Annotated in this window: 41 protein-coding genes and 1 riboswitch (1 of these 42 only partly in view); of the genes, 19 read left to right on the top strand and 22 right to left on the bottom strand. The window is 67.1% G+C overall.

All coding sequences use genetic code 11. From position 1 onward, the window contains the following. A partial coding sequence (locus tag AC5P7X_RS18405) for an IS3 family transposase (RefSeq protein WP_495215207.1) occupies positions 1–100 on the top strand: 100 nt, incomplete at its 5' end. Positions 101–234: 134 nt separating this feature from the next. On the opposite strand, the gene AC5P7X_RS18400 is transcribed toward AC5P7X_RS18405, so the two are convergent. From AC5P7X_RS18400 to AC5P7X_RS18390, 3 genes are all read right to left on the bottom strand, one after another. Further along, positions 235–702: a hotdog fold domain-containing protein gene (locus AC5P7X_RS18400; protein WP_005418417.1), complete on the bottom strand. Its 468-nt coding sequence runs from the start codon at positions 700–702 to the stop codon at positions 235–237. Between the two features lie 76 nt (positions 703–778). After that, complete coding sequence (locus AC5P7X_RS18395; RefSeq protein ID WP_005418415.1) at positions 779–3,256, bottom strand: acyl-CoA dehydrogenase; 2,478 nt, start codon at positions 3,254–3,256, stop codon at positions 779–781. Beyond that, positions 3,253–4,170, bottom strand: coding sequence for an alpha/beta fold hydrolase (locus tag AC5P7X_RS18390; protein ID WP_329843210.1), 918 nt, complete (start codon positions 4,168–4,170; stop codon positions 3,253–3,255). The genes AC5P7X_RS18395 and AC5P7X_RS18390 overlap by 4 nt, the downstream gene beginning before the upstream one ends. Before the next feature lie 153 nt (positions 4,171–4,323). On the opposite strand from AC5P7X_RS18390, the gene AC5P7X_RS18385 reads away from it, so the two are divergent. Then, positions 4,324–4,926 (top strand): TetR/AcrR family transcriptional regulator, encoded by a 603-nt coding sequence (locus AC5P7X_RS18385; RefSeq protein WP_005418411.1) that lies wholly within the window; start codon positions 4,324–4,326, stop codon positions 4,924–4,926. Positions 4,927–5,067: 141 nt separating this feature from the next. Here AC5P7X_RS18385 and AC5P7X_RS18380 read toward each other — a convergent pair whose 3' ends face one another. The 3 genes from AC5P7X_RS18380 to hslO form a co-directional block, all read right to left on the bottom strand. Further along, entirely contained in the window at positions 5,068–7,956 is a 2,889-nt protein-coding gene (locus tag AC5P7X_RS18380) for a TonB-dependent receptor plug domain-containing protein (RefSeq protein WP_053496147.1), read from the bottom strand. 371 nt (positions 7,957–8,327) lie between these two features. After that, the gene (locus AC5P7X_RS18375) at positions 8,328–9,176 is read right to left on the bottom strand and encodes an XOO1806 family protein (RefSeq protein WP_005418409.1); all 849 of its coding nucleotides are present in this window, start codon (positions 9,174–9,176) and stop codon (positions 8,328–8,330) included. A 116-nt stretch (positions 9,177–9,292) separates the two neighbouring features. Next, positions 9,293–10,186: an Hsp33 family molecular chaperone HslO gene (gene hslO, locus AC5P7X_RS18370; RefSeq protein WP_053499600.1), complete on the bottom strand. Its 894-nt coding sequence runs from the start codon at positions 10,184–10,186 to the stop codon at positions 9,293–9,295. Between the two features lie 77 nt (positions 10,187–10,263). On the opposite strand from hslO, the gene mtgA reads away from it, so the two are divergent. The 3 genes from mtgA (at position 10,264) to AC5P7X_RS18355 (ending at position 12,485) form a co-directional block, all read left to right on the top strand. Beyond that, a complete protein-coding gene (gene mtgA, locus AC5P7X_RS18365) occupies positions 10,264–11,013 on the top strand; it encodes a monofunctional biosynthetic peptidoglycan transglycosylase (protein ID WP_329843208.1) in 750 nt (249 codons plus the stop codon). 61 nt (positions 11,014–11,074) lie between these two features. Then, positions 11,075–12,094 (top strand): glycosyltransferase family 2 protein, encoded by a 1,020-nt coding sequence (locus AC5P7X_RS18360; protein WP_053499604.1) that lies wholly within the window; start codon positions 11,075–11,077, stop codon positions 12,092–12,094. Further along, positions 12,054–12,485 carry a CBS domain-containing protein gene (locus tag AC5P7X_RS18355; RefSeq protein WP_005418405.1) on the top strand — a complete coding sequence of 144 codons (432 nt, stop codon included), beginning with the start codon at positions 12,054–12,056 and terminating at the stop codon, positions 12,483–12,485. The genes AC5P7X_RS18360 and AC5P7X_RS18355 overlap by 41 nt, the downstream gene beginning before the upstream one ends. A gap of 509 nt (positions 12,486–12,994) precedes the next feature. On the opposite strand, the gene AC5P7X_RS18350 is transcribed toward AC5P7X_RS18355, so the two are convergent. From AC5P7X_RS18350 to AC5P7X_RS18335, 4 genes are all read right to left on the bottom strand, one after another. Next, on the bottom strand, positions 12,995–14,968 hold the full coding sequence (locus tag AC5P7X_RS18350) for an AsmA family protein (protein WP_329843207.1): 1,974 nt from the start codon (positions 14,966–14,968) through the stop codon (positions 12,995–12,997). Between the two features lie 82 nt (positions 14,969–15,050). Continuing rightward, positions 15,051–15,689: a PAQR family membrane homeostasis protein TrhA gene (gene trhA / locus AC5P7X_RS18345; protein ID WP_005418403.1), complete on the bottom strand. Its 639-nt coding sequence runs from the start codon at positions 15,687–15,689 to the stop codon at positions 15,051–15,053. Positions 15,690–15,893: 204 nt separating this feature from the next. Further along, positions 15,894–17,498: a peptide chain release factor 3 gene (locus tag AC5P7X_RS18340; protein WP_053499606.1), complete on the bottom strand. Its 1,605-nt coding sequence runs from the start codon at positions 17,496–17,498 to the stop codon at positions 15,894–15,896. A gap of 66 nt (positions 17,499–17,564) precedes the next feature. Beyond that, on the bottom strand, positions 17,565–18,449 hold the full coding sequence (locus AC5P7X_RS18335) for a M23 family metallopeptidase (RefSeq protein WP_053499608.1): 885 nt from the start codon (positions 18,447–18,449) through the stop codon (positions 17,565–17,567). A gap of 147 nt (positions 18,450–18,596) precedes the next feature. After that, a riboswitch (SAM riboswitch) is annotated at positions 18,597–18,715 on the top strand. Positions 18,716–18,791: 76 nt separating this feature from the next. On the opposite strand from AC5P7X_RS18335, the gene metX reads away from it, so the two are divergent. Genes metX through AC5P7X_RS18320 form a run of 3 tightly spaced genes read left to right on the top strand, consistent with a single transcriptional unit; the run spans position 18,792 to position 22,119 of the window. Beyond that, positions 18,792–19,823 carry a homoserine O-succinyltransferase MetX gene (gene metX, locus AC5P7X_RS18330; protein WP_005418400.1) on the top strand — a complete coding sequence of 344 codons (1,032 nt, stop codon included), beginning with the start codon at positions 18,792–18,794 and terminating at the stop codon, positions 19,821–19,823. Beyond that, complete coding sequence (locus AC5P7X_RS18325; RefSeq protein ID WP_171957562.1) at positions 19,820–21,055, top strand: O-succinylhomoserine (thiol)-lyase; 1,236 nt, start codon at positions 19,820–19,822, stop codon at positions 21,053–21,055. The genes metX and AC5P7X_RS18325 overlap by 4 nt, the downstream gene beginning before the upstream one ends. Then, positions 21,052–22,119 (top strand): homoserine dehydrogenase family protein, encoded by a 1,068-nt coding sequence (locus AC5P7X_RS18320; protein WP_206620453.1) that lies wholly within the window; start codon positions 21,052–21,054, stop codon positions 22,117–22,119. The genes AC5P7X_RS18325 and AC5P7X_RS18320 overlap by 4 nt, the downstream gene beginning before the upstream one ends. A 108-nt stretch (positions 22,120–22,227) precedes the next feature. Here the strand turns inward: AC5P7X_RS18320 and AC5P7X_RS18315 are convergent, their stop codons facing one another. After that, positions 22,228–23,223 (bottom strand): alpha/beta fold hydrolase, encoded by a 996-nt coding sequence (locus AC5P7X_RS18315; RefSeq protein ID WP_329843205.1) that lies wholly within the window; start codon positions 23,221–23,223, stop codon positions 22,228–22,230. A gap of 150 nt (positions 23,224–23,373) precedes the next feature. On the opposite strand from AC5P7X_RS18315, the gene AC5P7X_RS18310 reads away from it, so the two are divergent. From AC5P7X_RS18310 to AC5P7X_RS18300, 3 genes are all read left to right on the top strand, one after another. Next, a complete protein-coding gene (locus AC5P7X_RS18310; RefSeq protein ID WP_329843204.1) occupies positions 23,374–24,066 on the top strand; it encodes a response regulator transcription factor in 693 nt (230 codons plus the stop codon). 230 nt (positions 24,067–24,296) lie between these two features. Next, the gene (locus AC5P7X_RS18305; RefSeq protein WP_329843203.1) at positions 24,297–27,425 is read left to right on the top strand and encodes an ESPR-type extended signal peptide-containing protein; all 3,129 of its coding nucleotides are present in this window, start codon (positions 24,297–24,299) and stop codon (positions 27,423–27,425) included. 66 nt (positions 27,426–27,491) lie between these two features. Further along, entirely contained in the window at positions 27,492–29,315 is a 1,824-nt protein-coding gene (locus tag AC5P7X_RS18300) for a S8 family serine peptidase (protein WP_253137290.1), read from the top strand. Positions 29,316–29,381: 66 nt separating this feature from the next. On the opposite strand, the gene AC5P7X_RS18295 is transcribed toward AC5P7X_RS18300, so the two are convergent. After that, positions 29,382–30,764 carry an L-serine ammonia-lyase gene (locus AC5P7X_RS18295; protein WP_065178205.1) on the bottom strand — a complete coding sequence of 461 codons (1,383 nt, stop codon included), beginning with the start codon at positions 30,762–30,764 and terminating at the stop codon, positions 29,382–29,384. A 100-nt stretch (positions 30,765–30,864) separates the two neighbouring features. On the opposite strand from AC5P7X_RS18295, the gene AC5P7X_RS18290 reads away from it, so the two are divergent. Beyond that, positions 30,865–31,095 (top strand): glutaredoxin family protein, encoded by a 231-nt coding sequence (locus tag AC5P7X_RS18290; RefSeq protein WP_032954410.1) that lies wholly within the window; start codon positions 30,865–30,867, stop codon positions 31,093–31,095. Positions 31,096–31,166: 71 nt separating this feature from the next. On the opposite strand, the gene AC5P7X_RS18285 is transcribed toward AC5P7X_RS18290, so the two are convergent. The 3 genes from AC5P7X_RS18285 to AC5P7X_RS18275 are packed head-to-tail and all read right to left on the bottom strand — an operon-like array spanning position 31,167 to position 32,958. Then, positions 31,167–31,739 carry a YceI family protein gene (locus AC5P7X_RS18285; RefSeq protein WP_005418389.1) on the bottom strand — a complete coding sequence of 191 codons (573 nt, stop codon included), beginning with the start codon at positions 31,737–31,739 and terminating at the stop codon, positions 31,167–31,169. Positions 31,740–31,742: 3 nt separating this feature from the next. Further along, on the bottom strand, positions 31,743–32,315 hold the full coding sequence (locus AC5P7X_RS18280) for a cytochrome b (protein ID WP_005418388.1): 573 nt from the start codon (positions 32,313–32,315) through the stop codon (positions 31,743–31,745). A 10-nt stretch (positions 32,316–32,325) separates the two neighbouring features. Then, positions 32,326–32,958, bottom strand: a complete 633-nt coding sequence (locus tag AC5P7X_RS18275) for a YceI family protein (protein WP_053499626.1) — start codon at positions 32,956–32,958, stop codon at positions 32,326–32,328. Positions 32,959–33,122: 164 nt separating this feature from the next. On the opposite strand from AC5P7X_RS18275, the gene AC5P7X_RS18270 reads away from it, so the two are divergent. Further along, the gene (locus tag AC5P7X_RS18270; protein WP_329843200.1) at positions 33,123–36,665 is read left to right on the top strand and encodes a hybrid sensor histidine kinase/response regulator; all 3,543 of its coding nucleotides are present in this window, start codon (positions 33,123–33,125) and stop codon (positions 36,663–36,665) included. Positions 36,666–36,761: 96 nt separating this feature from the next. Then, on the top strand, positions 36,762–40,289 hold the full coding sequence (locus AC5P7X_RS18265) for a hybrid sensor histidine kinase/response regulator (protein ID WP_495215244.1): 3,528 nt from the start codon (positions 36,762–36,764) through the stop codon (positions 40,287–40,289). A 390-nt stretch (positions 40,290–40,679) separates the two neighbouring features. Here the strand turns inward: AC5P7X_RS18265 and mdtD are convergent, their stop codons facing one another. The 5 genes from mdtD to AC5P7X_RS18240 all read right to left on the bottom strand — a co-directional run bounded on the left by mdtD (position 40,680) and on the right by AC5P7X_RS18240 (position 45,283). Then, positions 40,680–42,089, bottom strand: a complete 1,410-nt coding sequence (gene mdtD / locus AC5P7X_RS18260; RefSeq protein WP_005418383.1) for a multidrug transporter subunit MdtD — start codon at positions 42,087–42,089, stop codon at positions 40,680–40,682. Positions 42,090–42,181: 92 nt separating this feature from the next. Further along, positions 42,182–43,264 (bottom strand): uroporphyrinogen decarboxylase, encoded by a 1,083-nt coding sequence (hemE, locus tag AC5P7X_RS18255; protein ID WP_032954409.1) that lies wholly within the window; start codon positions 43,262–43,264, stop codon positions 42,182–42,184. A gap of 25 nt (positions 43,265–43,289) precedes the next feature. After that, positions 43,290–43,529 (bottom strand): WGR domain-containing protein, encoded by a 240-nt coding sequence (locus AC5P7X_RS18250; protein WP_053498927.1) that lies wholly within the window; start codon positions 43,527–43,529, stop codon positions 43,290–43,292. Between the two features lie 102 nt (positions 43,530–43,631). After that, positions 43,632–44,744: a 3-dehydroquinate synthase gene (gene aroB / locus AC5P7X_RS18245; protein ID WP_005418377.1), complete on the bottom strand. Its 1,113-nt coding sequence runs from the start codon at positions 44,742–44,744 to the stop codon at positions 43,632–43,634. Then, positions 44,741–45,283: a shikimate kinase gene (locus AC5P7X_RS18240; protein WP_053498926.1), complete on the bottom strand. Its 543-nt coding sequence runs from the start codon at positions 45,281–45,283 to the stop codon at positions 44,741–44,743. The genes aroB and AC5P7X_RS18240 overlap by 4 nt, the downstream gene beginning before the upstream one ends. 98 nt (positions 45,284–45,381) lie before the next feature. On the opposite strand from AC5P7X_RS18240, the gene AC5P7X_RS18235 reads away from it, so the two are divergent. After that, positions 45,382–45,585, top strand: a complete 204-nt coding sequence (locus AC5P7X_RS18235) for a dodecin family protein (RefSeq protein ID WP_005410663.1) — start codon at positions 45,382–45,384, stop codon at positions 45,583–45,585. 6 nt (positions 45,586–45,591) lie between these two features. On the opposite strand, the gene AC5P7X_RS18230 is transcribed toward AC5P7X_RS18235, so the two are convergent. Continuing rightward, a complete protein-coding gene (locus tag AC5P7X_RS18230; RefSeq protein ID WP_206620461.1) occupies positions 45,592–46,419 on the bottom strand; it encodes a kinase in 828 nt (275 codons plus the stop codon). Between the two features lie 40 nt (positions 46,420–46,459). On the opposite strand from AC5P7X_RS18230, the gene pdxH reads away from it, so the two are divergent. Both pdxH and AC5P7X_RS18220 read left to right on the top strand, forming a co-directional pair. Then, positions 46,460–47,059: a pyridoxamine 5'-phosphate oxidase gene (gene pdxH / locus AC5P7X_RS18225; protein ID WP_329843193.1), complete on the top strand. Its 600-nt coding sequence runs from the start codon at positions 46,460–46,462 to the stop codon at positions 47,057–47,059. Positions 47,060–47,068: 9 nt separating this feature from the next. After that, positions 47,069–47,416 (top strand): YqfO family protein, encoded by a 348-nt coding sequence (locus tag AC5P7X_RS18220; RefSeq protein WP_329843191.1) that lies wholly within the window; start codon positions 47,069–47,071, stop codon positions 47,414–47,416. A gap of 74 nt (positions 47,417–47,490) precedes the next feature. On the opposite strand, the gene prpR is transcribed toward AC5P7X_RS18220, so the two are convergent. After that, positions 47,491–49,074, bottom strand: a complete 1,584-nt coding sequence (gene prpR, locus AC5P7X_RS18215) for a propionate catabolism operon regulatory protein PrpR (RefSeq protein ID WP_329843189.1) — start codon at positions 49,072–49,074, stop codon at positions 47,491–47,493. 154 nt (positions 49,075–49,228) lie between these two features. Here prpR and prpB point away from each other — a divergent pair, with 154 nt between their 5' ends. Together prpB and prpC are read left to right on the top strand one after the other, a co-directional pair. Beyond that, the gene (gene prpB / locus AC5P7X_RS18210; RefSeq protein WP_005418360.1) at positions 49,229–50,122 is read left to right on the top strand and encodes a methylisocitrate lyase; all 894 of its coding nucleotides are present in this window, start codon (positions 49,229–49,231) and stop codon (positions 50,120–50,122) included. 35 nt (positions 50,123–50,157) lie between these two features. Next, positions 50,158–50,309 carry the start of a bifunctional 2-methylcitrate synthase/citrate synthase gene (prpC, locus tag AC5P7X_RS18205; RefSeq protein ID WP_005418357.1) on the top strand. The gene runs 1,006 nt beyond the window's last position, so 152 of the gene's 1,158 nt are visible here — the first part of the coding sequence; it begins with the start codon at positions 50,158–50,160; its stop codon lies beyond the right edge, outside the window.

Below are 50,309 nucleotides of genomic sequence, written 5' to 3'. Positions count from 1 at the left end.
GGTGGAGTACATCAAGTACTACAACCAAGAGCGAATCAGATTGAAATTGAAGGGACTAAGCCCGGTAAAGTACCGGGAACAGGCCCAAGCAGCCGCCTGACCCCACCGTCCAAGTCTCGGGGGTCACTTCAGGGATGGGTTCACGGCGTCCCCCGCGAACTCACCGCCCCCAGCCAAACCAAGGCTTTCCGCGATAACCGTCCACCCACGAGGGGCTGCGCCGTTCGCGGGAATTTACTTCGCCGGCGACATCCACATGTCGATGACCGCGCTGAACACTTCCGTCCCCGCGCGGTCGCGCACGCTGACCGTCACCGGCAGCGCATAGCCCTCGGCCGCGACCACAATGGGCTGTGCCGGCAGTGCCACCGCCTGCAGCGTGCCGCGGGCCTTGGCCAGGTACTGCACCTGCATCCCCTTCGGGATCCAGCGCATGCCCTTCGGCAGCGACGCGTCGACCATCAGCCCGGCGGTCAGTTCGGCCAGGTTGCACATCGCGATCGCGTGCACCGTGCCGATGTGGTTGCGCACCCTGCGGCGATCGGCCAGCGTGCCTTCGCAGCGACCGTGTTCCAGGCGGGTGATGCGTGGCGCGATGCTGGCGAAGTAGGGCGCCTTGAAACACACCGCGCGCGAGAACAGCCAGGTGCCGGCGGGCCAGCGCTGCAGGCGTTGGTAAAGCGAGAGCAGGGGCGTGGACATGAGGGGTATTCCGGTCGGCGGATAACGCGACGGCGGGCCGAGGCCCGCCGTCGAAGGCAACGCGTGTCGCGGGCGATCAGGCCGCCTGCGAATGCGGATCCTTGTGCTGGCGGTCGTAGTAGCTGGCCGCGCGCAGTTCGTGGGTGTCGAAGTCGTCCACGGTGATGGTGTCCAGGGTGAGCGTGCGAAGCTCTTCCAGCAGGCTGCGCTCGTCCTGGGTGATCACGCCCTCGGCTACGGCTTCGTCCAGCTGCGCCTTGAAGTCCAGCGCCTCGATGCCCTTGCTCTTCAGCGCCTTGAGGAACTTGCGCTCCACCGGCTCGGCCATGATCGCCTTGCTCAGGTAACTGTTGATGCGGCCACCCGGGTTGTTCTCGCACGGGGTCAGGAACACGCCATTGGCGAGACGGTCGCGGGCTTCATTCGGCGCCATCAGCAGGGCGGCGACGCGGCGGCTCAGGCGATCACCCGGAGCCTCGGCACGACGGCCCAACGGGAAGATGAGCGCCCACATCAGCCAGCCGATCGGACGGATCGGGAAGTTGCGCAGCGCGGCCGACAGCGACTCTTCGATCTTGTGCACGCTGTCATGGAAGGCCCAGGCCAGCAGCGGCTGGTCGGCCTGCGGTGCACCTTCGTCGTGGTAGCGCTTGAGCATGGCGCTGGTCATGTAGACATGGCTCAGCACGTCGCCCAGGCGGCCGGACAGCGATTCCTTGAACTTCAGCTTGCCGCCCAGGGTCATCATCGAGATGTCGGCCATCAGCGCCAGGTTGGCCGAGTAACGGTCCAGCTTGCGGAAGTAGCGGCGGGTGTAGGCGTCGCCCGGGGCGGCGCCGAAGCGCGCGCCGGTCAGGCCGAACCAGAACGAACGCACGGCATTGGAGATGCCGAAGCGGATGTGGCCGAACAGGCTGCGGTCGAACTCCTGCAGGCCGGCACGGGTATCCGGATCCTGCGCGGCCTTCATTTCCTTCAGCACCCACGGGTGGCAGAGGATCGCACCCTGGCCGAAGATCAGCAGGCTGCGGGTCATGATGTTGGCGCCTTCCACGGTGATCGCGATCGGCGCGGCCTGCCAGCTGCGGCCGGCGAAGTTGCGCGGCCCCAGGATGATGCCCTTGCCGCCGATCACGTCCATCATGTCCGAGATCACTTCACGGCTCATGGTGGTGCAGTGGTACTTGGCGATCGCCGACGGCACCGACGGCACATCGCCACGGTCAACCGCAGCGGCGGTAGCCTGCGACAGCGCACTGATCTTGTACGCCTTGCCGCCGATGCGGGCCAGCGCTTCTTCCACGCCCTCGAAGCGACCGACCGACAGGCCGAACTGCTTGCGGATGCGCGCATAGGCGCCGGTCACGGCGGCACCGGCCTTGGCACCGCCGCTGGCGGTGGACGGCAGGGTGATCGAGCGGCCCACCGCCAGGCACTCGTTGAGCATGTTCCAGCCCTTGCCGGCCATGGCTGCGCCGCCGATCAGCTGGGTCAGCGGAATGAACACGTCCTTGCCGCGGATCGGACCGTTCTGGAACGTCGAGTTCAGCGGGAAGTGGCGACGGCCGATTTCGACGCCGGCGGTATCACGCGGCAGCAGGCCCAGGGTGATGCCGATGTCGCGGGTATCGCCGATCAGGCCATCCGGGTCGTACATGCGGAAGGCCAGGCCGATCAGCGAAGCGACCGGGGCCAGGGTGATGTAGCGCTTGTCGAAGGTCAGCTTGACGCCGAGCACCTGCTCGCCGTTCCACTCGCCCTTGCAGACGATGCCGTAGTCCGGGATCGAAGTGGCGTCGGAGCCGGCGAACGGACCGGTCAGGCCGAAGCAGGGCACTTCGCGGCCATCGGCCAGGCGCGGCAGGTACTGGTCCTTCTGTTCCTGGGTGCCGTAATGCACCAGCAGTTCACCCGGGCCCAGCGAGTTGGGCACGCCGACGGTGGAGCTGACCACCGAGGACACCGAGGCCAGCTTCTGGATCACCTTGTGGTGGGCCAGCGCGGAGAAGCCCAGGCCGCCGTACTCCTTCGGGATGATCATGCCGAAGAACTTGTTCTTCTTGATGAAGGCCCACAGCTCCGGCGGCAGGTCGGCGTGGACGTGGGTGATTTCCCAGTCGTTGACCATCGTGCACAGCTCTTCCACCGGGCCATCGAGGAAGGCCTGTTCTTCAGCGGTCAGCTGCGGCTTGGGGTAGTTGAGCAGGATGTTCCAGTCCGGATCACCGGTGAACAGTTCGCCCTCGAAACCGACCGAACCGGTTTCCAGCGCGATGCGCTCGGTCTGCGACAGCGGCGGCAGCACCTTGCGGAACACCTTCATCATCGGGCCGGTCAGCAGCGGCTTGCGGATGAACGGCAGCAGCAGCGGCACGGCGATCACCGCCAGCACCGCCGCAGCGACGATGGTGGCGGTCTGGTTGACGTAGGGAATGAACCAGCAGGCGGCCAGCAGGGCCACGCTGATCAGCGTCCAGGTAACCAGCCGCATGCGGTGGTAGGCGACGAAGGCGCCTGCCAGCAGCAAGGCGAGGAAGGGAAGAACGATGCTCATGAGCGTGCTCCGGTGACGTGCTCGTTTGTGGCGGACGAAGCCGCAGCGTCCGCTGCGGGCAACACGTCCAGATAGTCCAACACAGTAGCGGTAAAGGCGTCGTTGTCATCGCCGGCGACCATGTGGGTCGCTTGCGGCAGCTGTACATGGCGCGCATGCGGCGCCAGCGCCAGGAATTCGGCCACGGTCTGCGGCGTGACCAGGTCGCTGCGGCCGCCGCTGACCAGCAGCAGCGGGCACTTCACCTGGCGTGCGGCCTCGGCCAGTGCGTCCTGGTGCTGTTCGCTGTCGCGGGCCAGCTCGGCCACCAGGCGTGGGTCCCAATGCCAGCGCCAGCGCCCGTGGCCGTCCTCGCGCAGCAGCGCACGCAGCGACTGCTCGGATTTGCGCGGCCGGTGCGGCATGTAGGCCGAGATCACGTCGGCGGCCTGGGTCAGCGAGGCGAAGCCGTCGGGATGGGCGGTCATGAAGGCGAGGATGCGCTCGACACCCGCGGTATCCCAGCGCGGGGTGATGTCGACCAGCACCATGGCCGAGAACAGGCCCGGCCAGCGCGATTCGGCCAGCAGGCCGAACAGGCCACCCATCGAAGCGGCAACCAGTACCGGCGGGCGCGGCTGTTCGCCGGCCAGCACGATCAGGTCGTCGGCGAACTGTTCGCCGTGATAGGGCAGATCGGTGCCATTCCAGTCGGAATCGCCATGGCCGCGGGCGTCGTAGGCCAGCGTCTGCAGGCCGGCCGCGTTCAGTGCGCGGGCAGTGGCGTTCCAGGCATGGCGGGTCTGGCCGAAGCCATGGGCGAACAGGACCCGGCCGCGCCGGCCATGGTCGCTGGCGGTCGCCGCCAGGCGGGCGCCATGGGCGGCGTCCAGGCGCAGGTCATGGAACGCAGCGGGAGTTGGGGACATAACCATACTTGCTAGTATGGAGAGCTTCGAGGGGAAGTCAATACTGCACGGTATGGTGCGTTGCAGAATGCGCGTGGAGGGACCCTTCCGAGGGGCCTGCGACGGTTTCGACCGCAACCGCGTACTGCAACGAACCCCGGCGTATGGTTAAATCAGCCCATGAATCAACCTGACGCTTCCGCCGGCGAACCGCGCGCCGGCCGCAACAGCCGCCTGAGTGCCGAAGACTGGGCCCAGGCGGCCCTCGATCTGATTGCTGAACAAGGGGTCGGCGCCGTCGCGGTAGAGCCGCTGGCACGGCGGCTCGGCGTTACCAAGGGCAGTTTCTACTGGCATTTCCCTTCGCGCGATGCATTGCTGCAGGCGGCGCTGGAACGCTGGGAACTGTTCGAACAGGAACAGGTGTTCGGCAGCCTGGAAGACGTACCGGATCCGCGTGTGCGCCTGCGCCAGCTGTTCCAGATGGTGGCGCATGAAGTGCAGCCGCACATCATCTACAGCGAGCTGCTGAAGGCATTGGATCATCCGATGGTGCGGCCGGTGATCGACCGGGTCTCGCAGCGTCGCCTCGACTATCTGGTCGCCTCGTTCCGCCAGGCCGGCCTCAGCTCGACCGATGCGCGTCATCGCGCACGCCTTGCGTACGCCGCTTATGTCGGCTTCCTGCAGTTGTCGCTGCAGCTGCAGCAGCCCAAGCAGGCGCGCGAGGATTTCGAAGCGTACGTCGAGCATCTGATCGAGACGCTGATTCCGAACGGATGAGCGCCCGGAAATGATCTCGAAGGAAGGCCGCAGCGATGCTGCGGCCTTTTTTGTTGTGCGCTGGCCAGCGCCCGTCCATGGCGCACAAAGAACAACGGCCCCTTTCGGGGCCGTTGCTGCATCAGCTGATCAGGTTCCCGATCAGAACTTCTGCTTGTACTGCATGTACATGAAGCGACCGATGTCGTAGCCACCGTAGTAGGAGTACTGCGAGTTCGGCGCCGAGTACATCTGCGGGCCGTAATGGTCGAACACGTTACGCGCGCCCACGGCGATGGTTGCATTCCACGGTGCGTTCCAGGAGACCTGGACGTCGTGGAAGGTGGTGGCGCCACGGCGGTTCATCGGCTGGTCGCGTGCCGGATCCGGCGAGCCGAAGTCAGGCAGGCTGCACTCGGTCGAGAAGTAGCACTGTTCCTTCACGCTGGAGAAGTAGCGCGTACCCCAGGTGATGCCCCAATCGCCGTATTCCCAGCCAAGCACCAGGTTCGAACGCAGGCGGAAGTTGCTGCTGAAGCCGTTGAGGATCGACACCGGCACCTGTTGCGCGTTGGTGGTCTTCAGCACGTTCTTGCTGACGTAGGTGTTCTGCAGGTTGGCGTTGAAGCTGCCCCAGCTGCTGGTTTCGAAGCGATAGGCCACATCGAAGTCGAAGCCTTCGGTTTCCTGGTAACCGGCATTACGTGGTGCGTAGGTCAGGTTGGTCACGATGCCGCGGGTTGCGTCGCGGGTGAACGAGTTGCAGCGGTCGGCGATGCCGAGTACGTAGCAGTCGTTGAGCTGGGTGGTCGGATCGTCGGTGACGATGGTGTTGGTGATCTTGATGTTCCACCAGTCCAGGCTCATGTTCAGGCCCTGGGCGAAGGTCGGGCTCCACACCAGGCCGACGGTCTTGGACTTGGACTTTTCCGGAGTCAGGTTCGGGTTGGAGACGGCGTTGAACGGCACCGGGCTCTGCTCATCCTGACCTTCCGCCGGGACGTAACCCTGCTTCAGCTGGCGGAAATTCGGGGCCAGCGCGCCCAGGGCGGCGGCGCAACGCTGGGCGGTGGCCGGATCGCTGGCAGCCAGGCCGAAATCGGTATCGCACGGATCGGTGAAGTAGGCGAAGGTCTGCGAGCTGCCACCGTACAGATTGTCGATGGTTGGTGCGCGGAAGCCCTCGGCATAGGTGGCACGCACCAGCAGCTGGTCGATCGGCTTCCACTTCAGGCCGAACTTGTTGTTGGTGGTGTTGCCGAAGGTGTTGTACTTCGAGTAGCGCGATGCGGCGTTAAAGCTCAGTTCCTTGGCACCCGGCAGGTCGGCCAGGATCGGAACGTTCAGCTCCAGATACACTTCGTTGACGTTGTAGCCACCACCGGTCGGGCCGGCCGCCAGATCGGTCGAGTAGCCCGACTGTGACAGCGCATCCGGAACGTAGGTGCCCTTGTCTTCGCGGTACTCGTAACCCAGCGCGAAGCCCAGGTCGCCGGCGGGCAGGGTGAACAGGCTGCCGGCGATGTTCGCGTAGTAGGTCTTGGTGGTGACTTCACCGGTGTTCTTGGTGGTCGGGAACAGGAACTGCTGCAGGGCAGGGTTGCCGGTCAGGCCGCCGTCGCCGGTACGGCCGTACGGAATGGCCGGATTCCACGGAATGCAGCCGCCGGGGCCCGGGCCATAGATCGGGTTGGTGCCCGCGGCCAGGCCGGCGGCCGTGCCGCACTCGACGCGGCCGGTGGCCGGATTGAGGAACGACGCTCCGGTGGCCTGGGTGACCGCCAGCATGTTGTAGTTGCCGGTCTGGGTCTGCAGGTTCTCCGAGTTCTGGTAGATGTAGCCGGCTTCCCAGTCGAAGTACTTGTCATTGAACTGGAAGCTGCCCTGCAGGGCGCCAGTGAAGCGGAAGGTGGTCAGCTTGTTGGTCGACAGGCGCGGCACTTCCCAGCCACGGCGGATGAAGCCCATGTCGGTGCCGAACGGGTTGTAGTAGCTGTCCTGCGAGAGCACGGTACCCAGCTGACGCTCATAGTCGGCCGACTGCAGCGGATAACCGGCGACCTGTGCCTGCGACTCGCGACGGGTGTACAGCAGGTCGGAGACGAAGCGGATGTTGTCGGTCAGGTCGTACTGTACGTTGGCGAACACCGAACGACGCTTGGTCGGCGTCAGCAGGTGCATCTGCTCGTTGGAGTTGCTGACGTCACCGGTGATCGGGGTGAGGTCGGTCTCGTGATAGGCGTTCGGATCGAACGGATTTCCACCACGGTTCAGCGTCAGCAACGGTGCATTCGGATCATTGACGTCATAGACCGCGCCCCACTGGCTGACCGGGGTCCAGCCGCGGTCCGGGTGGCGATCCGTGCGCTGCGACTTGCTGAACCAGCGATTCTTGGCCCAGACGGCCTTTTCTTCGGCGTATTCCGCACCGATGGTGACCGAACCACGATCACCGGTGAAGCCGGCCACGAAGTCGAAGCTGCTCTTCTGGCCGTCGCCTTCGCCGTACTGGCCGACGTAGGCGTTGGCTTCCAGGCCCTGGAAGTTCTTGCGGGTGATGATGTTGATCACGCCGGCGATCGCGTCGGAGCCGTAGATCGACGAGGCGCCGTCCTTCAGCACGTCGATGCGCTCGACGATGGCCGACGGAATCTGCGACACGTCCTGCAGGCCGCTGACGCTGGCGCCGAGGCGCTTGCCGTCGACCAGCACCAGGGTGCGCTCGGCACCGAGGTTGCGCAGGTCGATGTAGAAGCCACCGACGGCTTCGCCGGAGGACAGCGGCTCGGAACGGCTGATGGCCGGGCTGCCGGCGGCAGAGATGTTCTGCAGGACGTCGGCAACCGTCTTGAAGCCGCTCTTCTCGATCGAAGCACGGCTGATGCTCAGAACGGGCTGGGCGGTTTCGGTATCGACCTGACGGATGCGCGAACCGGTGACCTCGATGCGGTCGAGGTTGGTGGCTTCCTGGGCGTGGGCCGTCGCGGTGGTGGCACCGGCGACAAGCGCGATCACAACTGCGTCACGCAGCTGGCTGGACTTGAGTTTCATTGGCTCTCTCTCTCCAAGAAATCTTGGCTGGGGTTAATGCCCGGCGGGGGAGCGAAAAAGCGCTCCCAAATCGCGAGGCTGATCCGATAGTAACGGGCGTTCGCCAAGAATTAAAGCTGTGTTAATGAAGTCTGTGATTTTGGTAAAAACGCGCTTTTCCAAGCCCAATCAACGAGTTGCTGGTATGGTTATGATGATCTGCCTCGTTTGTTAACGCAGAATGATGAAAAAAGTTTCGACTGATATGTATCCCAATATGTCGATACGCTCTGCGGTCGATACCGCTCATGCAAGTGCGAGCCAGGCACGCAGATGCAAAAAAGGCGCCTTTCGGCGCCTTCGGGAATATCGTTGCTGAACCTGATAGGGGATCAGAGATCCTGTTCGTAACGCACGTACGGCACGGTGCCGTCGTCGTTGCTTTCGTTGCGCGGGGAGAATGGATTCTTGCCGCGGCTGATCACATTCTCGGCGCCGACGGTCAGCTGGCCGGACCACGGGGTACGCCAGGTCAGGCCGATGCCCAGGCCTTCCCACTTGCCGGGCTTGCCCGGCACGTCGACCACGCGGCCGATGATGCTGCCGGTGAAGTTGCCGTAACCGGCACCGATGCTCAGGCTCTTGCTGTCCCAGCGATCGACGATGGCCGGCGAAGCGTCGGCCAGCGGTACCAGGCGTGCCTTGGCGTAGGTACCGGCGATGGAGACGAAGCCTTCGCGGCCGATGTTCTTCTGTGCGAACACGGTCAGATCGTTCTGCTCGGCGCGCAGCGAGGGCGTCTTGTTCGGGCCCGCCAACCAGGCGGGCAGGGTTTCACGGCCGGTGCCGGCAGTGATGCCCAGGCGGCTGTTGCCGCGGTTCAGCGCGGCGGTACCACTGAAACGACGGCTGTTCAGATCATCCTCGTCGCCCAGGCTGGCCAGCATGCAATGGCTGGCCAGGCCGCTGATGCTGGTGCCGCTGCTGCTGTTGCAGAGCAGGCCCAGCGAATCGCCGGAGGACAGGCCAAAGGCCGCGTCCAGCGAATTGCGGCCGAAATGCCAGCGGGCGCCGGCTGCCTGTTCGCCGGTCGGCTCCAGGTACAGCAGCGCCTCGACCTTGCCGCTGCCCTTGTTCCATACCGGCAGCACGGTGCGGGTGTCCTTGCTCTGCGCATGCACGCCCGTGATCGCGCCAAGGGCGATCAGCAGGGCCAGCGGTAGACGCAGGAAGGTACGCATCGGACCAGTTCAGACAGGGACGGACAACGGAAGTTCCCGTGGGGACGGGAACTCGATCCTAGGGTGTTTATGAATTCTTAACAAGCCTTGATCCTCCCCAGGTACAAGACTGCCGTTTACTGAAGTCGTTCAGGCGCCGCTACAGCCCCCTGGGCGCCGTGGAACAGTATGCCGAACTCCGTCAATGGAAAGTGATACTCACGCCCGCAGAATTCGCAACGCACCTCGACGGCGCCGGTGGCCTCGGCGGCCGCGCGGGCCTCCTCTTCCCCCAGCGACTGCAGCATGCCGGCCACCCGCTCGCGCGAGCAGGAGCAGGCAAAGGACAGCGGCTTGCCGCCCAGCAGTTCCGGCCGCTCCTCGTGGAACAGGCGGTGCAGCAGCTGCTCGGCCGGGGTCGCCAGCAGTTCGGCCTTGCCCAGGGTTTCGAACAGGGCGCTGGTGCGGGCCCAGCCATCCTCGTCGCCTTCGTCGCCCGGCAGCTTCTGCAGCAGCAGGCCGGCGGCACCGTTGCGGTCGGCGGCCAGCAGCAGGCGGGTCGGCAGCTGCTCCGACTGGCGGAAGTAGTCCTCGAAGGCCTCGTCCAGTTCCGGCGCAGTCAGCGCGACCAGGCTCTGGTAGCGCTGCGGCTCGCGCGGGTCCAAGCCGGGGTTCTCGATGGTGATGGCGAGGATTGCGTCATCACCGAGGCGGGACAGGTCACGCGGTGCGTCGCCACCCTCGCTGAGCTGGGCGATACCGCGCAGGGTTCCGGCGGCGGTGCATTCGGCGAACAGGGTGCGCAGCGCGGTGCTGCTGCGCAACTGCACCGACAGGCGCCCGTCGATCTTGGTGTGGCCGGTGAACAGCGCCGAGGCGACGCAGGCCTCGCCAAGCAGTTCGGCAGCGGCGTCCGGGTAAGCGGCATGGGACAGGATTTCCTGCCAGGTGGCCTGCAGGTGCACATGCACGCCACGCACGCCGGCGTCGGGGAGCAGGAAACGGATCAGGGAATCGGGATTGGCGGTCATCGGCTCACATCGCGCGTAAACGGGGGCGGTTGCCGGATAATGCGCCGACAACCAGACAGAAGAAGGATGCACCAGTAATGGGGGCAGCGGGAGAGCAGCACAAGGTAGAGGCGGTGGTGGCCGCGCCGCGCCGGCGACGCTGGCGCTGGAAGCGGCTGCTGTGGCTGCCGGTGCTGCTGGCCGCCTTCAGCTGCCTGCAGGTGCTGGTGTTGCGGTTCATCGACCCGCCGGTGTCCATGGTGATGCTGTGGCGCTATGGCGAGGCGCTGGGCGAGGCCGACTGGTCCTATCGGCTGCATTACCAGTGGCGCGACCTCGACCAGATGGCGCCGAGCCTGCCGATCTCGCTGGTGGCGGCCGAAGACCAGCGCTTCCCCGACCACAACGGCTTCGACCTGCAGGCCATCGAAAAGGCGCGCGACCACAACGCCAGGGGCGGGCGCCTGCGCGGCGCAAGCACGATCAGCCAGCAGGTGGCCAAGAACCTGTTCCTGTGGCAGGGCCGCAGCTGGGTCCGCAAGGGCCTGGAAGTCTGGTACACGGTGCTGATCGAGGCGCTGTGGCCAAAGGAGCGGATCCTGGAGATGTACGCCAACATTGCCGAATTCGGTGATGGTGTGTATGGCGCGCAAGCGGCAGCGCAGAAATTCTGGGGCAAGGATGCTGCCCGGCTGAGCCCGGCCGAGAGCGCGCGCCTGGCCGCGGTACTGCCGGCACCGCGTCGTTACAACGCGGCAAAGCCTGGGCCGTATGTGCAGCGGCGGGCCGCGTGGATCCAACGCCAGGCGCGCCAGCTGGGTGGTGCGTCCTATCTGTCGGAGGACTGAGCCCGGCGCTGCAATTGGCGAACGACGGGCCGGGCGCGTGCCGGCAACGTACAATCCGGGCATGACCCGCGAACGGCTTACCTTCGTCATCGCCGCCTACAACGAGGCCCTGGCACTGCCGCTGCTGCATCCACGGCTGTGCGCGGTGCTCGACGGCATGCCCGACATCGAAGGTCACATCCTCTATGTGGACGACGGCAGCCATGACCGTACCTGGGAAGTGATCGCCGGGCTGGCCCAGGCCGATGCACGCGTATCGGCGCTGAAGCTGTCGCGCAACTTCGGCAAGGAAGCGGCGCTGACCGCCGGCCTGGATCTGGTGCACGAGGGTGCGGCGATGATCCTCGATGCCGACGGCCAGGACCCGCCGGAGCTGGTGCCGGAGTTCGTCGCGCGCTGGCGCGAAGGTCATGACAACGTCTACGGCACGCGCATGGCCCGCGATGGCGAGGCCTGGATCAAGCGCGCCACGGCAGCGATGTTCTATCGGGTGATGGGCCGCCTGTCGCGGACACCGATTCCGGCCGATACCGGGGACTTCCGCCTGCTGTCACCGCGCGCGCTGAACGCCCTGCGCGGGATGCGCGAGCGCCACCGTTTCATGAAGGGGCTTTTCAGCTGGGTGGGATTCAAGCGGATCGCCGTGCCCTACCACCGCCACGCGCGCGTGGCCGGCACCAGCAAGTTCAGCCTGTGGCGGCTGTGGAATTTCGCCCTCGAAGGCATTACCGGGTTCTCGACCGTGCCGTTGCGGGCGGCGACCTACCTCGGGCTGGCAACCGCGGCCGTCGCTTTCCTGTTCGGCCTGTGGGTGATCGTGAAGGCGGCGCTGTATGGCGACCGGGTGGCGGGTTGGCCGACGATGATGGCGGTGATCCTGTTCCTGGGCGGCGTGCAGCTGATCGCGCTTGGCCTGATCGGCGAGTACCTGGGGCGGCTGTACGAGGAGTCCAAGCAGCGGCCGTTGTACCTGGTTGACGCCTGGCTAGCATCGTCCGTGGCAGACTCGGTCCCGCAACCCACCCTGGGAGGGCAGGCAGATGACCACGGTACGGCAACTGTTGGACGGCAAGTCTCCTGAAGTACACGCGGTCGCGCCGGATGCGGCGGTGATCGATGCGATCCGGTTGATGGCGGAAAAGGGCATCGGTGCGGTGCTGGTGATGGACGGCCCGCGGCTGGTGGGAATCCTGTCCGAGCGTGATTACGCGCGCAAGATCGTGTTGCGTGATCGCTCTTCGCGCGATACGGCGGTGGCAGAGATCATGACGTCGCAGGTGGTGACGGTGTCGCCGGGCGAGCAGGTGGAGCATTGCCTGCAGTTGGTGACCGATTATCGCATCCGCCATCTGCCGGTCGTGGAGGGCGCGCAGGTGCTGGGGGTGATCTCCATCGGCGACCTGGTGAAGTCGGTGATCGATGCGCAGCGGCGGGAGCTGGATCAACTGCAGCAGTACATCGTCGCCGGGTGAGGGTGTCGCTGGCGGGCCTGCGGCCCGCCGGCCCGCTTTTCGAAGCTCAAAGCCACAGCCAAAGCCAAAGCCAAAGCCAAAGCCAAAGCAGCGCCTTCCTGATACGTTGGGAGGCGGAGGGCATGGGCGTGCAGGACACGCCGCAAGTACGTCCCTGTAGGCTCGATGGCGCCATCCATGGCGCCAACGGTCCTGCACGCCCATGCCCTCCGCCTCTGGAACATTTCCGCGAGCGCGGTGCGTACATGCGCTGTGCCTCGCCTTTGGTAGCCGCCAACCTTGGTTGGCAACAGCTTTTGACTTTGCTTTTTTCTTTTTGACTTTGAATTTCGCTCTCGTTCCGCGCGCGCAGGAAACTGTCCGGAGCCGGAGCAAGGCGGCAGGCAGGACCGTGAGGCGCATGGATGCGCCGACCGAGCCTACAGGGACGTATTTACGGCGTGTCCTGCCTGTCGCCTTGCTCCGGCTCTACGCGCGGGAAAAGAGGCGCCGCGAACAACGCTGTAACTCTACTTCGCATACTGCCCACCGCAGTCGGCATCCTTGCCCGGCCCCAGTTCGATCGTCGCCAGCAAGGCCGCCGGCGGGGCGATGCTGCCCAGTGCCAGGGCCACCACTCCGCGGATGCCCAGCGCCTTGAAGTCCGGGCGGAACGACGGGTCCTTGAACGTGCCGGCAATGTGCAGCGGCGAGCGCAGTACCAGGATGCTCCTGTCCTTCGGGCGCGGCTTCAACAGCAGGTCCAGGGTTTCGTCGCGCAGGCTGACGGTGCCTTCGCCGATGAGGATCGTGTCGGTGGTGTCCACCGCCAGCGCCTGGCTGGTCATCAGGCCGTCGCGCACACCGAACTCGGCGAAGGCGCAGCGCAGGGGAATCTGCTTGTCGCCGGTCACCAGGAATTTCAGCGATTCGGTGATATCCAGGCCGGCCAGCTCCATCACCAGGTTGCCGACATGGCCACGGCCCATCGCCAGGCCGACCTTGCCGCTGCTGCTGCCGAGCATCGCGGCGATCGAATTGCCGCGGCCACTCAGGTCCACCTCACCGCCGATGCCGCCCTTGGCCTGTTCGGCCAGTTTGGCATCGGGGAACAGCTGGCCCAGCTGAACGCCGCGCACGCTCGCCTTCAGCGCAGTGCTGATCTGCGGCTGGCGTGCGTCCATGCGGATGGTGCTGCGGATATCGCCGCCGGCGACGCCGAAGTTCAGTGGTGCCAGCCGCAGCACCCCGTCATCCAGCAGCAGATGGGCATCCATGTCGTCCAATGGCAATGACGGTGCGTTGATGCGGTGGGCCTTCCAGCGCACATCGGCATCCATCGCACGCAGCTTGCCGAGGCTGTAGGGCGTGTCCGGAAGCACGCGCGCGCGCGCGGCCACCCGTGCGGCCTCGGCCTTCTGCTCCGCATTGGCGGTTTCGCCGCCGCCGGTCTTCGGCGGCGCGCCGACGAAGCCGGCCAGGTCATCGAAGTCCAGGCGCTTGGATTCCAGCGTCGCGGTCAGCCGCGGACGGTCGCGGCCCACCTCGAACTGAAGACTGCCACCGAGGTCGCTGTCGCCCACCTTGCCGGTGAAACCGTCGTAACGCCAGAGGTCGTGGTCGCGTTTCAGGCGTCCGTTCAGCGCGTAGGGCGGGGACGGTGGAATGGCGATGCCGAGCAATGGGTAGAGATCGGCCAGGTCCTGGCCACTGAGTGCGAACTGCAGGTCGAACACGCGCAGCTGGAACGGATTGGTCAGCGTGCCGCTGGCCACCGCGTGGGTGGCGCCGGCGCGTCCGTCGAGGTGGATGCGGAACGGGTGGTCGCTGTTGGTCAGTTCCAGCGGTGATTCGGTTCCGCCCTGCAGGGTGAACGGGTTTCCCTGCCAGTGGCCCTTGCCCTGCACCAGCAGCGGCGGCGAGGCATCGGCCTGCTTCGGCTGGCCGCTGCGCACGCCCACGCGGATATCAGTACGGCCCGGTGCGTCGAGGAACTGCAGCCGGCCGTCGTCGATGCGCAGGCGCTTGAGCTGCGGGCTGGTGCCGCCAGCGCTGTCACCGAGGAAGTCCCAGTTGCCCGGTTCGCCCTTGCGAGGGGCGGTTTCCAGCAGCACGTCCGGTCGGGTCAGGCGCACTTCCGGCAGCTGCACGCTGCCGCGCAGCAGGGGCCACACGCGCACATCGATCTCGACGCGGTCGGCCGAGGCCATGTTCGGCTGCCTGGCCCAACCGGCATTGGCGAAGGTGATCGCATCGGCACGGATGGTGCTGGTCCGGCCGAGGTCGACATCCAGATGGCCGATGTGCAGTGCGCGGCCGGTACGGGCCTGCACGGCGCGCTCGACCGGGCCCTTGAACCAGTTCCAGTCCCACAGTGCGATCAGTACCAGGATCGCCGCGAGCAGGAAGATCAGCAGCGTCAGCCAGCGCCGGCCTCGCGGGCCGGGGCTGCGCAGGCGCCAGCGGTTCGTGCGCTTTGTGGCAGGGGAGGCGGCGGCATTCACGCTGCCATGGTTGCCCCCTCATCGTGGACGGGGCGCGAAGCGTCCATGTGCGCGGCGTGCACGCGCCACGCACGGGCCGGTGCTACAGCACCTGCATGGTGACCGCGACGAAGTGGCAGACGCTGCCACCGATGACGAACAGGTGCCAGATCGCATGCGAATAGGGAATCGATTCGCGGTGGTAGAAATAGGTGCCCAGCGTGTAGGACAGGCCGCCGGCCAGCAGCCAGCCCAGCGTCCAGCCGTCGATCGAGGCCAGCATCGGCTTGACCGCCACGATCACCAGCCAGCCCATGGCCACGTAGATGGCAGTGGACAGGCGCTTGAAGCGACCGGTGTAGAACAGCTTGAACACCACGCCGGCCAGGGCCAGGGTCCAGATCGCGGCGAACAGGCCCCAGCCCCACGGGCCGCGCAGGCCGATCAGGGTGAATGGGGTATAGGTGCCGGCGATCAGTACGTAGATCGCACAGTGGTCGAACACTTTGAGCCGGCCCTTGGCGACCGGGTGCTGGATGGCGTGGTACAGGGTGGACGCGGTGTACAGCAGCAGCAGCGCGATGCCGAACACGATGGCGCCGGCCAGCTGCCAGCCATCGCTGTAGATTGCGGCCAGGGTGATCAGCACCGCGCCGGCGCCCAAGGCGAGCACGGCACCGAGGCCATGGGTCAGGGCGCTGGCGATTTCTTCGCGGATCGAAGCAACGGAAGTCGTGGACATGGCGTAGGCATCGTTCGCGGGGAGGGGGACCCGCACCCCCCTATCATCGCCGCGATGGGCGGCACGTGCACGCCCGTCACCGTATGGTCGATGAATTGCCGGCCTGCGCCGGGTCCATGGTAGATCCACGCCATGCGTGGATGAACGCCCGGCACTGCAGGGGTCAGAGCCCTTTCCTGCGGAAAGGGATCCGACCCCGTGGCATCAGCCTGCCGAAACGGTGTGCGCCGCTTCGCGTGTGGCCGAGAAACGCACATCCGGCGAGCGTTCCTGGGCCAGCTGCAGGTTGACCCGGGTCGGAGCGAGGTAGACCAGGTGGCCGGCCGCATCCAGCGCCAGGTTGAGCGCGTTCTTCTCGCGGAACTCTTCCAGCTTCTTCTCGTTGCTGCAGTGGACCCAGCGCGCAGTGGTCACGCTGACCGGCTCGAAGGTGGCTTCCACACCGTACTCGTCCTTCAGGCGGTAGGCGGCCACGTCGAACTGCAGCACGCCGACGGCACCCAGGATCAGGTCGTTGCTGGTCAGCGGGCGGAAGAACTGGGTCGCGCCTTCCTCGGACAGCTGGGCCAGGCCCTTCTGCAGCTGCTTGAGCTTGAGCGGATCACGCAGGCGTGCGCGGCGGAACAGTTCCGGGGCGAAGTTGGGAATGCCGGTGAAGGTCACCGCTTCGCCTTCGGTGAAGGTATCGCCGATGGAGATGGTGCCGTGGTTGTGGATGCCGATCACATCGCCGGGCCACGCTTCGGCCGCGATCTCGCGGTCGCTGGCCATGAAGGTCAGCGCGTTGGCCAGCTTCATTTCCTTGCCGGTGCGCACGTGGAAGGTCTTCATGCCGGCGCTGAAACGGCCCGAACAGACCCGCATGAATGCCACGCGGTCACGGTGCTGCGGGTCCATGTTGGCCTGGATCTTGAACACGAAGCCGGTCAGCTTGTTCTCTTCCGGTGCGATTTCGCGGCCGGTGGTGGTTCGCGCCTGCGGCGACGGTGCATGCTCGACGAAAAAGTCCAGCAGCGGCTGCACGCCGAAGTTGTTCACGCCCGAGCCGAAGAACACCGGGGTCTGCTTGCCGGCGCGGTAAGCGTCCAGATCGAACGGATGGCTGGCGCCCTGCACCAGTTCCAGTTCGTCGCGCAGGTCGGCCAGCATCTGTGCACCGATCTTCTCGGCCAGGCCGGGCGCATCGATGGACGGGAAGATGGTCGAGTCCTGGCGGGTGAAGTTGCGACCCGGTTCGTACAGGTGCACCTCGCCGGTCAGCAGGTGAACCACGCCCTTCAGGCGCTGGCCCATGCCGATCGGCCAGGTGACCGGCGCGCACTGGATGCCGAGCACGGTCTCCACTTCATCCAGCAGCTCGATCGGGTCCTTGCCCTCGCGGTCGAGCTTGTTGATGAAGGTCATGATCGGGGTGTCGCGCAGGCGGCACACCTCCATCAGCTTGATGGTGCGCTCTTCCACGCCCTTGGCTACGTCGATCACCATCAGGGCCGAGTCCACTGCGGTCAGCACGCGGTAGGTGTCCTCGCCGAAGTCGGCGTGGCCAGGGGTGTCGAGCAGGTTGACGATCTTGCCTTCGTACGGGAACTGCATCACCGAGGAGGTGACGGAGATGCCGCGTTCCTTTTCCAGCGCCATCCAGTCGGAGGTGGCGTGGCGGGCGGCCTTGCGGCCCTTGACCGAACCGGCCATCTGGATCGCGCCTCCGAACAGCAGCAGCTTTTCGGTCAGCGTGGTCTTGCCGGCGTCAGGGTGGGAAATGATGGCGAAGGTGCGGCGACGCGACGCTTCGATGGCGACTTCGGACATGGCAGTGGCGCCCGCCCGGGGCGCTTTTCAAAGAGATAAGCGCCCGATTATACCGGCCGGGGCCGGTCAGCGCCCGATACCGCCGTCGGCCTCGCCGTGGCGGGCGAACTGCAGCTGGCCCTGCCCGGCGAAGATGCGCACCGGCACCGAGCGCAGGCCCATGCCGCGGTTGACCTGCACCACGAAGTGCAGGTGCGGCGCAGTGCTGTAGCCGCTGTTGCCGGACAGGCCGATCGGTTGTCCGGCTCCCACCGCCTGGCCGCGGCGCACGCGCATGCCGCCGGCCTGGAGGTGGCCGTACAGGGCCATGCTGCCGTCGCTGTGCAGCACGCGGACGAAATTGGCACGGGCACCATCGCGCTCGCGGTCCTGGCCGTTGCCACGGAAGCCATCCTGGATCTGCATCACCGTGCCCTCGCGCGCGGCCAGCACCAGGGTGCCCTCCGGCAGTGCGAAGTCGACCGCGTCGCGGTTCTCCTCGTCGTCATGGCTGAATCGCCCCTGCGGCGCCTGGTCCACACGCAGGCGGGCCGCATCGAACGGCAGGCGATAGCCGACATCTTCGGCCTGTGCGGCAGGGTTGCCCGGCACCGACTGCAGGCGCAGATCCAGCAGGCGGCCATCGATCGGGGCGGGCAGGTGGCCGACCACCAGGCTGCTGTCGCCCTGGATCAGCGACTCGACCGGGAGGCCTTCGACCGGGTGTCCGGGGGCGGCGCGCAGCTGGATCTGCAGCGGCCCTGCCAGCCCGTTGTCGATCCGCGCCTGCCATTGCGTACCGACCGGCTGCAGGCGCAACCGGGCCATGGGGGCGGCGCCCTCGGCACTGCCTGCGCGGGTGGCAGGCGCGGAAGGGGGAGCCAGTCCCCAGCCCTGGCGCCAGTCGCCGGCGTGTGCGGTCGCGCTCGCCAGCAGAGGCAACAGCAGGCAGGACAGGGGCAGGCGCGGCATCGGCGTTTCCAGCGAGAGGACCGCCGGGACTGTACCCGATCCTGAACGGGGCGACCGGGACGGCCCTCGCAGACTGATTCTGGAAATATCTATCGCTTTATCCGCATGAAGGGATTGACAGTGCCGGAAAGGGCTGGCATCGTGGCTCCACCATCGAGACCGGCAGAGGGACAGGCCCTTTGAAGCCGGGGCAGCCCGCAGGCGCGCTAGCGTCTGCGTAGGTGCCAAATCCTGCGGGGACCGTGGCGTCCACCGAAAGATGGTTCGAACCATGCACCCCACGTGCATCTCGAACGCGGGCCCGCGAAGGCTCGATGGCCGATTCCCCAACCGGATCCCGCCATGAGCTTCGCTGCCAGTACCGCCATTCGCCCCGAGCCCTTCGTCCCCGTCAGCGTGCCGGTCGCAGACCGCGTGCACGCCGAGCGCGGTGAGTTCGCCGCGGTGCTGTCGATGCGCCATGCAGGCCCCAGCCCGGTGCGCCTGCGCTATGAGTGGGTGGGCCCGGCCAACGCGCCGGTGGTGGTGCTGGCCGGTGGCATTTCCGCCCATCGCCACGTGGCGTCCAACGCACAGTTCAGCGAGAAGGGCTGGGCCGAAGCGCTTGTGGGTACCGGCCGCGCGCTCGACCCGCAGCAGCTGCGCGTGCTGGCCTTCGATTTCATCGGTGCCGACGGTGCACTGGATGTGCCGATCGATACTGCCGACCAGGCCGATGCGCTGGCGCTGCTGCTGGACCATCTCGGCATCCGCACGCTGAAGGCCTTCGTCGGCTATTCGTATGGCGCGCTGGTCGGCCAGCAGTTCGCGATCCGTCACCGCGCCCGCGTGCGCCAACTGGTGCTGGCCAGCGGCGCGCACCGCCCGCATCCCTATGCCGCCGCGTGGCGCGCGCTGCAGCGCCGCGCGGTTGCGCTGGGCCAGCTGCAGTGCGGCGAAGACCACGGCCTGGCCCTGGCCCGGCAGTTCGCCATGCTCAGCTACCGCACCCCGGAAGAATTCGGCGAGCGCTTCGACGCTGCCCCGGAGGTCATCAATGGCCGCGTGCGCGTGGCCGCCGAAGACTACCTCGACGCCGCCGGCGCGCAGTACGTCGCGCGCACGCCGGTGACCGCCTACCTGCGCCTGTCCGAATCGATCGACCTGCACCGTGTCGACCCCGCCGCGATCCTGCCGCCGACCGTGGTGGTGGCCGTGGAGGGCGACCGCCTGGTGCCGCTGGCCGACCTGGTCGGCCTGGTCGAAGGGCTGGGCCCGCGCGGCAGCCTGCGCGTGCTGCGTTCGCCCTATGGCCACGACGCCTTCCTCAAAGAAACCGATCGCATCGACGCGATCCTCGCCACCGCCTTCCGCACCTCTGGAGAGTCCGCATGAGCCTGCACGCCAACGAGCCGTCCTGTAGTCGCACCACTGCCGCCGTCCGTGCGGGCATCGATCGGGACACCGCGCATGGCGCGGTCACGCCGCCGATCGTGCTGTCGTCGAACTTCAGCTTCGAAGGCTTCGGCAACAAGCGCCAGTACGACTACACGCGCAGTGGCAACCCGACCCGCGACCTGCTGGGTGAGGCGTTGGCGGAACTGGAAGGGGGCGTCGGTGGTGTGGTCACCGCCACCGGCATGGGCGCGATCAACCTGGTGCTGAACGCACTGCTGCAGCCGGGCGATACCCTGGTGGTGCCGCACGATGCGTACGGTGGCAGCTGGCGCCTGTTCAATGCGCTGGCCCGGAAGGGCCACTTTGAACTGGTCACCGCCGACCTGACCGATCCACGCGCACTGGCACAAGCGTTGGCCACCCAGCCGAAGCTGGTGCTGGTGGAAACGCCGTCCAACCCGCTGCTGCGCATCACCGACCTGCGCTTCGTCATCGATGCCGCGCACAAGGCCGGCGCACTCGTGGTGGTCGACAACACGTTCCTGTCACCAGCGCTGCAGCAACCGCTGTCGTTCGGTGCGGACCTGGTGCTGCATTCCACCACGAAGTACATCAACGGCCACAGCGATGTGGTGGGCGGGGCAGTGGTCGCGCGTGATCCGGCAGTGCACGAGCAGCTGGTGTGGTGGGGCAACGCGCTGGGCCTGACGGGTTCACCGTTCGATGCCTTCCTGACCCTGCGTGGCCTGCGCACGCTGGATGCGCGCCTGCGCGTGCACCAGGAAAATACCGCCGCGATCGTTGCCCTGCTGGACCAGCATCCGGCGGTCGGCACGGTGTACTACCCGGGCCTGGCCGAACATCCCGGCCATGCCATCGCGGCGCGCCAGCAGAGCGGTTTCGGCGCGATGCTGTCGTTCGAGCTTGCGCACTGCGCCGGTGAAGATCCGCACGCGGCAGTGCGCGCATTCGTGGATGGCCTGCGCTGCTTCACCCTGGCCGAATCGCTGGGCGGCGTCGAAAGCCTGATCGCGCATCCGGCGACCATGACCCATGCGGCGATGACCGCCGAAGCACGCGCAGCGGCCGGTATCAGCGAAGGGCTGCTGCGTCTGTCGGTCGGCATCGAGGCCGAGCGCGACCTGCTGGCCGATCTCGGTGCCGCGCTGCAGCGCGCCGAAGTCGTGATCGATGCGGCCGCACGCCGCAAACAGGTGGTGGATGCATGAGCGCACTCGCTGCTGAAATTCCAGCGCTGGGCGCGGGACGCCTGGCGCTGCTCGGTACTGGCACAGTCGGCTCGGCCTTCGTGCAGCGCTACCAGACGCTGCAGGCTCGCGGGCTGGAACTGCCGAGCGTGCAATGGCTTGCCAACTCGCGCACTGCGCTGGAGATCGATCGTGACCTGGCGTTGCCGCTGGAACTGGCGCGACGTGCGCCACGCGATGGCCAGAGTTCGCCGGCGTGGGCCAGCACCGAAGGGCTGGAGCGTGGCGATGTGGTGGTCGATGCCACCGCCAGCGAAGACGTGGCCGCACGTCACGTGCAGTGGCTGGCGCGCGGCGTGCATGTGGTGACAGCCAACAAGCTGGGCCGTGGTGCGCAGCTGTCACGCGCGCAGGCCATTGCAGACAGCTGTGCCGACAGTGGTGCGCGCTATGGTGACAGCGCCACCGTCGGTGCCGGGCTGCCGCTGCTGAGCAGCCTGCGCGCACTGGTGGCCGGTGGTGATCACATCCATGCCATCGAGGGCGTGCTGTCCGGTTCGCTGGCGTGGCTGTTCCATCGCTATGACGGCAAGTCGCCGTTCTCGGCGGCGGTGCGCGAGGCGCTGGCGGCCGGCTACACCGAGCCGGATCCGCGACTTGACCTGTCCGGCGAGGACGTGCGCCGCAAGCTGCTGATCCTGGCCCGCAGCAGCGGGCTGGCGCTGGATGCTTCGCAGGTGCAGGTGGACTCACTGGTACCTGAAACGCTGGCCGCGTTGCCGCTGGAGGGCGCAGTGGCTGCGCTGGAGCAGCTGGATGCGCCGCTGCAGGCGCGTTGGCGGCGGGCACGCGAAAACGGCCGCGTGTTGCGTTTCGTCGGCCGTGTTGACGGTGGGGGTGCGCAGGTGGGCCTGCGCGAGCTGCCGGCCGATCACCCGTTGGCGCAGGGTGCGGGGACCGACAATCGCGTCGCCATCCACAGTGATCGCTACCGTCGCCAGCCGCTGTTGATCCAGGGCCCGGGTGCGGGCGCGGAAGTCACCGCCGCCGCGTTGCTGGATGACGTGCTGCGGATCGTCGGCTGATCGCACAGTTCTTGTAGAGCCGAGCCCATGCTCGGCTGCTCCTGACAGAATCCCCATCCTGTCGCATGAGCCGAGCGTGGGCTCGGCTCTACAGGGGCGCCCGGCCGGTCAGCGTGACTTCAAGGACTTCAGCAACGCGGCGTTGAACTGCTTCGGGTCCTGCACCTGCGGCGAATGGCCCAGTTCGGCGAACTCGACCAGCGTCGCGCCGGGAATCGCTGCGGCCGCCGCCTTGCCGAGCGCTGGATAGTTGCCCAGCGTCGCCTTCACCGCAGCCGGCGCCAGGTCGCGGCCGATCGCGGTGCGGTCCTTCTGGCCGATGAACAGCGTGGTCGGCACCTGCAGGTTCTTCAGTTCGTAGACCACCGGCTGGTTGAACACCATGTCCGAGGCCAGCGCCTGGCTCCATGCAACGGCCTGCTTGCCGGGCCCTTCGTACATGCCTGACTGCATCCGCGCCCAGGGTTCGTAGGCCGGCTTCCATTTGCCGTCGTAGTACACATCCAGCTGGTAGCGGCGGATGCTGTCGTAGCTGATGTTCATTTCACCGGCATACCACGCGTCGACGCTGCGCCAGGGCACGCCCAGCGCCTTCCAGTCTTCCAGTCCGATCGGGTTGACCAGCGACAGGCTGCGCAGGTCCTGCGGGTACATCAGCGCGTAGCGCACGGCCAGCATGCCGCCCATCGAATGCCCGACCAGGTGCACCGGCACGTCGCCCAGTTGCAGCTGCTGCAGCAGGGCATGGGTATTGGCTGCCAGCTGTGCGAACGTGTACTGGTAGCGCTCGGGCTTGCTGGATTTGCAGAAGCCGACCTGGTCCGGAGCGATCACCCGATAGCCGGCGGCAACCAGGGGCTTGATCGATTCCTTCCAGGTGGCCGCGCAGAAATTCTTGCCATGCAGCAGCACCACCACGCCGATGGGCGACTTCTTCGGCGCGATGTCCAGGTAGGCCATCTCCAGCGGCTGCCACTGCGATTCCAGCGCGAAGGTCTTGACCGGATAGCCGTAATCGAAGCCCTCAAGCCGCGGCCCGTAGGTGGGCGTGGCCAGGGCGGGCAGCGGAAGGCAGGCAAGCAGGGCGGCAATCAACATGCGCATGGCGATCTCCTTGGGACAGGATGTGGTGACGGCCTGATCGCACGCCACAGGTAGAGCACTGTGCATTGAGACTGGTCCTAGCTGCATGTGGAAAGCAAGTGTCTACGATCAAGCCCGCGTCATCTTCGGCGAGAGGCCATGAGGAAAACAGTGGACGTGTTGCTGCGTGTTGTTGTGCTGGAGGAAGAGGCAATTGCCCGCGAGCGCGTCCTGGTGCCGCGCCTGCTCGCGCAGGGATTCGATGTGGCGGGCTGTGCGTGCATGCGGGAAATCGATGAGCTGATGGCCCGTTGGTTGCCCGATATCGTGGTGATGGGCGTCGACCTGGAAGACGGCGATGGATTTGCAGTGGTGCAGGGGCTGAGATGGCGACATCCTGCAATCGGTCTTGTGGTCCTGACCGGGCGCCAGGGGCGCATGGATCAGGTCCGCGGGTTGGTACACGGCGCCGATGCCTATCTGGCCAGGCCTGTCGACATGGACGTTCTTGCCGCAACGCTGCTCAGCCTCGGGCGGCGGCTGCTGCATCGCGGGCCGGCTGCCTGCGGGCCGGGGCAATGGCGGCTGGACTGTGGCGCATGGAAGCTGCTTTCCCCGAAGGGCGACGACATTGCGCTCAGCCGCAATGAACGCGCCACCCTGCAATGCCTGTTTGAATCCTCCGGTGCTGTTGTTTCGCGCGAGCGGCTGATCGCTGCGTTGACACCGGACGTCTTCAACTTTGATCCGCACCGGCTCGACTCCTTGATAAGCCGATTGCGCCGGAAGGTGCTGCGGAACAGTGGCGAGCCGCTGCCGCTGTCTACCGTGCACGGCGAGGGCTACGTCCTTCTGGTGTCCTGACCCCGCGTTCTGGGCTCTTGTTGTTGGCCACCGCAATGCTGCTTGGTGAAGAAGGGGTGAGGAACCGGTGAGCCGGCGTGCGTGACCCATCGCTGTGCAGCTTCTACGTTTGCCGGGCGCAAGTGCGGCGCCTGAGGTGGAGGCGCGACTGCGCATGTCCTTCCTCTGCAGCCAGGCCGGCACGGCCGCTGGCAGAGGAGCCATTGCTGTGGGGTCAAGAGAGAGACTGCATGAACAGGATTTTCCGTCGGGTCTGGAACAAGGTGTCGGGCAGATGGGTGGTTGTCTCCGAGTTGGCGCGGCGTCAAGGCGCTGGAGGCAGTCGCCACTTGCCTCGGATTCTGGTCGCGTGCGCGCTGCTGCCTGCATCCGCACTGGCCGTGCCGCCCGATGCAGGCATCGATGGCAAGGATGGTGTTGCGCTGGGCCAGCGTGCCGAAGCGCTGGGAGATGGAGCAACGGCGTTGGGCGCGGATAGTCTCGCAGAGGGCGACGCCAGCATCGCCATTGGCGAAGCCAGCCATGCCAGGGACGAGGGGGCCATCGCGATCGGACAAGGAGCACTGGCACAGGAAGCCTCCAGCGTGGCACTGGGAGACGGAGCGCTGGCCGATGGTGAGGCGAGCCTTGCTCTGGGGTCTGCCGCATCGGCGATAGGCACCAGTGCGGTGGCCGTTGGCTATGGTGCGTCAGCACTGTCCGCGTCCGCGGTCGCCCTAGGTGAATCCAGCTTCGCCGGTGCTGCCGGTGCCGCCGCGCTGGGTGCGCTGTCGAGTGCCAGCGGCTACGTCAGCCTCGCCGCAGGCGCGGAAGCAAGCGCCATAGGCAATCATTCGTTGGCATTGGGGCACGTGGCGCTTAGTGCGGGGCCTTTCAGCGCCGCACTCGGATGGTCGGCGAGCAGCCTGGGGGACTACTCACTGGCGCTTGGCGCTGCGTCCACTGCGGTCGGTGATGGCTCCGTGGCAGCGGGCATGGGAGCAATCGCGAGCGGGTGGCGAGGTGTGGCTGTGGGCTACGTCGCTCAAGCGGACGGCGCTGGCAGCATTGCCATTGGCGGGCGCTATGCCTGCAGCTTCTGCCTGGCCTATGTCACCGAGGCACAGGGTGACAACAGCATGGCGGTAGGGGCTGGGGCCCGTTCCGTTGGTAGCGGTTCGGTCGCATTGGGGGCACATTCGACCGCCCAGGAGGATGAGGCGGTCGCCATCGGGCATCAGGCGCGGTCCGATGGAATGCGGGGCATTGCCATGGGGGCAGGCGCGGAAGTCGGCGCGGAAGCGAGCGAGAGCATTGCGCTGGGCGTGGCTGCGTTTGGTGGCGGCGAGGGCGCGTTGGCGCTGGGCAGCCAGGCCAGTGCCGAGGGCATCGGCAGCATCGCCGGCGGCTACCAGTCAGGTGCCTATGGCGATGCGGCCGTGGCGATGGGCATGCAGGCACTGGCAGTGTCGGACGGCGCCGTGGGTATTGGCGGCAGCAGTACCGCCAGCGGCCTGAACGGTGTTGCGGTGGGGCAGGGAAGCAGCACCACGGCCGACTTCGCTACGGCGGTGGGCGGCACCTATCTGGGCCCGATACGCGACGAGCCCGTAGCGCGTGTCACTCATGCTGGCGGAGAGGGCGCTGCTGCATTTGGTGCAGGTGCGCGTGCCGACGGTGCCTACTCGCTTGCGGTGGGTGCGGGGTCCAGCGCCAAAGCGACGCAGAGCACGGCGATTGGTTTCGGCGCGGAGGCGACAAGCAGCCGCACGCTCGCCGTCGGTACCTACAGCCGGGCGGTGGGCCCGTGGAGTACCGCCGTTGGTTACGGTGCGCTGGCCAGCAACGATTCTGCGCAAGCATTTGGCTGGGACGCGAAAGCCCAGGGAACGTTGTCGACTGCTGTCGGTTACGCAGCAAGCGCGTCGGCCAGCGAATCGATGGCATTGGGCGCTCGCAGCCAGGCCAACCAGTACGCCGCGCTGGCTATCGGTCCCTTTGCAGAAGCAGGGTGGCGCGCTTCGGCCATCGGCATGTACAGCGCGGCACCCGGCGACGATGCAGTGGCGATGGGTGTTGGCTCCAAGGCCCAGGCCAAGCGGGCGGTCGCAGTGGGCAACGAAGCAATCGCAAAGGCTGGCGGCAGTATTGCATTGGGCTACGGCTCGGTAGCTGATCGCGCTGACACTCTTTCCATCGGGCGTGCTGGAAGCGAGCGGCAGTTGGCGCACGTTGCCGACGGCACTGCAGGTACCGATGCGGTCAACAAGCGCCAGCTTGATGATGCCATTGCGCTGGTAGGGGATGGCGGTGCCCTGGCGGTGCGATATGACAGCACCGACATGGACAGCGTCAGCTTCGCAGGCGCCGATGGCACCCGTCTTCGCAACCTCAAAGCGGGTGTCCAGCGCAGTGACGCGGTCAATGTCGACCAGCTGGAAGGCGTTGCACGTGCTCTCGGTGGCGGTGCGGGCCTGGGAGGGGATGGCCTGATGATCGGCCCGGTCTACACCGTGCAGGGTGTGCGCTACGGCAACGTAGGGGGAGCTCTGGGCGCCCTGGACAGCGCCCTGGGGTCGCTCAGGGCTCGGGTCGGCAGCCTGGAGTCGGGCGGAACCGATCCCGGTGACGGTGGGATCGGCCTGCCGCCGCCCTCCGGCGGGGGCGACGGACTTGCCGTCGGCAAAGGTTCCGGCGCGAAGGACAGCAACGATACGGCGATCGGCCACGGCGCGAGTGTGGAGGCATCCAACAGCACCGCGTTGGGCAGCAACAGCCGAGTGTCGTCCGTCGCCGAGGATGCCGTGGCCGTGGGTGCCGACAGCCGTGTTACCGCCAGAGGCGCGAGCGCTGTGGGACAGAATGCGTCTGCGACAGCCGAAGGTGCCGTAGCCATAGGCCAGGACTCCGTTGCAGACGAAGCGAATACGGTCTCGATTGGCAGCGCCGGCAACGAACGTCGGCTGACCCAGGTCGCCACTGGCATCCGGGATACCGATGCCGCCAATGTTGGCCAAGTGAAGGATGCCAGCCAGCAGACCCTGAGATCGGCCAAGGACTATACCGATGCGCGCTTCAACGCGATGGATGATCGCTTCAGCGAGGTCACCCGCGAAATCGGGCAGCGGTTGGGCAGGCAGGACCGGCGTATTGATCGGCAGGGGGCGATGAGCTCGGCAATGCTGAACATGGCCGTGAATACGGCCGGCGGCCGTAGCGAACGTGGCCGCCTTGGTGTAGGCGCGGGCTGGCAGAGCGGCCAGAAGGCCCTGTCCATTGGATATGGAAAACAGCTCGGTGCACGCGCAAGTTTCAGCCTGGGAGGAGCGTTCAGTGGCAATGAACGTTCTGCGGGTATGGGCTTTGGGATCGATCTGTAGTCCGCGTTGCATCTGCCGGGCGGCCCAGGCTGGCCGGCATGGGTTTCCCGAATTTCTGGAGAAAAGATGAGTTCGATTCAAGCGTCGCGTATCGGTCTGCTGGCCGGAGCAATCATTCTTGGCCTTGGCTGTACGATCACCTCTGCGGCCAATGCCCAGGTCCGCGGAGCACTGCATGTCCCTGTCGGAGAAGTCGAGGAAGGCAACCGGCGTTTCATCGTGAATTTCAGATCGGGTCTGATGAACCATGATCCGGATGCGGTGCAGTCCACGTTGGCGGCTGCCGCCGCAAGAGCGTGGTCGGGCCGGGATTCGCAGATCATTCCCCGCCTGCGCGCACAGCGGCGGACGGCACTGGGTTCCGAGCTTGTGATTGCTTCGCGTGCCCTGCGCGGTGCAGAGAGCGAACGCCTGCTGCAGGCGTTGCGCGAAGATCCGGCGGTGCGCTATGCGCAGATCGATCATCGTATGTATCCAGTGCAGGGGCTGCCCGATGACCCGCGCCTGCTGGACCTGCAGTGGGACATGCTAGAAACCATCGGCGGCATCCACGCACCGAAGGCTTGGCAGGACAGTGCCGGCGAGGGCATTGTCGTGGCGGTGCTGGACACAGGGGTGCTTCAGCATCGCGACCTCGCCGCAAATATGGTTGCCGGCTACGACATGATCGCGTCCTACGGACAGGACGATGATCATCCGGATATCGCCGTGGACGGCGATGGCCGTGATCCTGATCCCACCGACCCCGGGGACTGGAGCGATGGCAGCTTGTGTGGGATCAGCAACAGCAGCTGGCATGGCACTCACGTTGCCGGTACTGTCGCGGCGGTTGCCGACAATGGAATCGGCATCGCGGGTGCGGCGCACGGTGCACGGGTGCAGCCGGTACGTGTCCTGGGCCGGTGCGGAGGATTCACCTCCGACGTCGCCGACGGCATTATATGGGCGGCCGGCGGCCAGGTTGCTGGCGTTCCCGACAACACCACACCGGCGGAGGTGATCAATCTCAGCCTGGGCGGAGGACGTTCCTGCGCGGAGAGCCCGGAGCACCAGGCTGCCGTTGATGCGGCACGTCGTCTCGGCAGTGTGGTCGTCGCAGCGGCAGGCAACTCCAACTCGGACACGGCAGGTTTCTCCCCCGCCAGCTGTACAGGCGTGATTGCGGTGGGGGCGACCGGTATGGGAGGGGCGAAGGCCAGCTACAGCAACTATGGCTCGACCGTCACGCTGTCTGCTCCCGGCGGGGATATCGACATGAGCCTGGCTCCCTCGATGGCGGCGATCTGGTCCACGGGCGATGGCGGCACGCAGGGCGCCAACAATGACAACCTGCTGCTTGGAATGCAGGGAACCTCGATGGCAGCACCGCATGTGGCTGCCATTGCGGCGCTGGTACAGTCGGCGTCCATCAAGGCGGGGCGTGGAGTGCTGACGCCGGACGAGGTGCGCGACATCCTCGTGCGATCCGTGCGTCCGTTCCCTGCAGCGCCGCCCGCCGGCAAGCCGATGGGTGCGGGTATTGCCGACGCCTATCGCGCGGTGCAGCTAGCCCTAGGCAATGAATTGCCGGCGCAGCCGAAGCTGGCCCTGCAGCCCAACGTACGGTTGGATGCGCAGAGTGGAGTTGCCGGGCAGACCATCGTCTACTCGCTGGATGTGCCGGGCGGGACGCGTACCCTGAACCTGCGCACGCTGGGCGGGAGTGGAAATATCAGCCTGTACGCCAGCCGCAATGAGGACGCTGTGCCGGAAACCGCGGAGTATCGCTCGAACAAGCCAGGAACCGCAGAGGCGATTGTGATCAGCCACCCCGCTTCGGGAATCTGGTACGTGCACGTGGTGGGGGACACAGACTTCCACGATGTCTCGGTGCTGGGCCTGACACGCTGAAGCGGCCCCGCGTCAAAACAGAAAGGCGGCCATGAGCCGCCTTTCTGCTTCGATCATGTGGAACCGTCAGCACTCGATGACGTTCACCGCCAGGCCTCCGCGGCTGGTTTCCTTGTACTTGTCCTGCATGTCGCGGCCGGTATCGCGCATGGTCTTGATCACCTTGTCCAGCGACACCTTGTGCTTGCCGTCGCCACGCATCGCCATGCGCGAGGCATTGATCGCCTTCACCGCGCCCATCGCGTTGCGTTCGATGCAGGGAATCTGCACCAGGCCACCGATCGGGTCGCAGGTCAGGCCCAGGTTGTGTTCCATGCCGATTTCCGCGGCGTTCTCGATCTGGCTGGGGTTCCCGCCCAGTGCCGCGACCAGGCCACCGGCCGCCATCGAGCAGGCCACGCCAACCTCGCCCTGGCAGCCCACTTCGGCGCCGGAAATCGAGGCGTTTTCCTTGTAGAGTATGCCGATCGCCGCCGAGGTCAGCAGGAAGTCGAACACGCGCTGTTCGTTCGCGCCCGGGCAGAAGCGATCGAAGTAGTGCAGCACCGCCGGCAGCACGCCGGCCGCACCGTTGGTCGGCGCAGTCACCACGCGGCCACCGGCAGCGTTCTCCTCGTTCACTGCCAGTGCGTACAGGTTGACCCAGTCCAGCGTGGTCAGCGGATCGCGCATCGCCGCTTCCGGCTTCGACGACAGTTCGCGGTACAACGCCGGCGCACGACGGCCCACCTTCAGGCCACCCGGCAGCACGCCTTCCTCGCGGATGCCGCGCGCCACGCACGACTGCATCGCACTCCAGATCTCGCGCAGCCGCGCGCGGATCTCGTCTTCGCTGCGCCAGCACTTCTCGTTCTCGAACATCAGCTGGGCAATGCTCAGGCCGCTGCGCGCGGTCTGCGCCAGCAGCTCATCGCCGCTCTTGAACGGGTAGGGCAGCGGGGTCTCGTCGGGCACGATGCGATCATCGGCCGCGTCGTCCTGGTTGACCACGAAGCCGCCGCCGACCGAATAATAGTCGCGGGTGGCGATCACTTCGTCGTCGGCGTTGTAGGCAGTGAAGCGCATGCCGTTGGTGTGGTAGGGCAGCTTCTGGCGCTTGTTCATGCCGAGGTCGCGCTTCTCGTCGAAGGCGATCTCGTGCTGGCCCATCAGCTGGATGCGCTTGCTGCTGCGGATGCGCTCCAGCGTGGCCGGAATGATGTCTGGATCGATCAGGTTCGGCCGCTGGCCTTCCAGGCCGAGCAGGATCGCCTTGTCGGTGCCGTGGCCGCGGCCGGTCAGTGCCAGCGAGCCATAGACATCGGCGCGGATGCGCGCGACCTCGTGCAGGCGGCCCGGGTCGAGCAGCCAGCGATGGATGAATCGCTCGGCGGCCTTCATCGGCCCGACGGTGTGCGAGGAACTCGGGCCAATGCCGATCTTGAAAACGTCGAACGTGCTGACAGCCATGGTTGCCGTACTGCGGGTACCGGAAGAGATCGCTATTCTAGCGGTTCACGCCGCACTTCCATGGCTGCGGCGCAGCATTTCCGCCACGGGAGCCCGGCCGGTGTTGACCCTTATCCAACGTGACGATTGCCACCTGTGCGACATGGCCCTGGCCGAGCTGGCCAGGGCACGGGCGCCGGAGTTCGAATCGGTGTTCCTGGACGACCAGCCGGCGCTGGAAGCGCGCTATGGCACGCGGGTGCCGGTGCTGCGTGACGAGCGCGGCGACCGCGAGCTGGACTGGCCGTTCGACGCGGCCACGGTTCAGGCGTGGCTGGCCGTCGATCGGTAGTGCCGGGCGCTGGCCGGCAACCCCTCTGTTCCGGGTGATGCCGGCCAGCGGCCGGCACTACCAGATGCGGTTTATTTCGCGTCGAACTTCACGATCGTGCTGATCGCGGTTTCGTCCGGGATGGTCTTGGTGTCGGCCCAGTCACCGCCGCCGACGCCGAAGTCCAGGCGCTTGACCGTGGCCTTGCCGGTCAGCACCGGCTGGGTGCCCGGCTTCCAGGTGAAGGTCAGCGTGACCGGCTTGCTGACACCACGAAGCTCCAGGGTGCCATCGGCGGCGAACTGGTCATTGCCCATGGCGCGGAAGCCCTTGGCGGTGTAGCGCGCGGTGGCGAACTTGCCGACGTTGAAGAAGTCGGCGCCCTGCAGGGTCGAGTCACGATCGCTGTTGCCGCTCTTGGCGCCTGCCAGCGGAATCACCACATCCAGCGAACCGGCAGCCGGGTTGGCCGGGTCGAAGCTGAGCTTGGTCGCGAAGCCAGGGAAGCTGCCGGTGAACACTTCGCCGTCGTACTTGGTGGCGAACACCAGGATCGAACCGGCGCCGGGAGCCTGCGCGTAATCGGCAGCGAGTGCCGGAGCGGTGGCCAGCATGCCGGCCAGGGCGGCGGCCACGGCGGCCGGAGTGGTCAGTTTCAGGTTCATCGGTCAGTCCTTCTGAGGGGAGGCGAGCCAGCCACGCGGCAACATGCGGGACAGCGTTGCATCGCGCTGGAACAGGTGGTGGTAGAAGGCAGCGCCGGCATGGGCCAGCACCACCGCGATCAACAGCCAGAAGCCGTATTCGTGGAGGGCATGGGACACCGCGACGACCTGCGGGTCGGGGCCGCTCAGCTTGGGCACGTCCACCAGGCCGAACCAACGGAACGGGCGCAGGCCACTGGCCGAATCGTACAGCCAGCCCGACAGCGGGATGGCGAACATCAGCACATACAGCAGCACGTGGGTGGCGCTGGCGATGCGCTCCTGCCAGCTGGGCACGCCCGGCACCGGCTTCGGTGCCCCGGCGTACAGGCGCCAGCCCAGGCGGAACAGCACCAGCGCCAGCACGGTGATGCCGATCGACTTGTGCGCGGTGTAGACCCAGAAGTACTTGGGCGTCTTGGGCAGTTCGCCCATGGTCAGGCCGACCACGCCCAAGGCGAGGATCAGCAGTGCGATCAACCAGTGCAGGATCTGGCTGACACTCCCCCAGGCGGCGGGGGTGTTCTTGGCGGTCATGAGGGGTCCTCTAGCGGGCCGTCTTGGGGTCGGAGTGTGGAAGGGGAGCGGGAGTTCCCGGGGCGTCGCTGCGGTCGAGGGTGGCTTCCGCCTCGATCCTCAGCTGTACTGCATCACCGATGACGCCCGGCCAGGCGGTGATGCCGAACGCGCGCCGGCTCAGCGTGGTGCTGCCGGAAAAACCGGCGGTGCGTCGGAACGGGGGAAGCGGATAGCGCTTGATGGCGTTGAGGGTCACATCCAGCGTGATTTCCTGGCTGACCCCGCGCAGGGTCAGCGTGCCGATCACGTGGGCGCGCCTGGCATCGATCGGTTCGACCTTGGTGGAGACGAACCGCGCGGTCGGGAAGCGCTCGCCGTCGAGCAGGCTGCGGGCCAAGGTGGCCTGGTTCCACTTGGCATCACCAAGGTCCAGCCGCGACACCGGAATATCCACTTCCACGGTGGCGTCGCGCCAGTTGTCGGGATCGAACCGCACGCGCCCCTCGCTGCCCGATACCGTGCCCATGGCCTGCGAGTAGCCTGCGTGGTCGATCGAGAACAGCACCCGCGTGTGCACCGGATCGAGGCGATAGGTGTCAGCGGCCGCCCAGGCAGGGGCGGTGGCGAGCAGCATCGGCAACAGGGCCAGGCAGGGACGCATCGATGGCGGGCTCCGGAAGGGGACGCTGCGATCATACGCACAGCCCCCTGCCAACGTTGCGTGCATGGGTGCAACAGTTCGTGGTGGTGCCGCCGCTGGAAACAGGCTGTTGCAGCCATGACCCCGGCCCTGTGTGACAATCGGCGCAGGACAGGGGGTTCAGGATGACGAGCGGCTGGCGCCGGTGGTGCCGTGGCATCGCAGGTATGGGACTGCTGCTGGTGGCGATGGCCACGGCGGCTGCGACCCTGGACATGGCAGAAACACCACGCCTGCGCCGCTTCGGTGCCGCCGAAGGCTTGCCGTCTCGCATGGTGGTGGCGCTGGCCGAGGATCGCCAGGGCCACGTCTGGGCCGCCACCGATGGTGGACTCGCCCGCTATGACGGCAACAGCCTGCGGGTCTGGGAGCACGACCCGGAACAGCCGGGCTCGTTGCCTGGCAACGAGATCGAGACCCTGCTGATCGACCCGCTGGACCGGGTCTGGGTGGGCATCAATGGCAAGGGCGTGGCACGCCTGGATGCCGACCGCGAGCGCTTCCAGACCTTCGATACGGTCAATTCCACCTGCCAGGGGCAGTTCTGGGCACTGGCTTATGTCGACGACGCCTTGTGGATCGGGACCAACAACCATGGCGTCTGCCGTTTCGGCGAAGACGGCAGCGTGCGCCTCTACACCCATGATCCCGCGCGCCCGGGTGGCCTGCCCAGCAACAGCATCTTCACCAGCCTGGTCGACGCGCGGGGCCGCCTGTGGGTCGGCACCGAAGCCGGTGTGGCGCGTTGGAACGGCAGCGGCTTCGAGCCGGTGGCCGCGCGGGAACTGGGGAGGCTGAGCGTGCTCCGGTTGAGCCGTGATGCAGACGGTTCGATCTGGGTAGGCAGCCAGAACGATGGCCTCTACCGCATCGATGGGCAGGACCGGGTCAGTCGCCCGCGATGGGCCGACAGTGCCCAGCTGCGGTCGGCCCTGGTCCTGGCCGATCGCCAGGGGGGCTACTGGGCGGGTACCTCCGATGGCCTGTTGCGAGGGGATGCGGCGGCGTTGCGCCGGCTGGAGGGGGACCGCGGCAGCGGCTTCCTGACCGCGCACAGCGGTGTGCTTGACCTGCTGCAGGACCACGAGGGCGGTTTGTGGGTGGCGTTGCTGACCCAGGGCCTGGCCTATCTGCCACCGGACTGGCGGCGCTTCTCGATCTGGAACCAGCTCGACGGCAAGCCGCTGGACAGCCAGTACCTGTTGAGCGCGGCCAGCGACGGGAAGAACTACTACGTCGGCTCGGCGCGAGGGGTGTACCAGCTCGATGCGCAGGGCACCCTGCGCCTGCTGGCCAGCGACCGGCAGCTCGGCAACGGCGTGGTGTGGTCGGTGCTGCCGCGCCCGGATGGTCGCCTGTGGCTGGGACGCGGCGGCCGCATCAGCGTCTACGATCCGGCCACCGGCGCATTGCGTGATCTGCGGATCGATGGCAGTGCCGACCTGCGCCAGCGCATCGACCTGATGCGGCAGGCCCCTGATGGCACGGTGTGGGTGTCGGTGATGGGCCTGGACCTGCAGCAGCGCGATGCAGAGGGCCGGCTGCTGCACAGTCATCCGCTGGAACATTTCCGCGGGACGGCCGATGCGCCGATCGAGCAGATCCGCTTCGACGCCCACGGCCGGCCCTGGGTGATGGGCGACATGGGCATCTGGCGTGAGCAGGCCGGACGCTTCGAGGCAGTGCCCGGCGTTTCGCGCGGCCCGATCTACGATCTGGCATGGATCGATCCGCAGCAGTTGTGGCTGGCGCGCCAAGGCGCCTTCGAGCGCTACCAGTGGGATGGCATGAGCCTGCGCCTGATCCAGCGCATCGACGGCAGTGCGGGCGTGCCGCCGGTGACCATGGGGGGGCTGGCGCTGGCCGACAACGGCCAGCTGTGGGCCACGACGCCGCGCGGCCTGCTGCGGTGGGACCCGAAGACGCGGCGCCTGCAACAGTTCAACGAACGCGATGGCCTGTCCGATGCCGAGTTCACCGGTCGGCCACCTGCGGTGAACGCCGATGGCCGCGTGTTGGCGGTTACCCAGACCGGCCTGGTCGCCTTTGATGTGAATGCCGACGACACCGTGCTGCCGCCTTCATCGCTGGTGATCGCCGAAGTGCGGGTGCGGCGCGACGACGCACGCGGCTGGCAACCGCTGCCGCTCACCGGCACCCTGCTGCTGGGACCGGACGACCGCGATCTGCAGATCGATGCGCGGCTGCTGTCCTATGCCAGCCCGCAGGGCAACCGGTATCGCTTCCGCGTGCAGGGTTACGACCAGGACTGGGTGGAGCAGGGGGGCGATGGCCAGCGCACCCTGTCGCGGCTGCCGACCGGCCGCTATGTCATCGAGGTGCAGGCCGCGACTGCCCGGGGCGCGTGGACACCTTCGCAGCAGTTGCAGGTGAAGGTGCTGCCGCCGTGGTGGCGCAGCGGCATGGCGATATTCGGCTACATCCTGCTGGGGTCGTTGCTGCTGGTGGTTCTGGTCTGGTCGATCCGCGCGCGGCTGCGCCGCCGCCAGCAATGGCAGCTGACGGTGCACAAGCAGCAGTTGGCCGAGCAGGCCTCGCAGGCCAAGAGCCGTTTCCTGGCTACGCTGGGCCACGAAGTCCGCACGCCGATGACCGGCGTGCTGGGCATGAGCGAACTGCTGCTGGCGACTCCGCTGGATCCGGTGCAGCGCGGCTACGCCGGGTCCATCCAGCAGGCCGGCAGCCATCTGCTGCGGCTGGTCAACGATGCCCTGGACCTGGCCCGGATCGAAGCTGGGCGGCTGGAGCTGGACCTGCGCCCGTTCGATCTGGGGGAGCTGCTGGACCAGGTGCAGGGCCTGATGCAGCCGATGGCGCAGCAACGCCAGCTGGTGTTCCAGCGCGGCGAAGACCCGCCCGGGCCGGTCAGTGTCAGTGGCGACGAAATGCGCGTGCGCCAGATCCTGCTGAATCTGCTCGGCAACGCGATCAAATTCACCGAGCGCGGCCACGTCGGCCTGGCCGTACGCCTGGAAGAAAAGGGCGGCCTGTGTTTCGAAGTCCATGACAGCGGCCCGGGCATCAACGCCGAGCAGCAGCAGCGCCTGTTCCATCGTTTCGAACAGGCCGACGGCCCGCGTACCGCGTCGCGCTACGGCGGCAGTGGTCTGGGGCTGGCGATCTGCCAGGAACTGGCGGTGGCGATGGGGGGGCGCATCGAAGTGGACAGCCAGCCTGGCAAGGGCGCGCGGTTCCGCGTGCGCCTGCCCCTGCCCTGGACGCGCCAGGCCGCCAGCGAAGCGGGCGACGTGGCGGCCCTGCCGGAACTGCCGCCGCTGCGCATCCTGCTGGTCGAGGACGATGCCACGGTGGCCGAGGTCATCGCCGGCCTGCTGCGCGTGCGCGGGCATGAGGTGGTCCACGTGCTGCATGGCCTGGGCGCGCTGTCGGAGATCGCCACCGATGGTTTCGACGTCGGCCTGCTCGATCTCGATCTGCCCGCGCTGGACGGTACGGCCATCGCCCGCCAGCTGCGTACCATGGGCTATGAACTGCCGCTGGTGGCAGTGACTGCGCGTTCCGATGCCTACGCCGAAACCCAGGTGCTGGCCGCAGGCTTCGATGGCTTCCTGCGCAAGCCGGTGACCGGCGACCTGCTGGTGACGGCCATCGCCCAGGCACGTGCGAAACGACAGGCGACTGCGTGACGACGCCGACGCCGGGCGTGAACGGCGCGACTTTCGGTTTACCATGCCGACGCCCGCAGCGCGGGAATCATCAGGACCAGCGTGAGGAGGCAATCGGTGGTGTATCTGCGGGCGGCGATGCTGCTGCTGGTCCTCCTGTGCTGCGCGTTGCCCGCTGCGGCACAGCCGGTGCCTCCGAGCCCGCGGCAGGTGACGGTGTTCGATGGCCTGCCGTCCAATACCGTCAACCGCATGGCCGAGGATCGCTACGGTTACCTGTGGATCGCTACCAACGATGGCCTGGCCCGCTATGACGGCCGCACCTACCGCGTGTGGCGTTCCGAGGATGGACTGCGTGACAACCGCATCTGGACGGTGCTGGTCGATGTCCGCAACCAGTTGTGGATAGGCACCGAGAACGCCGGCCTGGTGCGCATGTCGGCCGACCGCCGCCAGTTGCACTTCTACGACCGCAGCAGCCAGCCGTTGATGGGTACCAACACGGTCTGGAGCCTGGCCAGCACGCCTGATGGCTCGATCTGGTTCGGTACCCACGAAGGCGGCCTGTACCGCCTGGACAGCCAGGATCGCCTGCAGCGCTTCCTGCCCGAGCCGAACAATCCGCGCAGCCTGCCTTCGTCGTCGGTGCCCTACCTGGCCACGCTGGCCGATGGCAGCCTGTGGATCGGCACCAAGCATGGCGTGGCGCGCTGGACCGGGACCGACTTCGAGCGTGTCGGTACGGACATCATCCCCAGCCTTCTGATCAACGGACTGACCGCCGAACCGGATGGCAGCCTGTGGATCAGCACGATGGCCGGCGCCACCGTGCGCCGCCCGGATGGCCGCTTCGAAGCCCCCCCGTGGAAGCTGCCGCCGGGCGAGCAGGTGCTGGGCATGATGCTGCGCGACGAGCAGGGCGGGCACTGGCTGGATACACGCACCGGGCTGGGGCGTGCGGTCGATGGCCAGTACCAGACCGTGCCGCTGTACAGCGCGATCGCGCGCGGTCCGGTACGGCCGAACTGGACCGGTGCCTACGAGGACCGCGAAGGTGGCATCTGGTTGGCCAGCACCAATGCCGGGCTGTGGCACCTGCTGCCACGCTGGTGGCAGTTCTCGGTGCTGTCGCGCCTGGAGGACGACCCCAGCTCGCTGCGCAATGCGCTCGTGCTGGGTACCAGCCCCTCCAGCAACGGCGGCGTCTGGACGGTGGGCAGCCATGGCGCGCTGGACCGCTTCGATCCGAAGACCGGCAGGATCGAGCAGCATCGCACCTGGGTCAACGGCATGCACTGGTTGACCTCGGTGCGTGAGGACCGGCGTGGCCAGGTCTGGATTGGATCGACCGATGCGCTGGTGCGCTACGACCCGCAACGGCGTGAACTGCGTCGGTGGGGCCGTGATGCCGGTGCAGATGCGGCGATGGAAGGGGTGGTCGAAGCGATGATGACCTGCGACGGCGACAGCCTCTGGTTGATGCTGCCCGCAGGCCTGCAGCAGCGCGACCTCGACGGCCACGTGCGGCGCCAGCTGGACAATGGCCAGCGCGGCCTGCAGCAGGGCCAGCTCAACCTTGATGTGGAATGCGGGCCGCAGGACCACATCTGGCTGGCCAGCAGCCGTGGCCTGCTGCAGTGGCTGCCGGAAAGCGAGCGCTTCCAGCCGGTGCCGGGTGCGCCGGCAACGGCGATCCATGCGTTGCATGTGGGCCGTGACGGCCAGGTCTGGTTGTCCGAGGATGGTCGCCTGTCCCGTTACCGCTGGAGCCAGGGACGCCTGGAACGGCAGGCGGTGGTCGGTGCCGAACAGGGCTATCCGGCGATCTCCGCCTCCGGCCTGGTGGTGGATGCGCAGGGCGTGGCCTGGGCGACCAGCGCACGCGGCCTGGTACGTGTCAGTGCCGATGGGCAGAGCGTGCGCCTGTACGGCGTGCACGACGGCCTGCCAAGCCAGGAATTCCGCGAGCACACCTTGATCGCAGCGGCCGATGGCCACCTGGTGGCCGGAACGGCAGCGGGCGCGGTGGTGTTCGACCCGGAGCAGGTACGGCCTTCGGTCCGTCGCGCCCCGCTGGTGATCGAGCGGGTGGAAGTGCGCCGCAACGAGCAGGTGCTGGACATGACCCACGATGCGCCGTTGCAGATCGCCGATGGCGACCGCGACCTGCGCATCGTCGCGCGATTGCTGTCCTTCGCCGACTCGGCGTCCAATACGTACCGCTACCGCCTGGCCGGCTACGACCCCGATTGGGTCGAAGTCGGCCCGGCCGGCGAGCGCCTGTTCTCGCGCCTGGCGCCGGGCAGCTACCGGCTGGAAGTACAGGCCCGGTCGGCCGACCATGTGTGGTCGCGGGTGCAGAGCCTGGAATTCCGCGTGCAGCCGCCGTGGTGGCGCAGCCTGTCCGGCCTGCTGGTGCTGGCGTCGGTCGGGTTGCTGCTGACCAGCTGGTTTGCCTGGCTGTACCGACGCCGCCTGCAGCGGCGGCACGCCTACCAGCTGGCGCTGCACAAGCAGGAACTGGCCGAGCAGGCGTCGGCGGCCAAGACCCGCTTCCTGGCCAACCTTGGCCATGAGATCCGCACGCCGATGACCGGCGTGCTGGGCATGAGCGAGCTGCTGCTGGCCTCGCCACTGGACCCGCAGCAGCGTGGCTACACGCAGTCGATCCGGCATGCTGGCGAGCACCTGCTGCACCTGGTCAACGATGCGCTGGACCTGGCGCGGATCGAGTCCGGGCGCCTGGAACTGCAGTCGCAGTCGTTTGCGTTGAATGGCCTGTTGCAGGATCTGGCGGCGCTGATGGGCCCGCTGGCTGCACAGAAGGGCCTGCGCTTCGTCCTCGACAATCAGCTGCCTGCGGGCCTGCAGGCGACCGGTGATGCCATGCGCGTGCGGCAGATCCTGCTCAACCTGCTGTCGAACGCAGTGAAATTCACCAGCCGCGGCACTATCACCCTGCATGCACGTTGCGATGGCGAGCTGCGTGCGCTGCACTTCGAGGTGCGCGATACCGGCCCGGGCATCAGCCAGGAACAACAGCAGCGCCTGTTCCGCCGCTTCGAGCAGGCCGATGGTGCACGTACCGCCGCGCAGTACGGTGGCAGTGGCCTCGGTCTGGCGATCTGCCGCGAGCTGGCGCATGCGATGCAGGGGCGGATCCAGGTGGAGAGCCAGCTGGGTCGGGGCACCTGTTTCGGCGTGACCTTGCCGTTGCCGCTGGTGGTGAACAGCGATGCCGAGGCATCGGCCGAGGGGCATCGCGACGAAGCGGCGAACATGCCGCCGCTGCGGGTGCTGCTGGTCGAGGACGATGCCACCGTGGCCGACGTGGTGCGTGGCCTGTTGAGCGCACGCGGTCACGAGGTGGTGCATGCCGGCCATGCGCTGGCGGCGCTGCGCGAGGTCAGTGCCGGCGATTTCGACGTCGGCCTGCTGGATCTGGACCTGCCGGGCCTGAGTGGTTTCGAGCTGGCCCAGCACCTGCGCAACCAGGGCTACATGCTGCCGCTGCTGGCAGTGACGGCGCGGACCGATCCGGACCTGCAGCAGCAGGTGGAAGCAGCCGGCATTGGCGGCTTCCTGCGCAAGCCGGTGACTGGTGAGCTGTTGGTGGAAGCGATCGCCAGGGTCACGGGTAGGTAGGTTCTGCAAGGCCTGCGGCCCTGCACCCGCCTTCGACAGAATTCTGCGTGCTGTCGAAATGGCGTGGGGTCAGATCCGTTTCCCGTAGGAAAACGGATCTGACCCCAGATCGATTTCGATATCTGACAGATGTGTCGTTCAAGGTCGACACCTATTAAGAGCCGCCGGAATCTGTCAGAGGTGGGGCGGTGTCCAGAGGTGGGGCGGTGTCGCAGTGCGGGGTGTCAGCCGCATGGATGCGGCTGCCAAGCCTACAAGGACGTACTTGCGGCGTCCCCGCACTGCGACACCGCCCCGCCAACCCACGGAATGCCGCTTTGGCTGTTGCTGTTGCCGGCCAGCGGCCGGCACTACCGCGGGTGCAGGGCCGCAGGCCCTGCCGAACCACCCTCACTCCGCGACGTGCTCGACCTGCCGCGGTTCGGGCTTGGTGTCGGGCAGCTGCCAGAAGATCATCGTCGAGGTCAGGGTGATCGCGCCCACGCACAGGAATGTGGCATGCAGCGCGGCGGTCGCGCTGTTGCTGTCCAGGTGATTGCCGAACGCGGCCAGCAGGCTGCCGGCCGCCGCGGCGCCGAAACCGGCGGCCAGCATCATCACCATCGACAGCAGGCTGTTGCCGGAACTGGCGAATTCGCGGTCAAGGTCGCGCAGCGTCACGGTGTTCATCACGGTGAACTGCAGTGAATTGACCGCGCCGAAGAACGCAAGCTGCACCAGGCGCCAGGCCAGGTGCTGGCCAGGTGTCATCAGGATGAAGCTGGCCATTGCCAGCCCCACCAGCACGGTGTTGGTCATCAGCACGCGGCGGTAGCCGTAACGTTCGACCAGCTTCACTGCCAGTTTCTTCGACACCATGCCAGCCGCCGCTACGGGCACCATCATCAGGCCGGCGTTCATCGGGCCCAGGCCGAGGCCGACCTGCAGCAGCAGTGGGATCAGCATCGGCATGGCACTGCTGCCGATGCGCGAGAACAGGTTGCCGAGGATGCCGATGCGGTAGCTGGGTACGCGGAACAGGGCCAGCGAGAACAAGGGTGCGGTGGAATTGGCGGCATGCAGCCAGTAGCCCACCAGCGCAGCCAGGCCCGCGACCGTCATCAGCATCACCAGCGCGTGTGGGGTGCCGAGTCCGGAGATGCCGTCCAAGGCCAGCGACAGCACCACCATCGCAAAGGCCAGCATGATGTAGCCGCGCAGGTCGAAACGGGTGCGATGGCTGGCGTAATGGTCGGGCATGATCTTCATCGCGGCGATGAAACCGATCACGCCGATCGGCAGGTTGATCAGGAACACCCAGTGCCATGAGGCGATCTCGACCAGCCAGCCGCCCAGCGTCGGGCCGATCAGCGGGCCGACCAGCGCGGGGATGGCGATGAAGCTCATCGCGCGCAGGAAATCCTCGCGCGGCACCGAGCGCATCACCGCCAGCCGACCGACCGGCAGCAGCATCGCACCGCCGATGCCCTGCAGCACGCGCGCGCCGACCAGCTGGTGCAGGTGCTGGGCCAACGCGCAGGCCAGCGAGCCGAGGGTGAACAGGATGATCGCCACCAGGAAGGTGCGCCGGGTGCCATAGCGGTCGGCGATCCAGCCCGAGGCGGGAATGAAGGTGGCGACCGCCAGCGCATAGCTGAACACCACCGACTGCATCTGCAGGGGGCTCTCGCCCAGGCTGGCCGCCATCGCCGGCAACGCCGTGTTGACGATGGTCGAGTCCAGCATCTGCATGAAGATCGCCAGGGACACCAGCCACAGCAGGGGACGCTGGCGGTTGTAGGTCGATGGCGATGTGGACATGGGGTGTGGCCGGTGCAGCGTGGGGGCCGCCATGATCGCGCACTGCGGGTCACGGCGCGATCAACATCGCGCCGTGATGGCATGCGGAATGCTCAGCGTTGGCTGTGCGCGTGCACCGCGTCGACCAGGACCTGCACATGCGCCGGGTCCATGTCCGGCGACATGCCATGGCCCAGGTTGAACACATGGCCTTCGCGCGAGCCGCCGTTGCCGGCGGCATAGGTGTCGAGCACGCGCGCTGCGGCCGTGGCGATCGCATCCGGCGAGGCGTACAGCGTGGTCGGGTCGAGGTTGCCCTGCAGCGCGACGCGACCACCGGTGCGGCGCATTGCTTCGTCCAGGTCCAGCGTCCAGTCCAGGCCAAGTGCATCGGCGCCGGTCTGCGACAGTGCTTCCAGGTGCAGGCCGGTGCCCTTGCCGAACAGGATCAGCGGCGTGCGCTCGCTGCCTTCGCCGCGATCCAGGCCCTGTGCAATCCGCTGCAGGTAACGCAGCGAGAACTCGCGGTACATCGCCGGGGACAGCACGCCACCCCAGGTGTCGAACACCTGCAGCGCCTGCGCACCGGCCGCGCGTTGCGCACCGAGGTAGGCGATCACCGCTTCGGTGGTGACCTCCAGCAGGCGGTGCAGCGCCTGCGGGTGGTTCAGCGCCATCGCCTTGATGCGTGCGAAATCCTTGCTGCCGCCGCCTTCCACCATGTAGCAGGCCAGCGTCCAGGGGCTGCCGGAGAAGCCGATCAGCGGTACCTGGCCGTCCAGCTCGCGGCGGATCAGGCGGACCGCATCCATCACGTAGCCCAGGTCCTGCTCCATGTCCGGCACCGCCAGCTTGGCGATGGCCGCTTCATCACGCACCGGATGGCGGAACTTCGGGCCTTCGCCTTCGACGAAGTACAGCTCCAGGCCCATCGCATCGGGAATGGTGAGGATGTCCGAGAACAGGATGGCTGCGTCCAGGGGGAAGCGGCGCAGCGGCTGCAGGGTGACTTCGCAGGCGATCTCCGGGGTCTTGGCCATGGCCAGGAAGCTACCGGCCTTGGCCCGGGTCGCGCGGTATTCCGGCAGGTAGCGGCCGGCCTGGCGCATCAGCCAGACGGGGGTGCAGTCCACCGGTTCGCGGCGCAGGGCGCGCAGCAGGCGATCGTTGCGGAGAGGGCTGGTCACGATGGGCATTCCTTGGACGGGAGGAGCAGCGGCGTCAGTCGCCGTGCGAAAGGATCTGGAAGCCGCGATGCAGTTCGGCATCGCGGGCCTTCTCGAAGGCGTGGCGGGCGTCGTCGGCCTGCAGGAACAGCTCGCGCCGCAGCTGCGAGCGGCTGCCGACGCGGCCGCTCTCGCGCAGCAGCTCCCAGCCGCCGAACAGGTCCGGCTGCAGGCTCAGGCGCAGGAAACGCGGTGCCTGCGCACCGGCGTCGGGATGTTGCAGGTAGACGTGCATGGCGCCGATTGTAGCGGGGCAGGGGTGACCCCTGCCGCAACGTGGTAGTGCCGGCCGCTGGCCGGCAACTTCATGCGTGGAGGAGCCTGCCAGCGGCCGGCTCTACCTGGCTGACAGCACCTTCAGTACCGCCGCTTCATCGACGTCCGGCACCACTTCGGCGCGCCCCATGCCGCGCCACAGCACCAGGCGCAGGCGGCCGGCCACGTTCTTCTTGTCCAGGCGCATGCGGCCGAGCAGGGCCTGCGGGTCCAGCCCGGCCGGGATCGCCACCGGCAGGCCGAGGCGTTCCAACAGTGCCTGCAGGCGAGCGCGGTCGGCATCGTCGGCCAGGCCGAGGTCGGTGGACAGCTTCGCCGCCAGCACCATGCCCACCGCCACCGCCTCGCCATGGTTCAGCGCATCGCGGCCTGGAGCCGAGTAGCCCTGCTCGGTTTCGATGGCATGGCCGAAGGTATGCCCGAGGTTGAGCAGGGCACGTTCGCCCTTCTCGAACGGATCGCGCTCGACGATGGCGGCCTTGTGCCGGCAGCTGCGCGCGATGGCTTCGGAAAGCACGTGGTCTTCACCGGCGACCAGCGCATCGGCATGCTGCTGCAGCCATTCGAAGAACACCGCGTCGCCCAGCGCACCGTACTTCACCACTTCGGCCAGGCCTGCACGCAGTTCGCGCGGCGGCAGGGTGGCCAGCACGCGGGTATCTGCGATGACCGCACGCGGCGGATGGAAGGCGCCGACCAGGTTCTTGCCGGCCGGGATGTCGACGGCGGTCTTGCCGCCCACCGACGAATCGACCATCGCCAGCAGGGTGGTCGGCAGCTGCACGCAGTCCACGCCGCGCATCCAGCAGGCGGCGGCAAATCCGGCAAGGTCACCGACCACGCCGCCGCCGAGGGCGAAGACACAGGCGTCGCGCGTGGCGCCGAGCGCCGCAAGCGCTTCGATCGCGCGGCCGAATTCGGCCAGCGTCTTGGAGGCCTCACCGGCGGCCAGCACGTGCTCGCCGATGATCAGGTCGGGGCGCGCGGCCAGCAGGGTCTGCTTCACCGGCGCCAGATAGCGCGGGGCGACTTCGCTGTCGCTGAGCAGCAGCACATGGCGGCCGCGAACGTGCGCGGCCAGTGCAGCGCCATCGGCCTGCGCACCGGCGCCGATGGTGATGGTGTAGGGGCGGTCGCCGCCAACGGCGACCTGCAGCAGGGCGGGGGAAGTCATGCAGTCAGGTCCTGGCGCTGCCATTGCGTGGCCAGCTTGACCACCAGCTGGGCAGTCGCATCGGCAGCGGTGTACGGGTCGGTATCGAGGGTGAGGTCGGCCAGTTCGCGGTATAGCGGGTCGCGGTGTGCGGCCAGGTCGTGCAGCACCTGCTCGCGGTCCGGGCGTTGCAGCAGCGGCCGGCCCTTGTCGCGGGCCAGGCGTTCCAGCTGCGCGGTCACGCTGACCCGCAGGTAGACCACGAAGCCGCGGCGGGCGATCAGTGCACGGTTGCCGGGGTCCAGCACCGCGCCGCCGCCGGTGGAGACCAGCTGGCTGCGGCCTTCCAGCACACGGGCCAGGGCCTCGCGTTCATGGTTGCGGAAACCGGCTTCGCCGGCGTGCTCGAAGATGGTCGGGATGCTGGCACCGGCGGCATCGACGATGGCCTGGTCGACATCGACGAAGTCCAGCGTGAAGCGCTCGGCCAAGCGGCGGCCGATGCAGGTTTTGCCGGCGCCCATCGGGCCGATCAGGATCAGGTTCGGAGCAGGATTCATGCCCTCTGATGCTAACACCTCCGTGCCCTGGCCTTTACGTTCTTCACGTCAGGGTAGGCGTTCCAGCGGGGTCTCCCGCGCCAGCCGGAGTACAGGCCATGACAGTCGCCAAGGTCATCGAAATCACCGCCTCCTCGCCGAAGAGCGTGGAGGACGCCGTGCGCAGCGGGCTGAAGAAGGTCTCCGAGACGGTCAAGGGCATCCAGGGCGCCTGGGTGAACGAGACCAAGGTGGTCACCAATGGCAGCGGCGAGATCACCGAATGGCGGGTCAACCTGCGGGTGACCTTCCTGGTGGAATAGGCGTGCTCAGCGCACGTCCTGCACTTGGCGCTGGCCGTCCAGTACCACCACGTGGTCGGCGAGGGCGGGCAGGGTGTGCAGTGCCTGCCGACTGACCCGCTCGTAGTACTGCACGAAGCGCTCCAGCTGTGGCCGGCTCATGCCGTGCCGGCCTGGCTGAAAGGCCTGCAGGTTCTGCTCCTGCTGCCAGCGCCAGCGCGGTACCACCGAGAAATCCGGCGGCTGCAGGAACCATAGCCGGTCGTAGCGCTGCCACAGCGCCGGGTAGTCGCGGGCCAGCGCCTGGTTGCACCAGCGCCGCCAGCGGCCATCGGCGTCGGCCTCGCGCTCCAGCGCGTTCAACGGGCTGTCCAGCGCGTTGTCATCCTGCGCGGGCGTGCCCAGAAACCAGCCTTCGAACACCAGCAGGTCCAGCGGTTGGTGCAGGTGCGGCCATTGCGCTTCGGGCAGGCGTTCGTCGGCCAGCTTGTCGAAACGCGGCATCGCGAAGGGCTGGCGCGCGGCCACCGCATCCAGCACTGCGTGGGCCAGCGGCAGGTCATGGGTGCCCGGCGGGCCCCGGGTGATCAGCAGTGGATGCACCTGGCGGGCCAGCCGCTGCCGCTGTGCGCGGGTCAGGTAGACATCATCAATGGACAGCGTGGCGGCGTTCAGGCCGCGTGCCTGGGCGCGGGCCACGACCTGCGCGGCCAGCGTCGATTTGCCGCTCCCCTGCAGGCCGCTGATCGCCAATACTGGAACCGCTGCGCCACTGCCCAGTGCGTCGTCCAGCACCTGTTCGGCCAATGTTTCGGGGAATCCTTTCACCTGGGGCATATACGCAGCAGCGGCCATGCAGCCACAATAGCCCAATCCGTGTGAGAAGAACGCAATCATGAGCGACCTGTACGCCGAAGCCCTGTCCACGTTTGCCAGCCTCTTCGAAGAGGCCAGGCAGAGCCGCGAGGTCGAGCCGAACGCCATGACCGTGGCCACCGCCGATACGCACGGCCGTCCCTCGGCGCGCACCGTGCTGCTGAAGGCGTTCGATGAGCGTGGCTTTGTGTTCTACACCCACCTGGACAGCCACAAGGGCCGGGAGCTGCAGGCCAATCCGCAGGCTGCACTGCTGTTCCTGTGGCGCAGCCTGCGCGAGGCCGGCATCCAGGTGCGCATCGAGGGTCGTGCCGAGCAGGTGGCCGATGCCGAGGCCGACGCCTATTTCGCCAGCCGCCCGCGGATGAGCCAGATCGGCGCCTGGGCTTCGCAGCAGTCGAAGACGCTGGCCACGCGCGAGGAATTCGACGCGCGCGTGGCCGAGGTCGAAGCCCGCTTCGAGGGCCAGGACGTGCCGCGCCCGGACGGCTGGAGCGGCCTGCGCGTGGTGCCTGACCGCATCGAGTTCTGGTACGGCGCGCAGTTCCGCCTGCACGAGCGCTGGTGCTATGAAGCCGGTGCGGAAGGGCGCTGGAGCAAGCGCCTGCTGTACCCGTAAGGCTGACTGATGCAACGCCTGCCGCTGTACCGCGTGGTGGTGTTCGTGCCGTCGGCAGCACTGGACGCAGTGAAGCAGGGCATCCTTGCGGTGGATGCCCTGGCAGGGGGTGACTACGAGCACGGCATGTGGTGGTCGGCGCCGGGGTTCGAGCAGTTCCGCCCGCGCGTGGGTGCGTCGCCCGCGCAGGGTGAGGTGGGGCGCACCGAAGTGGTCGACAGCGTGCGCCTGGAGTTCTGCCTGCCTCGGGATCCGCTGCGGTTGCAGCGCATCTTCGAGCAGGGCATCGTGCCGCATCATCCATGGCGGGTGCCGGTGGTGCAGGTGGAGGAAGTCGAGCTGCTGCTGGCCAAGTAGATCCACGCCATGCGTGGATGGGATGCTTGAAGAACGGTGCGAATCAAGGTTCGCACCCACCAGGCAATGAGTGGTTACAACCCCTCCGCGCGCAGCCAGCGCCACAGCGTCGTGCGTGATACGCCCAGCGCCTGCGCCATGCCCTCGCGGTCATTGCGGTGTTCATGCAGCAATGCTTCCAGCTGCGCACGCGGTGGGCGCTTGCCGTTGCTTTCCACTGGCAGTGTGGCGATACCTTCCTTCACCAGCTCGGGCGCGAGCTGCAGCAGGCGCGCTGCATCGATCAATCCTTCCCCAGGCTGCCAGTGGATGCGTAGTCGATCCACCAGATTGCGCAGTTCGCGCACGTTTCCCGGCCACTCGGCCGCGCTCAGCAACGCCAGTGCATCCTCATCCAGTGGCGCGTCGATGCCACGCAGCTGGCGGAAGAAGTGCTGTGCCAGCAGCGGGATGTCACTGCGCCGCGCACGCAGCGGGGGCAGGGCGATGCGTAGTGCGGCCAGCCGGTAATACAGGTCGCGACGGAAGCTGCCGGTCGCCGCGCGCTGCTCCAGCGACTGCAGGGTCGCGGCCACCACGCGCAGGTCCACCGGCGTCGGTTCGGTAGCGCCGACACGCAGCACCTCGCGTTCTTCCAGCACGCGCAGCAGGCGGGTCTGCAACGGCAGCGGCAGTTCGCCGATCTCATCCAGGAACAACGTACCGCCATCGGCGGCCTCGACCAGGCCCACGCGACCACCGCGCCGTGCACCAGTGAAGGCACCATCGCTGTAGCCAAACAGTTCGGCTTCCAGCAGTGATTCGCTGATGGCGCCGCAGTTCAGCGCCACGAAGCGTCCGCGACGGCCACTGGCTGCGTGCAGCTGCCGCGCCACCAGCTCCTTGCCGGTGCCGGTTTCGCCGGTCACCAGTACGGTGCTGTCATGCGGTGCATAGAGCGCGATCTGTGCGCGCACCTGGGCCATCGCTTGGCTGTCGCCGAGCAGTTCATGCGTGTCGGCACGCGCTGCCGGGCGCCGGCGCGGGGCGGCTCGGTTGCCGCTGGAGCGGGCCAGCGCCTGGGTCAGCTCCAGCGCATGTTCAAACGCTTGCCGCACCGAGTCGGCCGAATAGAGCAGTACCCCCGGCAGGCCGGCCTGTTCGGCATGGTCGATGGCCATGCCGGTGCCGACGATGACCTCGATGCCGTTGGCGCGCAGGTCGGCGATGCAGTCGCGCGCATCCTCGCGGGTGACGAAGCGGCGGTGCTCGATATCCAGGCCGAAACTCTGCTGGAAGTTGCTGAACGCCGGTACGTCGCTGGCGTGGGTGACCAGGCCGATGCGGCTGGCGATGCGGCGGGCACGGGCCAACGCTTCCATCAGGTCGAAGCCATTGGCCTGGATCGGCACCAGTGGCAGCTCCAGCCGACCGCGCAGCCAGGCCGCGTTGGAGCCGCCGGCGATGACCACGTCGCAATGCTCGCGGCGCAGGCGTTGGCCGATCACATCCACCGCTTCCTCGAAACCTAGGTTGATCTGCTCGATGCGCGCGCGTCGATCGAATTCGGGAATGACATCGCCGAGCAGGCCGGTCAGGCGCGAGACGCTGACCGTCCAGATCACCGGGCGACCGGGGTCGGTGTCGGCGTGGCGCAGGGGTGAGCGGGGCAGGTACATGGCGGCTGGAGGTCGACGTGATGTTTCATGATACATCCGTTTCAGTGTTTCATACGTTTCACTATTGCGTGGCGGTCATCCCCGTGAAATCAACGGCTTGCAGCTTGGCATGGTGCTTGCGCCTACCTATCCGTTCTCCAACCTGGATTGCCGCATGACCGCTTCCGCCCCTTTCTCCGCCGGTGCTCGCTTCCGTGAGGCGCTTGCTGCCGAATCGCCGCTGCAGGTGATCGGCGCCATCAACGCCAACCACGCCCTGCTGGCCAAGCGCGCCGGCTTCCGCGCCATCTATCTGTCCGGCGGCGGTGTTGCCGCGGGCTCGCTGGGCCTGCCGGACCTGGGCATCAACACCCTGGAAGACGTGCTGGTGGACGTGCGCCGCATCACCGATGTCTGCGACCTGCCGCTGATGGTGGACATCGATACCGGCTTCGGGCCGAGTGCGTTCAACATCGCGCGCACCGTGAAGTCGCTGATCAAGGCCGGCGCGGCCGCCTGCCACATCGAAGACCAGGTTGGCGCCAAGCGCTGCGGTCACCGTCCGGGCAAGGAGATCGTCTCGCAGGGTGAAATGGTCGACCGCGTGAAGGCTGCCGCCGATGCCAAGACCGATCCGGACTTCTTCCTGATCGCGCGTACCGACGCCATCCAGGTGGACGGCGTGGACAAGGCCATCGAGCGCGCCATTGCCTGTGTCGAGGCCGGTGCCGACGGCATCTTCGCCGAGGCGGCCTACGACCTGGACACCTACCGTCGCTTCGTCGACGCGGTGAAGGTGCCGGTGCTGGCCAACATCACCGAATTCGGTGCCACCCCGCTGTTCAGCCGCGATGAACTGGCTTCGGCCGGTGTTGCGATCCAGCTGTTCCCGCTGTCGGCGTTCCGCGCGGCCAACAAGGCGGCCGAGAACGTCTACCAGGCGGTGCGCCGCGATGGCCACCAGCGCAACGTGGTGGAAACCATGCAGACCCGCGAAGAACTCTACGACCGCATCGGCTACCACGCCTTCGAGCAGCAGCTCGATGCGCTGTTCGCCGCCAAGAAATAAGCAGTACCCTGCACCATCAAGTTTCGGAGGGAAACATGAACGATACGACCGCAACCCCGACCTTCAAGCCGAAGAAGTCCGTCGCCCTGTCCGGCACCGCCGCCGGCAACACCGCGCTGTGCAGCGTGGGCCGCAGTGGCAACGACCTGCATTACCGTGGCTACGACATCCTGGACCTGGCCAACAC

Source organism: Stenotrophomonas sp. YJH_SMC_53 (genome assembly GCF_059369995.1).
This window is presented reverse-complemented; position numbering and strand designations above follow the sequence as displayed.

Coding starts and splice junctions, on each gene's coding strand:
- AC5P7X_RS18400 (WP_005418417.1), bottom strand. CDS start 702: ATGTCCACGCCCCTGCTCTCGCTTTACCAACGCCTGCAGCGCTGGCCC.
- AC5P7X_RS18395 (WP_005418415.1), bottom strand. CDS start 3,256: ATGAGCATCGTTCTTCCCTTCCTCGCCTTGCTGCTGGCAGGCGCCTTC.
- AC5P7X_RS18390 (WP_329843210.1), bottom strand. CDS start 4,170: ATGGTTATGTCCCCAACTCCCGCTGCGTTCCATGACCTGCGCCTGGAC.
- AC5P7X_RS18385 (WP_005418411.1), top strand. CDS start 4,324: ATGAATCAACCTGACGCTTCCGCCGGCGAACCGCGCGCCGGCCGCAAC.
- AC5P7X_RS18380 (WP_053496147.1), bottom strand. CDS start 7,956: ATGAAACTCAAGTCCAGCCAGCTGCGTGACGCAGTTGTGATCGCGCTT.
- AC5P7X_RS18375 (WP_005418409.1), bottom strand. CDS start 9,176: ATGCGTACCTTCCTGCGTCTACCGCTGGCCCTGCTGATCGCCCTTGGC.
- hslO (WP_053499600.1), bottom strand. CDS start 10,186: ATGACCGCCAATCCCGATTCCCTGATCCGTTTCCTGCTCCCCGACGCC.
- mtgA (WP_329843208.1), top strand. CDS start 10,264: ATGGGGGCAGCGGGAGAGCAGCACAAGGTAGAGGCGGTGGTGGCCGCG.
- AC5P7X_RS18360 (WP_053499604.1), top strand. CDS start 11,075: ATGACCCGCGAACGGCTTACCTTCGTCATCGCCGCCTACAACGAGGCC.
- AC5P7X_RS18355 (WP_005418405.1), top strand. CDS start 12,054: ATGACCACGGTACGGCAACTGTTGGACGGCAAGTCTCCTGAAGTACAC.
- trhA (WP_005418403.1), bottom strand. CDS start 15,689: ATGTCCACGACTTCCGTTGCTTCGATCCGCGAAGAAATCGCCAGCGCC.
- AC5P7X_RS18340 (WP_053499606.1), bottom strand. CDS start 17,498: ATGTCCGAAGTCGCCATCGAAGCGTCGCGTCGCCGCACCTTCGCCATC.
- AC5P7X_RS18335 (WP_053499608.1), bottom strand. CDS start 18,449: ATGCCGCGCCTGCCCCTGTCCTGCCTGCTGTTGCCTCTGCTGGCGAGC.
- metX (WP_005418400.1), top strand. CDS start 18,792: ATGAGCTTCGCTGCCAGTACCGCCATTCGCCCCGAGCCCTTCGTCCCC.
- AC5P7X_RS18325 (WP_171957562.1), top strand. CDS start 19,820: ATGAGCCTGCACGCCAACGAGCCGTCCTGTAGTCGCACCACTGCCGCC.
- AC5P7X_RS18320 (WP_206620453.1), top strand. CDS start 21,052: ATGAGCGCACTCGCTGCTGAAATTCCAGCGCTGGGCGCGGGACGCCTG.
- AC5P7X_RS18315 (WP_329843205.1), bottom strand. CDS start 23,223: ATGCGCATGTTGATTGCCGCCCTGCTTGCCTGCCTTCCGCTGCCCGCC.
- AC5P7X_RS18305 (WP_329843203.1), top strand. CDS start 24,297: ATGAACAGGATTTTCCGTCGGGTCTGGAACAAGGTGTCGGGCAGATGG.
- AC5P7X_RS18300 (WP_253137290.1), top strand. CDS start 27,492: ATGAGTTCGATTCAAGCGTCGCGTATCGGTCTGCTGGCCGGAGCAATC.
- AC5P7X_RS18295 (WP_065178205.1), bottom strand. CDS start 30,764: ATGGCTGTCAGCACGTTCGACGTTTTCAAGATCGGCATTGGCCCGAGT.
- AC5P7X_RS18285 (WP_005418389.1), bottom strand. CDS start 31,739: ATGAACCTGAAACTGACCACTCCGGCCGCCGTGGCCGCCGCCCTGGCC.
- AC5P7X_RS18280 (WP_005418388.1), bottom strand. CDS start 32,315: ATGACCGCCAAGAACACCCCCGCCGCCTGGGGGAGTGTCAGCCAGATC.
- AC5P7X_RS18275 (WP_053499626.1), bottom strand. CDS start 32,958: ATGCGTCCCTGCCTGGCCCTGTTGCCGATGCTGCTCGCCACCGCCCCT.
- AC5P7X_RS18270 (WP_329843200.1), top strand. CDS start 33,123: ATGACGAGCGGCTGGCGCCGGTGGTGCCGTGGCATCGCAGGTATGGGA.
- mdtD (WP_005418383.1), bottom strand. CDS start 42,089: ATGTCCACATCGCCATCGACCTACAACCGCCAGCGTCCCCTGCTGTGG.
- hemE (WP_032954409.1), bottom strand. CDS start 43,264: ATGCCCATCGTGACCAGCCCTCTCCGCAACGATCGCCTGCTGCGCGCC.
- AC5P7X_RS18250 (WP_053498927.1), bottom strand. CDS start 43,529: ATGCACGTCTACCTGCAACATCCCGACGCCGGTGCGCAGGCACCGCGT.
- aroB (WP_005418377.1), bottom strand. CDS start 44,744: ATGACTTCCCCCGCCCTGCTGCAGGTCGCCGTTGGCGGCGACCGCCCC.
- AC5P7X_RS18240 (WP_053498926.1), bottom strand. CDS start 45,283: ATGAATCCTGCTCCGAACCTGATCCTGATCGGCCCGATGGGCGCCGGC.
- AC5P7X_RS18235 (WP_005410663.1), top strand. CDS start 45,382: ATGACAGTCGCCAAGGTCATCGAAATCACCGCCTCCTCGCCGAAGAGC.
- AC5P7X_RS18230 (WP_206620461.1), bottom strand. CDS start 46,419: ATGGCCGCTGCTGCGTATATGCCCCAGGTGAAAGGATTCCCCGAAACA.
- pdxH (WP_329843193.1), top strand. CDS start 46,460: ATGAGCGACCTGTACGCCGAAGCCCTGTCCACGTTTGCCAGCCTCTTC.
- AC5P7X_RS18220 (WP_329843191.1), top strand. CDS start 47,069: ATGCAACGCCTGCCGCTGTACCGCGTGGTGGTGTTCGTGCCGTCGGCA.
- prpR (WP_329843189.1), bottom strand. CDS start 49,074: ATGTACCTGCCCCGCTCACCCCTGCGCCACGCCGACACCGACCCCGGT.
- prpB (WP_005418360.1), top strand. CDS start 49,229: ATGACCGCTTCCGCCCCTTTCTCCGCCGGTGCTCGCTTCCGTGAGGCG.